The following is a 55,567-nucleotide window of genomic DNA, read 5'->3' as shown; positions in this document are numbered from 1 at the left end:
GTGGCCGCTGATCCGTCAGCGCCGTTCGACGCTGATCGCCGCGCCGACCGGTTCGGGCAAGACCCTGACCGCCTTTCTGGCGGTGCTGGACGACCTGGTCCACCAGGGTCTGGCCAACGGCGGCCAACTGCCCGATGAAACCCTGGTGGTCTACATTTCGCCGCTCAAGGCGCTGTCCAACGATATTCAACTCAACCTGCAAAACCCGCTGGCCGGCATCACCGAGCATCTTGAACAATCGGGCCTGCCGCCGTTGGTGATCCGCACCGCGGTGCGCACCGGCGACACCCCGCAAAAAGACCGTGCACAGATGCGCAAGCGCGCGCCGCATATCCTGGTCACCACCCCGGAATCGCTGTATGTGTTGCTCGGCTCGGACTCGGGCAGGCAGATGCTCGCCAGCACGCGCACGGTGATCGTCGATGAAATCCACGCGATAGCCGCCGGCAAGCGCGGCAGCCACCTGGCGTTAAGCCTGGAGCGCCTGCAAGCCTTGTGCGCCGAGCCGCTGACGCGCATCGGCCTGTCGGCCACGCAAAAGCCCATCGACGCGGTGTCGCGGTTTTTGGTCGGTACCGGCCGCGACTGCGCCATTGTCGACATCGGCCACGCCCGCCCGCGCGACCTGGCTATCGAAGTGCCGCCGGTGCCGCTCTCGGCGGTGATGGCCAATGACGTGTGGGAACTGGTGTACGACCGTCTCGCCGAGTTGGCGCGCGAGCATCGCACCACGCTGATATTCGTGAACACCCGGCGCCTGGCCGAACGCTTGGCGCGCCACCTGAGCGAGCGCCTGGGCAAGACGGCGGTGGCCGCCCACCATGGCAGCCTGGCCAAGGAAATGCGCCTGGACGCCGAGCAACGCCTCAAGGCCGGTGCGCTGCAAGTGCTGATCGCGACCGCGTCACTGGAGCTGGGGATTGATATCGGCGATGTGGACCTGGTCTGCCAGATCGGCTCGCCCGGTTCAATCAACGGGTTTCTGCAACGGGTCGGCCGCTCCGGGCACCAGGTCGGCGGTACGCCCAAGGGCCGCCTGTTTGCCACCACCCGCGACGACTTGATCGAATGCGCAGCCCTCCTCGACTGCGTGCGCCGTGGCGAGCTCGACACCCTGCACATCCCCGTGGCGCCGCTGGACGTGCTGGCCCAGCAGATCATCGCCGAGGTCAGTGCGCGCGAATGGTCGCAAGCGCCCCTGCTGACGCTTATCCGCCGCGCCGCGCCGTATGCCGTGCTGGACGAGCGCCATTACCAGGCGCTGTTGCACATGCTCGCCGACGGCTACAACGGCCGCCAGGGTGTGCGCAGCGCTTACCTGCACCGGGACGCCGTGACGCACACCCTGCGCGGCCGCCGTGGCGCCCGGCTCACGGCCGTGACCAGCGGCGGCACCATCCCCGACAACGCCGACTACGGCGTGCTGCTCGAACCCCAGAGCCTGAACATCGGCAGCGTCAACGAAGACTTCGCGGTGGAGAGCATCGCCGGCGATATTTTCCAGCTCGGCAATACGTCCTACCGCATCCTGCGGGTGGAAGCCGGCAAGGTGCGCGTCGAGGACGCCCACGGTCAGCCGCCGACCATTCCGTTCTGGATGGGCGAAGCGCCGGGGCGCAGCAACGAGTTGTCGGCGGCGGTGGCCCGTTTGCAGGGGCAGTTGGACCACCTGCTCGGCGCCAGCCCGGGTGACCTGCAACCGGCGCAGACGTGGCTCACCGACACCCTCGGCCTGAACCGCGCCAGCGCCGAACAACTGTTGGATTACCTGGCCCGCACGCGCCTGGCCCTCAGTGCCTTGCCGTCGCGGGACACCTTGATCATGGAGCGGTTTTTCGACGCGTCCGGCGGCACCCAGTTGATCATCCACACGCCGTTTGGCAGCCGCATCAACCGCGCCTGGGGCCTGGCCCTGCGCAAGCGCTTTTGCCGCACGTTCAACTTCGAGCTGCAAGCGGCGGCCAGCGAAAATGCGATTGTGCTGTCGCTGTCCACCAGCCACAGCTTCGCGCTGGATGACGTGTGGCGTTACCTCAACAGCAACAGCGCCGAACACCTGCTGATCCAGGCCGTGCTGGATGCGCCGCTGTTCGGCGTGCGCTGGCGCTGGAACGCCGGCGTGGCGCTGGCATTGCCGCGCTACACCGGCGGGCGCAAGGTAGCGCCGCAGATCCAGCGCATGAAAAGCGAAGACCTGATCGCCAGTGTGTTTCCCGACCAGATTGCCTGCCTGGAAAACCTCGCCGGCGAACGCGAAGTGCCCGACCATCCGCTGGTGGAACAAACCCTCGATGACTGCCTGCACGAAGCCATGGACAGCGAGGGCTGGCTGGCCCTGTTGCGGCGCATGGAAGCGGGCGACGTGCGCATGGTCAGCCGTGACCTGCCCGCGCCCTCGCCGATGGCCGCCGAAATTCTCAGCGCGCGCCCCTACACTTTTCTCGATGACGCGCCATTGGAAGAACGCCGCACCCAGGCGGTGCTCAACCGCCGCTGGAGCGACCCGCAGAGTACCGACGACCTCGGCGCACTGGATACCGAAGCGATTGCCGGCGTACGCGAGGAGGCGTGGCCCGCGCCCCAGGGGCCGGATGAAATGCACGAAGCGCTGATGAGCCTGGCTTGTATTGCAGAGCAGGAGGTCACGCCGCAATGGGCCGAATGGTTGCAGACGCTGAACAAGGCCGGACGCGCTTATCCATTGCCCAACGGCCTGTGGGTAGCCGTGGAACGCTTGAGCTGTCTGCAGGCAATCTACCCGCACAACCTGCCGCTGCTGCCAGGTTTCGACGAGCCCTGGACATTCGATGAGGCCTTGGTGGAAGTGCTGCGCGCGCGCCTGGGCGGTTTCGGCCCATTGACGCTGCCCGAGATTGCCGCGCCCCTGGCGTTGCCCCCCGCCACCGTGGCCCAGGGGTTGGCGCGGCTGGAGCAGGAAGGCTACGTGCTGCGCGGGCACTTCAGCCCAGGCTGTAGCGCTGAGCAATGGTGCGAACGGCACCTGCTGGCGCGTATTCATCGCTACACGGTCAAGCGCCTGCGCCGGGAAATCGAACCGGTGGCGCTGCAGGACTTCATGCGTTTTCTGTTCGACTGGCAGCACTTGTCCGACAGCACGCGCGGCCAGGGCAGCGCGGTGTTGCCGCAGATAGTCGCCCAGTTCGAAGGCTACGCCGCCGCCACGTCGGCCTGGGACAGTGACCTGCTCAGTGCGCGTATCAAGGATTACGCCTCGACCTGGCTCGACGACCTGTGCCGCAGCGGCAAGCTGGTGTGGACGCGCCTGAGCCACAAGGCCGGCGCCATTGCCTTGCGCAGCACGCCGATCGTGCTGTTACCGCGCAGCCAGGTGCCGTTGTGGAGCGGGCTGACCGAACAGACCGACAGCACGACGCTGTCGCCCAAGGCGCAGAAAGTCCATTTGGCCCTGCGCGAACAGGGCGCGCTGTTCTTCGATGAACTGGTGCATGAAGCCCATCTGCTGCGCAGCGAGCTGGAAACCGCCTTGCAGGAGTTGGTCGGCGCGGGGTTGGTGAATGCCGACAGCTTCGCCGGGCTGCGCGCCCTGACCACGCCCGCCAGCAAACGCCAGGCGCGCAGCAGCCGGCGTGGACGCGGCGCCTTTATCGGCGGCATGGATGATGCCGGGCGCTGGGCACTGATACGTCGCGCGCCAGGCGAGCCCGGTGCGCATTCGGCCGAGACGCTGGAGCATGTCGCGATGACCCTGCTGCGCCGCTATGGCGTGGTGTTCTGGCGCCTGCTCGAGCGCGAGGCGGACTGGTTGCCGAGCTGGCGGGAATTGCTGCGCACCTACCAGCGCCTGGAAGCGCGGGGCGAGATTCGCGGCGGGCGGTTTGTCAGTGGCTTGGCGGGGGAACAGTTTGCACTGCCGGAGGCGATCCCGTTGCTGCGTGAGGTGCGGCGCCGGCCCCATGACGGCAGCTTGATCGCAGTGTGCGGGGCCGACCCGCTGAACCTTGTCGGCACGCTGCTACCGGGAAGCAAAGTGCCGGCGGTGAGTGGCAATCGGATCGTGTACCGGGATGGCGTGCCGGCGGGGGTGATGGTGGGCGGTAAGCAGCAGGTGTTGCTGGAGGTGGATCAGCAGGCTATTCAGGAGAAATTGCTCAGGCGGTGAGTTTGAGGGCCTCATCGGGGGCAAGCCCCCTCCCACACTGGATGTGTGAACACAGTTCCAATGTGGGAGGGGCTTGCCCCCGATGGCGCCGGTTCAGGCACCACAATCACTCGGCACGCGGCTGCTCGGTCATCTCCACCTCATGCTCCTGCCCCACCCGCTTGGTCAACACAACCTGCTGTGGATAAGTCTGCGCGAAATGCACTTCATCGCAGTTATCCACAAGCTTCTTCAAGCGCTGGTTAAACGCACGACTCACCGCATACTGCCCACCCGACACAGTACGGAACTGCGCTGTCAGCACCACGCCGTTGAGGTCCATCTTGTCGACGCCGAACACCTCCAGCGGCCCTTGCAGGTTGTACTTGAGGAACACGTCGTCGCGAATCGACTGGCCGGCCTCGCGGATCAGTTCCACGGCTTTGTCCACATCGGTGTCGTAGGTGAACTGCACCGAGAAGAACGCGTAAGCGAACTGGCGCGACTGGTTGGTGACCGCCTTGATCTGCCCGAACGGCACCGAATGCACGAAGCCCTTGCCATCGCGCAGGCGCAGGGTGCGGATGGTCAGGCCCTCGACGGTGCCGGCATGGCCGGAGTCGAGCACCACCCAGTCGCCGATCGACAAGGTGTCTTCGATGATGATGAACAGGCCGGTGATCACGTCCTGCACCAGTTGCTGCGAGCCAAAACCGATGGCCAGGCCGACCACACCGGCCCCCGCCAGCAGCGGCGCGACGTTGATGCCCAGGTTGGCCATGGTGGTGATCGCACAGATCACCACGAGGATGATTTTCACCGCGTTGCGCAACAGCGGCAGGATGGTTTTCACACGGGTGCTGGGCTGGCGGCTGGAGCGCTTGTTGACCGGCGGTTTGAGCGCTTCCTGAATCGCTGTATCGAGCACCACCCAGAACAGCCACGTCATCAACAGGATCAGGCCGATGCTGCTGAGGGAATCGCTGATTGCCCGGCCTATTGAGTTGCGCTGGGCAAACTCGAACAACGACACGCCCCAGATACGCCCGAGAATTTCGATAAAGGCGATGGCCATGACGATGCGCAATATCGCGTGCAACAGGCTGAGAAAGCGCTCCTTGTAGGCGCTGCTACGCTGGATCGCCACCTGGCTGCGAGACTTGAACAGGTGTTGCAGCACAGTGCTGAGGAACACCGTGCCGATCAGCAGGATGGTGGTGAACAGGGCACAGCGCAGGGCCTTTTGATTGTCGTCGCCCGCACCGATCAGGTTGATTGCCGATACCAGCACCATCAGCAGAATCGGCCAATACCAGAGCCCGGAAAATACTCGCAATGATTGCTGCAACGCCGGTTGTTTGAGCCGCTGGGCCAGCGGCCGATTGCGGATCAGATGCGCAACCGGACGCCGCAGACGCACTACCAGCACGCCAAAGATCACCGTCGCAAACAGGCCGGTAAACACCGCGATACTGCTGGTGATATTGCCACCGAGCTGACGGGCGATCTGCGGACTGGTCAGCGCATCGCTGAGGGCGGCCAGGAAGCCGATCAGGAACAGCGGCTTGGGACAATAGCCGCAAATTATCCGCACCGCCGGGCGCTTGTGGCCGACGTTGAACATGACGATGACGCACAACAGCATCGAGGTGGAAAAAATGCCGCTACTGGTGGCGTAGGCAAAACACAGCGCCAGCGCCCGGCCCACGGAGGTGGCTAAAAAGTGGCTGACATACAGCGTCAACGGCAGGCAGATAATGGCCGGGAGGGTATAGGGCACCACATACCCGAGCACCGCCAGCAGGCGCGCGCGGCGCTGGAAAAAACCACGCAGGCCCAGGCGCCGCACGATCAGGCGGCCCAACAGCATCAACACGGCAAAGGCACCGATCCACACGGCGGACAGCAACAGGAAATCCCCGGCCACGCTCCATGGCGAGCGCGCCGCCGTCTGGTCGACCAAACGCCCGACTTCATTCGCGGCCCGGTCGGCCCGCAGGCGCCACTCGTCGATGAAATTCTGATTGAGGTCCAGCTTCTGTTGCACATCATCGATGCTGGAACTGATGGCCCCGAGCAGGCCGCCCTCCACCAGCAACTCCGGCTTGGCCGGGGCTTCGGGTTCAGGCGCGGTGGCCGCGGCTTGCAGTGCGCCGTTGCCGCACAACAGCAGCGCGCCGAGCAGTAATGCAGTCTTTAGATTCAGCAAAACACCGGGCTCCTTCAGAGGGTCTGTTAGGAACTGACGGGTTTGAGCCGTGATCGTTCCCCTGATTCGCCCGGCCCCTCTCCCACACCCTGGCTTCTACCGCCCGCTCTACCGCCTGTAGGAATGTGGAAACTTTCGGCCAAAGATCGTAGTCATCCCAAAACGCGGGGCAATCGACCCTGGATCAACGGGAGTAAGCATGGCGGCGATTCACATCGGCATTTCCGGCTGGCGCTATATGCCCTGGCGGGGCGATTTCTACCCCGAAGGCTTGACCCAGAAACGCGAATTGCAGTTTGCGTCACGCGCCGTCAACGCGATCGAAATCAACGGTTCGTTCTACGCGTTGCAAACCCCCAAGCGCTACGCCGAGTGGTATGCCGACACGCCCGAAGGGTTCATGTTCAGCGTCAAGGCCCCGCGCTATATCACCCATATCCTGCGCCTGCGCGATGTGCACAAGCCCATGGCGAACTTCTTCGCGTCCGGGGTGCTGGAGCTCAAAGACAAACTTGGGCCAATCCTCTGGCAGTTCCCGCCCAGCTTCAAGTTCGACCCGCCCCTGTTCGAAGCCTTCCTGGCCGAACTGCCCACCACCACCTTGCAGGCCGCCGCCCTCGCCCATCAGCATGAGCCACGCCTGAACGGCAAAGCGAGCATGAAGGCCTACGGCAAGCAGCCGTTGCGCCATGCGGTGGAAATTCGCCACCAGAGCTTTGCGGTGCCTGAGTTTGTGCAGTTGCTGGACAAGTACGGCGTCGCCCTGGTGGTGGCGGACACTGCTGGCAAGTGGCCGTATGCCGAAGACGTCACCGGCAACTTCCTGTACCTGCGCCTGCATGGCGACAAGCAGTTGTACGCCAGTGGCTATACCGACGAAGCCCTCAAGCGCTGGGGCGACCGCATCGAGCGTTGGCGTCACGGCAAACAGCCTGCGGATGCGCATTTGATCGCCCCGCAGCACAAGCCACGCGCGCGCAAACAGCGCGACGTATTCTGCTTTTTCGATAACGACATCAAGGTGCGTGCGCCTTTCGATGCCCGTCAATTGTTACAGCGTTTCGGTCTGGACAAGCACTTGGCGACAGCGCCGGGGCAATTGCCGGAACCTGGAGTGCTGCCATGACACAGCCGGAGTTGATCCCCATCACACCCACTGCCCCCATTACTCGCTTTACCGTGCTGACGGTGAATATCCACAAGGGTTTCACCGCCTTGAATCGGCGTTTCATCCTGCCCGAGTTGCGTGAAGCGGTGCGCAGCGTTGGCGCCGACATGGTGTTCCTGCAGGAAATCCATGGCACCCACGAACAGCATCCGCAGCGCTACAGCGACTGGCCGAAGATGCCGCAGTACGAGTTTCTCGCCGACAGTATCTGGCCGCAGTTCGCCTACGGGCGCAACGCGGTCTATCCCCATGGCGACCACGGCAATGCGCTGCTGTCGAAATTCCAGATCATCCGTCACGACAACCTCGACATCTCCCAGAGCGGCCATGAGAACCGCGGCCTGCTGCATTGCGTTCTGCGCCTGCCGGGCAGCGGGCAGCAAGTGCATGCGATCTGCATCCACCTGGGCCTGCGTGAAGTGCATCGCCAGCAGCAACTGCGCTTGCTGGAGCAGCGCATCAGCGAGATTCCGGCCGACGCGCCGGTGGTGGTCGCCGGCGATTTCAACGACTGGCGCCAGCGTGCCGACCTGAGCCAAAGCGGCCTTGAGGAAGTCTTCGTGCAGACCCAGGGCAAACCTGCACGCACGTTTCCCGCGCGCCTGCCGTTGTTGGCGCTGGACCGCATCTACGTGCGCAATCTGAAGGTGCATAACCCCCGGGTGCTGACCACACGCCCCTGGTCCCATTTGTCTGACCATGTGCCGCTGTCGGTGGAGATTGAGCTATGAACGTCGCTGTAGAACATATCGCCACCGACCAGCCGCCGGATGATGCCAAGGCGCGTGACCTCGATTACGGCTGGCAGAGCGGCAACCGCATCGAGTTGCTGGAAAATGGCGAGGCCTACTTTCCCAAGGTGTTCGAGGCCATGCGCGCGGCGCAGCGCGAGATTCTGCTGGAGACGTTTATCCTCTTCGAGGACAAGGTCGGCGTTGAGCTCAAAGGCATCCTGATCGAAGCCGCGCAGCGCGGGGTGAAGGTGGTGGCCAGCCTGGATGGCTTTGGTTGCGGCGAACTGAGCCGCGCATTTTTACGCGAGCTGGCCGAGGCCGGGGTGGTGGTGCAGATGTTCGATCCGGCCTCGAAGACGCTGGGTATCCGCACCAACTGGTTCCGTCGCCTGCACCGCAAAATCGTGGTGGTGGATGCCAGCGTGGCGTTCATCGGCGGTATCAACTTTTCCGCCGACCATCTGGGTGACTTCGGCCCTGAAGCCAAGCAGGATTATGCGGTGCAAATCGTTGGCCCGGCGGTGGCCGACCTGCACCACTTCGCCCTGGCGCAAAGTGGTCGCCAGGTGCGCACGCGACGTGGATGGCGGCGGCGCCAGCAACGTCCGACGCCATGGGCAACGTCTGACGAAGACGGCCTGGTACGCCTGATCTATCGCGACAACGTGCAGCATCGCGATGACATCGAAGAAGCCTATATCCACGCGTTGAGCAAAGCCCGTACGCGCGCCGTGATTGCCAACGCGTATTTCTTCCCCGGTTACCGCCTGCTGCGGGAAATCCGCAACGCCGCGCGCCGTGGCGTGCACGTGCAATTGATCATGCAGGGCCAGCCGGATGTGCTGCTCGCCAAGCTGGCGGCGCGCATGCTCTATGACTATCTGCTCAAGGACGGCGTGGTCATTCACGAGTATTGCCAGCGCCCGCTGCACGGCAAGGTGGCCTTGGTGGACGAGGACTGGAGCACTGTCGGTTCAAGCAACCTGGACCCGTTGAGCCTGGCATTGAACCTTGAAGCCAATGTGTTGATCCGCGACCGGGCGTTCAATCAGCAGTTGTACGAAAGCCTGGAAGCGCTCGCCAGGGACCATTGCCAGACCATGCCGGCAAAACGCAAACCGCGCCTGTGGTTGTGGCGCCTGACCGTGGGCTTCCTGGTATTTCATGTGATGCGTCACTTCCCCGCCCTGACCGGCTGGCTGCCGGCACACAAGCCGCGTTTGAAACCTATTGAGAGTCCGGCCCATGACGTCTGAAAAAAGCGGCTCCCGGTTCCAGCGCTGGAAGAAGCCCCTGACCCTTGCGTTCTTCCTGCTGCTGATCGTGCTGTTCACTTTGCTTGCCCGACGCATCGACTGGAGCGAAGTGGTACAGACGTTGAGCGAATTCAAGGTGCGCACCCTGCTGATCGCCGGCGCGCTGACGGTGTGCAGCTTTATTGTGTATGCCTGCTTCGACCTGATCGGCCGCACCTACATTCGCCAGCCTTTGCGCTGGAAGCAAATCTTGCCGGTGGGCATCATCAGCTACGCGTTCAACCTCAACCTGAGCGCGTGGGTGGGCGGCATCGCCATGCGTTATCGGCTGTATTCGCGACTGGGGGTGAGCACCGGCAATATCGCCAAGATCCTGGGGCTGAGCCTGGCAACCAACTGGTTCGGCTATATGGCGTTGGCCGGAGCGGTGTTCAGCAGCGGCCTGGTCACCATGCCGCCGGGCTGGAAAGTCAGCACCACGGCCTTGCAAGGCATCGGTGCGCTGTTGGTGCTGGCGAGCCTGGGCTACCTGGTGGCGTGCCAATTTTCGAAAAAGCGCGCGTGGACGATTCGCGGCATGGAAATCAACCTGCCGTCGCTGCGCATGGCGTGTTTGCAGTTGCTGCTGGGCGCGTTGAACTGGTCGCTGATGGCGGCCGTGATTTTCACGCTGTTGCCGGCGAAACTGGATTATCCGCTGGTGCTGGGGGTGCTGCTGATCAGCGCGATTGCCGGAGTGCTCACGCATATTCCTGCCGGCCTCGGCGTGCTGGAAGCGGTGTTTATCGGGCTGCTGCAGCATGAGGCGTCACGCGGCAGTTTGCTGGCGGGATTGATTGCCTATCGGGCGATCTATTTTATCTGCCCGTTGTTGATCGCGCTGGTGATGTATTTGGGGGTGGAGGCGAAGGCCAAGGCGTTGCGGGTGAAGAAAACACCCGCTTAGCGGGTTAGCGCGATTGAATGATGCTCAGCCGTTCACCCACTACCATCTCAGTGATCCAATCCACCAGGATCGAGGTGTACGCCTGCTGCGACACCGGATCGCTCAATGAGTGGTCGGCGCCGTCGATGATGCGGTGGGTCAGCGAATGGGTCTGCTGGCACGCCGCGCGGTAACTCATGATGGTGGCGTGAGGCACGTGATCGTCGGTTTCCGATTCGACGATCAGTACATCTCCGGTGAATTTCGCGCAGGCATGCAAGGCACGATTGGTTTGAGCATGAACCAGCGTGCTGCGGTAATCCATCAGGTCGGCTTTATCCAGTTCACGCTTGGGCTTGAGCCATTCCTGGTCTCGGTACAGCGCAGGCACCCGCAACGCCAGCCAGCGCACCGGGCGCAATGAGGTGAGGATCGCCGCCAAGTAGCCGCCATAGCTGGTGCCCACCACTGCCACCGCCGAGGTGTCGATCGCCGGGTGGGCCAGCAGCCGGTCGTAGGCAGCCAACAGGTCGCGCAGGTTGTCTTCACGGGTCACGCGGGACAGCGGGATACCGGTGCCGGCATGGCCGCGAAGGTCGAAGGTCAAACACACGCAACCGAGCCCAGCAATGCCCTTGGCCCGTTCCAGGTCGCGTTCCTGGCTACCGCCCCAGCCGTGCACGAACAACACGCCCGGCACTTTGGATTTAGGGCTCAGGAAGGTCCCGCTCATCTGTTCGTCGTCTATATCGATCGCAATGCTCTCGCTTCTAGCCGTCATAAGAATTTACCGTCACATATTTGAGGAGAAAGTCGCTGTTTTCAGCCGGACCTCGGTACACCTCGATGGCACCCGCCGGCAGTGTCTGATCCACGTAGGTTTCCACCGAAGACACCTGAATCGCGCGCAGGCCGGGATGGTTGATGAAACTCTGCAGCGCTGCGACCTCCGCGCTGCTGGCCCCGCCCATGCGCCAGGATTGCTCCAGCACGCCACTACGGCGTTGACCTTCGCTGTCCAGGCCCTGAGCGATGTCGTAGTTGCGCCGCGAGGCGTAAAAGCCGGGGTAGGCTTCATCGGCAGCCCTGTCGAAGACCTGCGCTTGCCTGACGGCTTCACGTACATCGTCAGGCAGATCCAGCCTGAGCAGGTCATCATAGTTGCCGGGCACCGCCAGCAGCTTGGAACCGCCATAGACCTCTTCGCCCAGCCCGTCCCGGGTCAGGTATTGCTCGCCGCAGTAGCTGAACAGGTGATCACCAATAAAGCTCTGGCCCACACTGTGAGTGACTACGTCCTGCAGGTCTTGTTCCAGCACCACCCCATCGTTGAACATTGCGGCGGCTTCGGGACGCGCCAGCAGGGCATCGAATTCGTCGAGGCTGCGGATAACCTGTTGCCCGCGCCCCGCGCAGGCGTGCACGGGCTTCAAGCGAATCGGCCCGCTGTAGAGCAAGCGGGTAGCGGCTGGCCGTGCATCTTCCAGCGCGAAGACGCTCAAGCCATCGAGGACGACATCGCGCACCCGCTCACAAAACAGCGGCGACCAGCCTTGCGGCGCCTTGGCTTGCGGGCTTGACAGGCCATGAGTGATGGCTTTGGTACAAATGAACGCGTGCTCGACATACCCCCCCCACAGGTCTTGCGGGCCTTTGATGTTGAGCGCTTGTGCCTGAGCGGCCCCCACCAGCGTTTGTGTGGGCAGCAGGTACAGATCGCGGCCGGCGTGCTTGAGCGGATCGTAGCTGCCGCCGAATTTGAGCCCCAGTATCTGCGCCAGCCAGCGCGCCAGGGCGCGATTGGTCTGGACTTCATGTTGCGGTGCGCCCTCTCGTGTTGAGTGAGCGACCACCCACTTTTTACGTGAAATCGGGGTCATGCGTCCCCCTGGACATCCGGCCATGTGTGTAGGGCAAGCGTAGCAGGGATAAGGCCAAGGTCGTGTTGAGGAGCAGCGCTTGATATTCAGTCAGTTGCCGCAAACGCGATAGCACTTAGCCTGCGCCATTCTGCACGACGCTGCGCCGGGCACGCGGCGTTCTGCACGATTCACACACCGAAGCGGTTGCGGTAGTCACTGGGGGTCAGGCCGGTGATTTTCTTGAAGGTGGCGCGAAAGGCGCTGGGGTCCTGGTAGCCCACCGTCCAGGCGATGTGGTCGATGGTGCCGTTGGTGAACTCCAGCATTTGTCGCGCCTTGCCCACGCGCAGGTGCTGACAGTACTCGGTAGGTTTCAAACCGGTGGCGCTGCGAAAGCGGCGCAGCAAGGTACGTTCTTCAAGGCCCGCCTCTTGTGCCATGGCCGCGATGGACACCTCCACCGCGCCGCTGGCTTGCAGCCAATGCTGAACCTTGAGAATGGCAGCGTCACCATGCCCGAGGATCGGTGCGAAGTTGCTGCCGCATTGGCTGGCGCTGTCACTGTGTTCAATCACCAGAAAACGCGCGGTATCAGCGGCGATGCTCGGCCCCAGCAAACGCTCGATCAGGCGCAGCCCCAACTCGGACCAGGCCATCAGCCCGGCGGTGGTGATCAGGTCGCCGTCATCGACGATGGGTTTATCCGCTTCCAGGCGCACGGCCGGAAAGCGAATGGCGAAGCTGTCGGCGGACGACCAGTGGGCGGTGGCGCTACGCCCATCCAGCAGGCCGCTGCGCGCGAGCATGATCGACCCGATGCACACGCCCGCGAGCACAGTGCCCGCCGCGTGCTGCTGGCGCAGCCATTCGAGCAACGCCGGGGGCGTGTGTTCTTCGCTGAATTCGCCCACCGAGGGAGGCACTAGCACGGCAGCCAAAGGGTGGTCGGGGCCAGGCTGAGTGTCGAACCCCCGCACAGGCTTGCCCTGGGTATCCACCTGCCAATGGCTGACGCGCAACGTCGGCAACTGCGGCGATTGGTGCTCGGCGGCAATGCGATTGGCGACGCCAAACAAATCGGTCAAGCCATGCACGGCGGCCAACTGCGCGCCCTGGTAGATCACTATGCCCAGTTCAACCACGGCCATTGTCAGTTTTCCCCCCGTTATTGTCGGTGCAGCCAATGTCCGGCGTCGGCGCCAGCTAAGATACTGGGCCCATCTACCCATCAGGAGGCAACCCACATGGCCAAGCAAGCACTCATCCTAATCGATATCCAGAACGACTACTTCCCCCAGGGCAAGTGGCCGCTTGACGGTGTTGAAGCCGCCGCGGATAAAGCTGCGCAGGTGCTGCAGGCCTTTCGTCAGGCCGGGGATGCCGTGATTCATGTGCGTCATGAGTTCGCAGGCGATGACGCGCCGTTCTTCACAACGGGATCCGAAGGTGCGCGTTTGCATGCCAAGGTGCTGAACCAGGGCAATGAGCCGGTGGTGCTCAAGCACTTTGTGAATGCATTTCGCCAGACCAACCTGCGCGAATTGCTTGAACAGCGCAGCATTACCGACGTGGTCGTGGTCGGCAGCATGAGCCATATGTGCATCGACGCCGTGGTGCGGGCGGCGGCAGACCTGGGCTACAAGGTCACGGTGATTCATGACGCATGCGCTACCCGCGACCAGGAGTTCAATGGGCAGGTGATTCCCGCCGCGCAGGTGCATGGCGCGTACATGGCTTCGCTGGCCTTCGGGTATGCGGGGGTGGTGTCGACAGAAGAATATTTGCAGGCCCAAGCGGCGGCTTGACCGCCGCTCGGCGCGGTCAGCGAGTGGCTATGATGAACAGACGCGGGAATGGCAGCAGCACCGTGCCATCGACCAGGGCTGGATAGGCCTGGGCAATCCGTGCCTGGTACTCCTGCAGAAAAGCGGCTTTTTCGTCATCGTTCAGGGGTGCCAGGAAGGGCCGCAGCGCTGAAGCCTTGAACCACTCCACCACTGCCGCGTGGTCCGCCAACGGATGGTGGTAGGTGGTACGCCAGACATCAACGGTGCTGCAATGCCGGTTCAGCAGTTCGAAGTAATAGCTCGCCGAATGCCGCTCGTTATGCCTGACCGCGCCGATCTTCGCGGCCCATGGGCCCTCGGCCGCAACTTCACGGGCGAGCCGGTGGGCAGGCTCGTCGAGGTTGTCCGGCGTCTGTACCGCCAGCGTGCCACTGGGTGTCAGTTGGTTGACCAAGTGCGGATAGAGCGTGGCGTGGTCAGGCAACCATTGCAGGGAAGCATTGGCGAGAATCACGTCAAACCGCTGCGCCGGACGCCAGGCGCCTATATCCGCCAGTTCGAAGCTCAAGGCCGGCAGGCGCTTGCGGGCGTCACGCAGCATGTCATCGGAGCTGTCCATGCCGGTAATGTGGGCGTGTGGAAAGCGTTCGGCCAACACTTGGGTGGAATTGCCGGGGCCACACCCTAAATCGACGGCCGTGCCCACATCGGTATTGGGAATCGCGGCCACCAGATCGCGGACGGGGCGGGTGCGCTGCTGCTCGAACATCGTGTACTGCTTGGCGGACCAGGTCATCGGGGTTTCTCCTTCTCTTGGTGGTTAAGCATCGCCCATAAAAAAACCCCGAAGCCAGGGCTATCGGGGTTTTTTTAGGTTCTGGGGTTTTAAACCCTAGAACGGAATATCGTCATCAAAGCTGTCGAAATCCGGAGCCGGCTGCGGGGCGGCCTGTTGTGGCGCGGGACGCGACTCACGCTGAGGCTGCTGGCTTGGCTGCGGACGCGACTGCTGTGGACGTGGTGCCGAGTTGGACATGCCGCCCTGGCCCTGTTGGTCGCCCTGTGGACGGCCGCCCAGCAATTGCATGGTGCCTTGCATGTCGACCACGATTTCAGTGGTGTAACGCTTGATGCCGTCTTTTTCCCACTCGCGGGTTTGCAGTTTGCCTTCGATGTAGACCTGCGAACCTTTGCGCAGGTACTCACCGGCGATCTCGGCCACTTTGCCGAACATCGACACGCGGTGCCATTCGGTTTTCTCGACCTTCTGGCCAGTCTGCTTGTCGGTCCACTGTTCGCTGGTCGCCAGACTCAGGTTGGTCACGGCGTTACCGTTAGGCAGGTAGCGAACTTCGGGATCCTGGCCGCATGTACCGACCAATATGACTTTGTTAACCCCACGGGCCATAACGTTCTCCTAGGCTGGGCGCGCTGTCGGCACTGGGTTGACCAGGTGCTCGAGCGTCGCGCGATCCAATAATTCGGTGTCCAATTTGATGTAAATCGCAGCTTCTTCTGCGACCACTACTGCGTCCGTTACTCCAACGACGGCCTTCAGGCGCTCGGCCAAGCCAGCTTCGCGCATCGCTTCAGGCGATAACGGCAGGCGTAGGCTCGTCACATACGGAGGTTCGCGCATGGTAACAGCAAAGACCAGCCAAAGTGCAGCCAGCCCGGCGCATCCGAGGAACACAACCGACAAACCGCCATGCTGGAACATCCAGCCGCCCATGATTCCGCCCAGCGCCGAACCGAGGAACTGGCTGGTGGAATAAACGCCCATTGCCGTGCCCTTGCCGCCAGCCGGTGAAACTTTGCTGATCAGCGACGGCAATGACGCCTCCAGCAGGTTGAACGCGGTGAAGAACACCACCGTGCCGACCACCAGCGCCCGCAAGCTGTCGCCGAACTGCCAGAAGAATAGTTCAGTGAGCATCAATGTCGCGACGGCGCCGAGCAGAACTCGTTTCATTTTGCGTTTCTTCTCGCCGTAGATGATGAACGGAATCATGGCGAAGAACGAAATCAACAGTGCGGTAAGGTAGACCCACCAGTGCTGCTCCTTGGGCAACCCGGCTTTCTGCACCAGCGCCAGGGGCAAGGCGACGAAGCTGCACATCAGCATTGCGTGCAACACGAAGATACCTAAATCCAGGCGCAGCAGGTCCGGATGCTTGAGCGTCGGCAACAGCGCCTTGCGCGCGACGCCGGACTCACGGTGCTGCAGCGTGCCGGTCGAGCGCGGCACCATGAAGGCCACGATCACGATCCCGAACAACGCCATGCCGCCGGTGGCCAGGAACAACCCGTGCAGGCCGAAGGCGCGAGTCAGCAGCGGGCCGACCACCATCGCCACGGCAAACGACAAACCAATGGTCATGCCGATCATGGCCATGGCCTTGGTGCGATGTTGTTCGCGGGTAAGGTCCGACAGCAAGGCCATCACCGCAGCGGAAATCGCCCCGGCGCCTTGCAGGATCCGTCCGGCGATCACGCCCCAGATCGAATCGGACTGCGCCGCGAGCACACTGCCGAGGGCGAACACGATCAACCCCAGGTAAATCACCGGGCGACGGCCAATACGGTCGGAAATGATGCCGAAGGGTATCTGGAAGATCGCCTGGGTCAGGCCATAGGCGCCAATCGCCAGGCCGATCAATGCGGGGGTCGCGCCTGCGAGATCCATTCCATAGGTCGCCAGCACCGGCAACACCATAAACATGCCCAGCATACGGAAGGCGAACACCAGGGCCAGACCGCTTGCCGCTCGGGTCTCGCCGCTACTCATGCGTTCGCTGTGGGGATCGTGCATGGAAAAACCTCGTGTGAACCGGCGGCGATTCTACCAGTCCCATCGATTGAGAGGGTATATGCGGCGCTTTGCCGCGCAGCTTTCATGTAAGGCTGCAAGCGGCCTTTTGACAGTGTATATTCATCCAGTCTTTAGCCGTATACTCCGGCATTATTTACGCCCGCCGTGCGAGGCCATCTTGGACAAGATCCTGATTCGTGGGGCTAGAACCCACAACCTGAAGAACATCGACCTGACCCTGCCCCGGGACAAACTGATCGTCATCACCGGCCTGTCCGGTTCGGGCAAATCGTCCCTGGCGTTCGACACGCTGTATGCCGAAGGCCAGCGGCGCTATGTGGAATCGCTGTCGGCCTATGCCCGGCAGTTCCTGTCCATGATGGAAAAGCCCGACGTCGACACCATCGAAGGTTTGTCGCCGGCCATTTCCATCGAGCAGAAATCGACGTCCCATAACCCGCGCTCCACCGTGGGCACCATTACCGAAATCTACGATTACCTGCGTCTGCTGTATGCACGCGTGGGTATTCCGCGCTGCCCGGACCACGATATTCCGTTGGAAGCCCAGACCGTCAGCCAGATGGTTGACCTGGTGCTGGCCCAGCCGGAAGGCGCCAAGCTGATGCTGCTGGCGCCCGTCATCCGCGAGCGCAAGGGTGAACATCTGTCGGTCTTTGAAGAGTTGCGGGCGCAAGGTTTCGTGCGTGCTCGCATCAACGGCAAGCTTTATGAGCTGGATGAAGCGCCGAAGCTCGACAAGCAGAAGAAGCATTCCATCGACGTGGTGGTTGACCGTTTCAAGGTGCGTGCCGATCTGCAGCAACGCCTGGCGGAATCCTTCGAGACCGCGTTGAAGCTGGCCGACGGTATTGCCCTGGTCGCGCCGATGGACGATGAGCCGGGCGAAGAGATCATCTTCTCCGCACGTTTTGCCTGCCCGATCTGCGGCCATGCCATCAGCGAGCTGGAACCCAAGCTGTTTTCCTTCAACAACCCGGCCGGCGCCTGCCCGACCTGTGACGGCCTGGGCGTCAAGCAGTTCTTCGACATCAAGCGCCTGGTCAATGGCGACCTGACGCTGGCGGAGGGGGCGATTCGTGGCTGGGACAGGCGCAACGTCTACTACTTCCAGATGCTGGGGTCGTTGGCGTCGCACTACAAGTTCAGCCTCGAAGTGCCCTTCAACCAACTGCCGGCGGACCAGCAGAAGGTCATCCTCAACGGCAGCGGCTCGCAGAACGTCGACTTCAAGTATCTGAACGACCGTGGTGACATCGTCAAGCGTTCCCACCCGTTCGAAGGCATCGTGCCGAACCTTGAGCGCCGTTACCGCGAGACGGAATCGGCCAGCGTGCGTGAAGAACTGGCGAAATTCCTCAGCACCCAACCTTGCCCTGATTGCCGTGGCACTCGCCTGCGCCGTGAAGCGCGGCATGTGTGGGTTGGCGAGAAGACACTGCCGGCGGTGACCAACCTGCCAATCGGCGATGCCTGTGAGTACTTTGGTGTGCTCAAGCTGACCGGCCGTCGTGGGGAGATTGCCGACAAGATCCTCAAGGAAATCCGCGAGCGTTTGCAGTTCCTGGTCAACGTTGGCCTGGACTATCTGTCCCTGGACCGCAGCGCCGATACCCTGTCGGGCGGCGAGGCCCAGCGGATTCGCCTGGCCAGCCAGATCGGCGCGGGACTGGTGGGCGTGTTGTACATCCTCGATGAGCCATCGATCGGCTTGCATCAACGCGACAACGATCGCCTGCTGGGTACGCTGAAACACCTGCGGGATATCGGCAACACGGTGATTGTGGTCGAGCACGACGAGGACGCCATTCGCCTCGCGGATTACGTCGTCGATATCGGCCCGGGAGCTGGCGTACATGGCGGGCATATTGTTGCCGAAGGCACGCCTGCCGAGGTGATGGCTCACCCGGACTCCCTGACCGGTAAATACCTGTCTGGCCGGGTAAAAATCCAGGTGCCGGCCAAGCGCACGCCGCGCAACAAGAAGATGGCGTTGCACCTCAAGGGCGCTCGTGGCAACAACTTGCGCAATGTGGATCTGGAAATACCCCTGGGCCTGCTGACCTGTGTGACCGGGGTGTCCGGCTCGGGCAAGTCGACGCTGATCAACAACACGTTGTTCCCCCTCAGTGCTACCGCCCTGAACGGCGCCACCACCCTGGAAGCAGCGGGCCACGACAGCATCAAGGGCCTGGAGCATCTGGACAAGGTGGTCGACATCGACCAGAGCCCGATTGGCCGTACGCCGCGGTCCAACCCTGCGACTTACACCGGGCTGTTCACGCCGATTCGCGAGTTGTTCGCCGGTGTTCCGGAGTCCCGCTCACGCGGTTACGGGCCGGGCCGGTTCTCGTTCAACGTCAAGGGCGGCCGCTGTGAAGCCTGCCAGGGCGACGGCTTGATCAAGGTCGAGATGCACTTCCTGCCGGATATCTATGTGCCGTGCGACGTGTGCAAGAGCAAGCGCTATAACCGCGAAACCCTGGAAATCAAATACAAGGGCAAGAACATCCACGAAACCCTGGAGATGACCATCGAGGAAGCTCGGGTGTTCTTCGATGCGGTTCCGGCGTTGGCGCGCAAGCTGCAGACGTTGATGGATGTAGGCTTGTCTTATATCAAGCTGGGGCAGTCGGCGACCACGCTGTCGGGTGGTGAAGCGCAGCGGGTTAAACTGTCGCGTGAGTTGTCCAAACGGGATACGGGCAAAACCCTGTATATCCTTGATGAGCCAACCACTGGCCTGCACTTTGCCGATATTCAGCAACTGCTGGACGTACTGCATCGCTTGCGCGACCACGGTAATACAGTGGTGGTGATTGAACACAACCTGGATGTGATCAAGACCGCCGACTGGTTGGTCGACCTGGGACCGGAAGGCGGCTCCAAGGGCGGGCAGATCATTGCGGTCGGTACGCCGGAGCAAGTCGCCGAGATGTCGCAATCCCATACTGGCTACTACCTGAAGCCGCTGCTGGAGCGCGACCGGGCCTGATTTATCGGGCCCGATAAAAAGCCCCTGTCACCTCATCGGCGGCAGGGGCTTTTTCGTAGCCGGAATCAGAACTGCGATTGCAGGTAGTTTTCCAGGCCAATCAGCTTGATCAGACCCAACTGCTTTTCCAGCCAGTAGGTGTGATCTTCTTCGGTGTCATTCAATTGCACCCGCAGGATCTCGCGAGTGACATAGTCGTTGTGCTGCTCGCACAGCTCAATGCCCTTGCAGAGAGCGGCACGGACCTTGTATTCGAGACGAAGGTCGGCAGCGAGCATTTCCGGCACTGTGGTGCCCACATCCAAGTCGTCGGGACGCATGCGCGGCGTGCCTTCGAGCATGAGGATACGACGCATCAGTGCGTCAGCGTGCTGCGCCTCTTCTTCCATCTCATGGTTAATACGTTCATAGAGCTCGGTAAAGCCCCAGTCTTCGTACATACGCGAATGGATGAAATATTGGTCACGAGCTGCCAGTTCGCCCGTCAGCAACGTGTTGAGGTAATCGATTACGTCGGGGTGACCTTGCATCGCCCTACATCTCCCTGCTTGAAAGTCTGTAGTTTGAACCATGCTGACCTGAAGGTCACGGGATCAACGGCAGAAAAGCGAAGATTTCCGGAGAAAAGTAGCTGAAATAACGCAAAAACCGCCCAAATGAGGGCGGTTCTGCTTATCGTTTAGAGTCAGTTAAGCGATACACCCAGTGCATTTGCGATTGCTTCTCCATAAGCGGGATCCGCTTTATAGAAATGCTGCAACTGACGCTGGACCACATCACTGGAAACACCGCCCATCGCGCCGGCAATGTTGCTGGTCAGCAGCGCTTTTTGCTCGTCATTCATCAAGCGGAACAGTGCACCGGCGTGGCTGTAGTAATCCGTGTCTTCGCGATGATCATAACGATCAGCTGCGCCGCTCAAGGCCAGTGCAGGCTCAGCGTACTGTGGCGCCTGCTTTGGCGCATCCGCGTAGCTGTTTGGCTCATAGTTCGGCGCAGCGCCACCATTACTGCCAAAGGCCATCGAACCGTCACGCTGGTAGCTGTTGACCGGGTTCCGTGGAGCATTCACCGGCAGTTGCTGATGATTGGTGCCAACACGGTACCGGTGAGCATCTGCGTAGGCAAAGACTCGACCTTGCAGCATGCGGTCCGGCGACAGGCCAACGCCTGGAACCATGTTGCTTGGGCCGAAAGCGGCCTGCTCCACTTCGGCGAAATAGTTCTGCGGGTTGCGGTTGAGTTCCAGCTCGCCCACCTCGATCAGTGGGAATTCTTTTTGCGACCAGGTCTTGGTTACGTCAAACGGGTTTTCGTAGTGAGCGTTCGCTTGAGCCTCGGTCATGATCTGGATGCAAACGCGCCATTTCGGGAAATCACCACGCTCGATGGCGCCGAACAGATCGCGCTGGGCATAGTCTGGATCGGTACCCGCCAGGCGCGCGGCCTCAGCCGGTGCCAGGTTCTTGATGCCTTGCTGGGTCTTGTAGTGCCATTTCACCCAGTGACGCTCGCCTCTGGCATTGATCAGGCTGTAGGTGTGACTGCCGAAGCCGTGCATGTGGCGATAGCCATCGGGGATGCCACGGTCCGAGAACAGGATGGTGACCTGGTGCAGCGCCTCTGGGGAATGCGACCAGAAGTCCCACATCATCTGTGCGCTTTTCAGGTTGCTTTGCGGCAAGCGCTTTTGGGTGTGGATGAAATCCGGAAACTTCAGCGGATCACGGATGAAGAACACAGGCGTATTGTTTCCAACGATGTCCCAGTTGCCTTCCTCGGTGTAGAACTTCAAGGCGAAGCCGCGTGGGTCGCGCTCAGTGTCAGCGGAACCACGCTCACCTCCTACAGTGGAGAACCGCAGGAAGGTCGGGGTTTGCTTACCCACTGACTCGAACAGCTTGGCGCTGGTGTAGTGAGTAATGTCCTGGGTGACTGTGAACGTACCGTAGGCGCCCGAACCTTTGGCGTGTACACGGCGCTCTGGAATATTCTCACGATTGAAGTGAGCGAGCTTCTCGATAAGGTGAAAGTCGTCGAGCAGCAGCGGGCCACGAGGACCGGCGGAACGGGAATTCTGATTATCCGCAACGGGAGCGCCGCTGGCGGTGGTAAGGATTTTATTCTGGCTCATGCGCAATCTTCCTCAGGTGAGACTTGAAACTGCCGGCTAATCGGCTTGGTGGAAGTATTAATCAACAGCATGACACCCACAAATTTATTAAATTGCAGGCTTCAATAGAAAATTACTACCAAACAAACCGGCGTCCATCATGCCCACCGTCGCCTCGGGAAACTTGTACCTATCGCGCTTTTATGACGCGCACAAAAAACCGGGCACTAGGCCCGGTTCTTCGTTGCAGACTGTCGTCTTACTCGGCGCTTACAGCTTCGCCGGCAGTAGCACGATCAACCAACTCGACGTACGCCATAGGCGCGTTGTCGCCAGTGCGGAAGCCGCACTTGAGGATGCGCAGGTAGCCACCCTCACGGGTAGCGTAACGCTTGCCCAGGTCGTTGAAGAGCTTACCAACGATAGCTTTCGAACGAGTACGGTCGAAAGCCAGACGGCGGTTAGCCAGGCTGTCTGTCTTGGCCAAAGTGATCAGCGGCTCAGCAACGCGACGCAGTTCTTTAGCTTTCGGCAGTGTAGTTTTGATCAGCTCGTGCTCGAACAGCGACACCGCCATGTTTTGGAACATGGCCTTGCGGTGCGAGCTGGTACGGCTCAGGTGACGACCACTTTTACGATGACGCATGGTTCATTCCTTACCAAACTCACGTTCGGTGATTACGACGATCAGGCAGTCGCCTTGTCGTCCTTCTTAAGACTTGCAGGCGGCCAGTTGTCGAGGCGCATGCCGAGGGACAGACCGCGGGAGGCCAGAACGTCCTTGATTTCAGTCAAGGATTTCTTGCCCAGGTTCGGAGTCTTCAACAGTTCTACTTCGGTACGCTGAATCAGGTCACCGATGTAGTAAATGTTTTCCGCCTTAAGGCAGTTAGCCGAACGTACAGTCAGTTCCAGATCGTCAACCGGGCGAAGCAGGATCGGATCGATCTCGTCTTCCTGCTCGATTACCACTGGTTCGCTGTCACCTTTGAGGTCGACGAACGCAGCCAACTGCTGTTGCAGAATGGTTGCAGCGCGGCGGATAGCCTCTTCAGGATCCAGAGTACCGTTGGTTTCCAGATCAATAACCAGCTTGTCCAGGTTAGTACGCTGCTCGACACGGGCGTTTTCCACCACGTATGCGATACGGCGAACCGGGCTGAACGAAGAGTCAAGCTGCAAGCGACCAATGCTGCGGCTTTCGTCTTCATCGCTCTGACGCGAGTCGGCCGGTTCATAACCACGACCACGAGCTACAGTGAGCTTCATGTTCAGGGCGCCGTTAGACGCCAGGTTAGCGATTACGTGATCGGGATTAACGATCTCGACATCATGATCCAGCTGAATATCGGCAGCGGTAACCACCCCCGAACCCTTCTTCGACAAGGTCAGCGTAACTTCGTCACGGCCGTGCAGCTTGATAGCCAGACCTTTAAGGTTCAACAGGATTTCAATTACGTCTTCCTGTACACCTTCGATGGCGCTGTACTCGTGGAGCACACCGTCAATCTCGGCCTCGACTACTGCACAGCCGGGCATTGAGGACAACAGGATGCGGCGCAGCGCGTTGCCCAGGGTGTGGCCAAAACCACGCTCGAGAGGCTCGAGAGTAATTTTAGCGCGGGTTGGACTGACAACCTGCACATCAATGTGGCGGGGTGTCAGGAACTCATTTACCGAAATCTGCATGGATGCACCTATTTTCTAGCCCTTACTTGGAGTAGAGCTCGACAATCAGGCTTTCGTTGATGTCGGCGGACAGATCACTGCGAGCAGGAACGTTCTTGAAAACGCCCGACTTCTTCTCAGTGTCTACTTCTACCCATTCTACGCGGCCACGTTGGGCACACAGATCGAGAGCTTGGACAATGCGAAGTTGGTTTTTTGCTTTCTCGCGAATCGCGACCACGTCACCAGCACGAACCTGGTAAGACGGTACGTTAACGGTTTGGCCGTTTACGCTGACGGATTTGTGCGATACCAGCTGACGGGATTCGGCGCGAGTCGAACCAAAGCCCATACGGTATACAACGTTGTCCAGACGGCATTCGAGCAGTTGCAGCAGGTTTTCACCGGTTGCACCTTTCTTGCCAGCAGCTTCTTTGTAGTAGCCGCTGAACTGACGCTCGAGAACGCCGTAGATACGACGGACCTTCTGCTTTTCACGCAGTTGGGTGCCGTAATCGGACTGGCGACCGCGGCGTTGGCCGTGGATACCAGGTGCTGCTTCAATGTTGCACTTCGATTCGATCGCGCGCACGCCGCTCTTCAAGAAGAGATCGGTGCCTTCACGACGAGCGAGTTTGCATTTTGGACCAATGTAACGAGCCATTCTTTACAATCTCCTGGATTACACGCGGCGCTTCTTCGGCGGACGGCACCCGTTGTGCGGGATTGGCGTCACGTCGGTGATGCTGGCGATCTTATAGCCACAGCCGTTCAAAGCACGGACAGCAGACTCACGACCTGGACCTGGACCTTTGACGTTAACGTCGAGGTTTTTCAGGCCGTATTCCAGCGCAGCTTGACCAGCACGTTCAGCAGCTACTTGAGCAGCAAACGGGGTGGACTTGCGGGAACCGCGGAAACCCGAACCACCGGAGGTAGCCCAAGAAAGCGCGTTACCTTGACGGTCGGTGATGGTCACGATTGTGTTGTTAAAAGAAGCATGGATGTGGGCGATGCCATCAACCACTGTCTTTTTAACTTTTTTACGAGGACGAGCAGCAGGTTTTGCCATGATAATTTTCCTGTCGATTCGCGTGGGCGATTACTTGCGGATCGGCTTACGCGGACCTTTACGGGTACGCGCGTTAGTCTTGGTACGCTGACCGCGCACTGGAAGACCACGACGATGACGCAGACCACGGTAGCAACCGAGGTCCATCAAACGCTTGATTTTCATGTTGATTTCGCGACGCAGGTCACCTTCAGTGGTGAACTTCGCCACTTCGCCACGCAACAGCTCAATCTGCTCGTCGCTCAGATCCTTGATCTTTGCGGCTGGGTTTACCCCAGTGTCTGCGCAAATTTTCTGCGCAGTAGTGCGACCAACACCATAGATGTAGGTCAGCGAGATAACAGTGTGCTTGTTATCTGGAATGTTAACGCCTGCAATACGGGCCATTCAGTGGGACTCCAATTGACAGCTACCTACGCCCCGGAAGCCAAGAAATAGGGCGCGAGATAATATCGCTGTAATAACAAATAATCAACCCGGCAGCGCACTAGCTGCCGGGCTTCAAGCGGATCACACTCAGCCTTGGCGCTGTTTGTGACGCGGTTCCGCGCTGCAAATTACTCGAACAACACCTTCGCGGCGAATAATCTTGCAGTTGCGGCACAGCTTTTTCACCGATGCACGAACTTTCATCACCAACTCCTCGAACCTTATGGGGTACTCAGCGCAACATGCCGCTGCCGTAGCCCTTCAGGTTGGCTTTCTTCATCAGGGATTCGTACTGGTGCGAAACGAGGTGCGATTGTACTTGGGACATGAAGTCCATCACAACCACGACCACGATCAGCAACGAGGTCCCGCCAAGGTAGAACGGAACGTTTGCCGCAACCACCAGGAACTGGGGAAGCAAACACACGGCCGTCATATATAGAGCACCGAACAGGGTCAAACGAGTAAGAACGCCATCAATGTAGCGTGCAGACTGCTCACCCGGACGAATACCCGGAATAAAGGCACCGGACTTCTTCAGGTTTTCCGCTACGTCTTTCGGATTGAACATCAACGCCGTATAGAAGAAGCAGAAGAAAATAATCCCTGCACTAAACAGCAGAATATTCAACGGCTGACCAGGAGCGATCGACTGAGAGAGGTCCTGCAGCCAGCCCATATTTTCAGACTGACCAAACCAGGTACCCAACGAAGCCGGAAACAGCAAGATGCTGCTCGCGAAAATTGCCGGAATAACGCCGGCCATATTCACCTTCAGCGGCAAGTGGCTGGTCTGCGCAGCAAAGACCTTACGGCCCTGCTGACGCTTGGCGTAGTGAACAGCAATACGACGCTGACCACGCTCAATGAACACCACGAAACCGATAATCGCTACTGCCAGCAAACCGATGGCAACCAGGGCGAAGATATTGATATCACCCTGACGCGCAGACTCGAAAGACTGCCCAATTGCTCTCGGAAGACCGGCGACGATACCTGCGAAAATCAACATCGAGATACCGTTACCAACACCACGCTCAGTAATCTGCTCACCCAGCCACATCATGAACATCGCACCAGCCACAAACGTGGATACCGCGACGAAATGGAAGCCAAAGTCACCAGTGAACGCAACGCCCTGCCCTGCCAGGCCAACGGACATGCCGATAGCTTGAACCAGAGCGAGGACGACAGTGCCGTAGCGGGTGTACTGGCTAATCTTGCGACGGCCAGCTTCACCTTCCTTCTTCAACTGCTCCAGCTGCGGGCTGACGGCGGTCATCAGTTGCATGATGATCGATGCCGAAATGTACGGCATGATCCCCAGTGCAAAGATGCTCATCCGCTCCAGCGCGCCGCCGGAAAACATGTTGAACAAGCTAAGAATGGTCCCCTCATTCTGTCGAAACAGGTCTGCGAGTCGGTCCGGGTTGATACCTGGAACCGGGATGTGTGCGCCTATTCGGTAGACGATAATCGCCAGGAACAGAAAACGCAGACGAGCCCAAAGTTCAGACATACCGCCTTTGCCGAGCGCTGAGAGAGCACCTTGCTTAGCCATTTATTCCTCGAACTTGCCGCCAGCTGCTTCGATAGCCGAACGCGCACCTTTGGTGGCGCCGATTCCCTTGCCGATAGTGACAGCGCGAGTCACTTCACCGGACAGCATGATTTTCACACGCTGTACGTTGACGTTGATCACGTTGGCATCTTTCAGGGTCTGCACAGTAACGATGTCGCCTTCCACTTTAGCCAGCTCGGACAGACGCACTTCTGCGCGGTCCATGGCTTTCAGGGATACGAAACCGAACTTAGGCAGGCGACGATGCAGCGGCTGTTGACCGCCTTCAAAGCCTGGAGCAATGGTGCCACCGGAGCGGGAGGTCTGACCTTTGTGGCCACGGCCACCGGTCTTACCCAAACCACTACCGATACCACGGCCCGGACGATGCTTTTCGCGACGGGAACCCGGCGCTGGACTCAGATCATTGAGTTTCATCGATTAACCCTCTACACGCAGCATGTAGTAAGCCTTGTTGATCATCCCGCGATTCTCGGGAGTATCCTGGACTTCTACAGTGTGACCGATGCGACGCAGACCCAGACCTTTAACACACAGCTTGTGGTTAGGAATGCGGCCGGTCATGCTTTTGATCAGCGTTACTTTAACGGTAGCCATGATCAGAAGATCTCCTTCACAGTCAGGCCACGCTTGGCAGCGATGGACTCAGGAGATTGCATAGCTTTCAAACCTTTGAAAGTGGCGTGAACCACGTTTACCGGGTTAGTCGAGCCGTAGCACTTGGCCAGAACGTTCTGAACGCCAGCAACTTCGAGGACAGCACGCATAGCGCCGCCAGCGATGATACCGGTACCTTCAGAAGCAGGCTGCATGTACACCTTCGAAGCGCCATGGGCGGACTTCATTGCGTACTGCAGGGTAGTGCCGTTCAGATCAACCTGGATCATGTTGCGACGAGCAGCTTCCATTGCCTTCTGGATCGCGGCAGGCACTTCACGTGACTTGCCACGGCCGAAGCCAACACGCCCTTTACCATCACCCACCACGGTCAACGCGGTGAAAGTGAAGATACGGCCGCCTTTAACGGTTTTGGCTACGCGGTTAACTTGAACCAGCTTCTCAATGTAGCCTTCGTCGCGCTTTTGGTCGTTATTTGACATAACTTAGAACTCCAGCCCAGCTTCACGAGCAGCATCAGCCAGCGCTTTAACGCGGCCGTGGTACTTGAAGCCAGAGCGGTCGAAAGCCACTTGCGAGACGCCCACGGCCTTAGCACGTGTAGCGACCAGCTGGCCAACCTTAGTGGCCGCGTCGATGTTGCCGGTGGCACCATCACGCAGTTCTTTATCCAAAGTCGAGGCGCTTGCCAGGACTTTGTTGCCGTCGGCCGAGATGACCTGGGCGTAGATGTGCTGCGACGAGCGATACACGCAGAGACGCACGACTTCGAGTTCGTGCATTTTCAGGCGTGCTTTGCGAGCGCGACGCAGTCGAGTAACTTTTTTGTCGGTCATTTGCTATGCCCTACTTCTTCTTGGCTTCTTTACGACGGACGACTTCGTCCGCGTAGCGCACACCTTTGCCTTTGTACGGCTCTGGTGGACGGAAGTCGCGGATCTCAGCGGCCACCTGACCTACCAGCTGCTTATCGATGCCCTTGATCAGGATATCGGTTTGGCTAGGGGTCTCAGCGGTGATGCCTTCCGGCAGTTCGTAATCCACTGGGTGCGAGAAGCCAAGGGCCAGGTTCAGAACCGTGCCTTTTGCTTGCGCTTTGTAACCAACACCGACCAGCTGGAGCTTACGCTCGAAGCCTTGGCTTACGCCTTGGACCATGTTGTTTACCAACGCACGCGTGGTACCGGCCATTGCGCGAGTTTGTTGATCGCCATTGCGAGCAGCGAAACGCAGCTCACCAGCTTCTTCAACGATCTCAACGGACGAATGGATATTCAGTTCAAGAGTGCCCTTGGCACCCTTCACCGAAAGCTGTTGGCCTGCGAATTTGACTTCGACACCGGCTGGCAGCTTAACGGGGTTCTTAGCGACGCGAGACATGCTTATCCCCCCTTAGAACACAGTGCAAAGAACTTCGCCGCCGACACCGGCAGCGCGCGCAGCACGATCCGTCATCACACCTTTGTTGGTGGAGACGATAGACACGCCCAGACCGCCACGAACTTTCGGCAGATCTTCAGCGGACTTGTACTGACGCAGGCCTGGACGGCTAACGCGCTTCACTTCCTCGATGACCGAACGGCCTTCGAAGTATTTCAGCTCGATGGACAGCAGTGGCTTGATTTCGCTGCTGATCTGATAACCCGCAATGTAGCCTTCGTCTTTCAGGACTTTGGCAACAGCTACCTTCAACTTGGAAGATGGCATGCTTACGACGGACTTTTCAGCCATCTGGGCATTACGGATACGAGTTAGCATGTCCGCTAACGGGTCCTGCATACTCATGGGCTAGACGCTCCTAATACAAAAAAATTAGCCTTGCGGCTACATATGTCGCCGAGAATCTTCCGAGCGTAAAAAACACGGGCTCAGGCGAGCCGCGTATTTTAGACACAGTCCGGAAATGAAACAAGCCCCAAAAGGGGCTTGTTCCAGATTCAAGGCCACCGGCGGTCAGTATCTTGCGAACCCGACCACCCTGGCGTTGAAAGTACTTACCAGCTGGCTTTAACCAGACCTGGTACGTCACCACGCATTGCCGCTTCACGCAGTTTGTTACGGCCGAGGCCGAACTTGCGGTAAACGCCGTGTGGACGACCGGTCAGGCGGCAGCGGTTACGCATGCGCGAGGCGCTTGCGTCACGTGGCTGCTTCTGCAGAGCAACTGTAGCTTCCCAACGCGCTTCTGGACTTGCGTTCAGATCAACGATGATTGCTTTCAGTGCTGCACGCTTCTTGGCGTACTTGGCAACCGTGAGCTGACGTTTCAGCTCGCGGTTTTTCATGCTCATCTTGGCCATGGTCCTACTCCAATCAGTTGCGGAACGGGAATTTGAAAGCACGCAACAGGGCGCGACCTTCATCATCGTTCTTGGCAGTGGTGGTCAGGGTGATGTCCAGACCGCGGAGAGCATCGATCTTGTCGTAGTCGATTTCCGGGAAGATGATCTGCTCTTTCACGCCCATGCTGTAGTTACCACGACCATCGAAGGACTTGGCATTCAGGCCGCGGAAGTCGCGAACCCGAGGCAGGGAGATCGACAGCAGACGATCCAGGAATTCATACATACGCTCACGGCGCAGAGTCACTTTGACGCCGATCGGCCAGCCTTCGCGGACTTTAAAGCCAGCGATGGATTTCCGAGCGTAAGTCACAACGACTTTTTGACCGGTGATCTTTTCCAGGTCAGCAACAGCGTGCTCGATGACTTTTTTGTCACCGACCGCTTCGCCCAAACCCATGTTCAGGGTGATTTTGGTAACGCGTGGAACTTCCATCACGTTCGAAAGCTTAAGTTCTTCCTTAAGTTTCGGTGCGATTTCTTTCCAGTAAATCTCTTTTAGTCGTGCCATGGTCTTCTACCTAGCAGTGTTCAAGCATCAACCGCTTTTTGGGTCGACTTGAAGACACGAATTTTCTTGCCATCTTCTACTTTGAAACCAACGCGGTCAGCCTTGTTGGTTTCGCCGTTGAAAATGGCGACGTTAGAAGCGTCCAGTGGAGCTTCTTTTTCGACGATACCGCCTTGCACGCCCGACATCGGGTTAGGCTTGGTATGACGCTTGACCAGGTTCAGACCACCGATAACCAGACGGTTATTAGCGAGAACCTTAAGCACCTTACCGCGCTTACCTTTGTCTTTGCCGGCGATCACGATGATCTCGTCGTCACGACGAATCTTTTGCATGTCGGATCTCCTTACAGCACTTCTGGGGCGAGCGAGACGATCTTCATGAACTTCTCAGTACGAAGTTCACGGGTCACTGGCCCAAAGATACGGGTGCCGATAGGCTCTTGCTTGTTGTTCAGAAGAACAGCAGCGTTGCCATCAAAGCGGATAATGGAGCCATCAGCACGACGTACGCCGTGACGAGTGCGGACTACAACAGCAGTCATCACTTGGCCTTTTTTCACTTTACCGCGAGGAATTGCTTCCTTGACGGTCACTTTGATGATGTCACCGATACCAGCGTAACGACGATGGGAGCCACCCAGCACCTTGATGCACATAACGCGGCGAGCGCCGCTGTTATCGGCCACATCGAGCATGGATTGAGTCTGAATCATATAATTTCTCCGACCCCTAGTCCTTAGACTTCCACAGCGCGTTCGAGAACATCAACCAGCGCCCAAGACTTGGTCTTGGCCAGCGGACGAGTTTCACGAATAGTGACCTTGTCGCCGATGTGGCACTGATTGGTTTCGTCGTGCGCGTGCAGCTTAGTCGAACGCTTAACATATTTACCGTAGATCGGGTGCTTAACGCGACGCTCGATCAAAACGGTGATGGTTTTGTCCATCTTGTCGCTGACAACACGGCCAGTCAGCGTACGGACAGTCTTTTCGGCTTCAGCCATGATCACTTACCTGCCTGCTGGTTGAGCACAGTCTTCACGCGAGCAATGTCACGCTTAACTTGCGAGAGCAGATGAGACTGCCCCAACTGGCCAGTTGCTTTCTGCATACGCAGATTGAACTGGTCGCGCAGCAGGCCGAGCAGTTGCTCGTTCAGCTGCTGTGCGGATTTTTCACGAAGTTCATTCGCTTTCATCACATCACCGTCCGTTTAACAAAGGAGGTGGCGAGCGGCAGCTTTGCAGCAGCCAGGGCGAAAGCCTCACGCGCCAGCTCTTCAGAAACGCCCTCGATTTCATACAGGACTTTGCCTGGCTGAATCTGGGCTACCCAGTATTCCACGTTACCCTTACCTTTACCCATCCGAACCTCGAGAGGTTTTTTGGAGATCGGCTTGTCCGGGAATACACGGATCCAGATCTTGCCGCCACGTTTTACGTGACGGGTCAGAGCACGACGCGCTGACTCGATCTGACGAGCGGTGAGACGACCACGAGCTACAGACTTCAGCGCGAACTCGCCGAAGCTGACTTTGCTACCGCGCTGAGCCAGACCACGGTTGTGGCCTGTCATCTGCTTGCGGAACTTCGTACGCTTAGGTTGCAACATTTGGCGTACCCCTTACTTAGCAGCTTTTTTACGAGGCGCTGGTGCTTGTGGTTTCAGTTCTTCTTGGCGACCACCAATTACTTCGCCTTTGAAGATCCAAACCTTTACACCGATCACACCGTAGGTGGTGTGAGCTTCGTAGTTGGCATAGTCGATGTCGGCACGCAGGGTGTGCAGTGGCACACGACCTTCGCGATACCATTCAGTACGTGCGATTTCAGCACCGCCGAGACGACCGCTCACTTGGATTTTGATGCCTTTGGCACCAATGCGCATGGCGTTCTGTACAGCGCGCTTCATAGCGCGACGGAACATTACGCGACGCTCCAGCTGCTGAGCTACGCTCTGCGCAACCAGCATACCGTCGAGCTCCGGCTTGCGGATCTCTTCGATATTGATGTGCACAGGCACACCCATTTGCTTGGTCAGGTCCTGACGCAGTTTCTCAACATCTTCACCTTTCTTCCCGATAACGATACCTGGACGAGCAGTGTGGATGGTGATACGTGCGGTTTGCGCCGGGCGATGGATATCGATACGGCTTACGGACGCGCTTTTTAGTTTGTCTTGGAGATACTCACGCACCTTCAGATCAGCGAACAAATAGTCCGCATAAGTCCGGCCGTCTGCATACCAGACGGAGGTGTGTTCCTTGACGATTCCCAGGCGAATGCCAATGGGATGTACTTTCTGACCCATCTCTTCGACTCCGTTACTTGTCAGCAACCTTGACAGTGATATGGCAAGACCGCTTGACGATGCGATCAGCACGGCCTTTGGCACGTGGCATGATGCGCTTCAGCGAACGCCCTTCGTTGACGAAAACGGTGCTGACCTTCAGGTCATCAACGTCTGCGCCTTCGTTGTGCTCGGCGTTGGCTACGGCCGACTCCAGCACTTTCTTCATGATCTCGGCGGCTTTCTTACTGCTGAAAGCCAACAGGTTGAGCGCTTCGCCCACCTTCTTCCCGCGGATCTGGTCGGCGACCAAGCGGGCTTTCTGGGCGGAGATTCGAGCGCCCGACAACTTAGCGGCTACTTCCATTTCCTAACCCCTTAACGCTTGGCTTTCTTGTCTGCCACGTGCCCACGATAAGTGCGGGTACCGGCAAACTCGCCCAGTTTGTGGCCGACCATGTCTTCGTTAACGAGAACTGGGACGTGTTGACGACCGTTGTGTACTGCGATGGTCAGACCGACCATTTGTGGCAGGATCATCGAACGACGCGACCAGGTCTTAACTGGTTTGCGATCGTTCTTTTCCGCCGCCACTTCGATCTTCTTCAGTAGGTGAAGATCAATAAAAGGACCTTTTTTCAGAGAACGTGGCACTGTCGTATCCCTCTATTTACTTGCGACGACGGACGATCATTTTGTCGGTACGCTTATTACCACGAGTCTTCGCGCCCTTAGTCGGGAAGCCCCATGGCGATACCGGATGACGACCACCAGAGGTACGACCTTCACCACCACCGTGTGGGTGGTCAACCGGGTTCATGGCAACACCACGAACGGTTGGGCGAACGCCACGCCAGCGTTTGGCACCAGCTTTACCCAGCGAACGCAGGCTGTGCTCGGAGTTCGAGACTTCGCCCAGGGTCGCACGGCATTCAGCCAGCACTTTACGCATCTCACCAGAACGCAGACGCAGGGTCACGTAGACACCTTCACGAGCGATCAGCTGAGCCGAAGCACCAGCGGAACGAGCGATTTGCGCGCCTTTACCTGGCTTCAATTCGATGCCGTGTACGGTGCTACCAACTGGAATGTTGCGCAGTTGCAGAGCGTTGCCCGGCTTGATCGGTGCCAGGGCACCTGCGATCAGCTGGTCGCCAGCGCTCACGCCTTTAGGGGCGATGATGTAGCGACGCTCGCCATCTGCGTACAGCAGCAGAGCGATGTGAGCAGTACGGTTTGGATCGTATTCAATACGCTCGACAGTGGCGGAGATGCCATCTTTGTCGTTGCGACGGAAATCGACCAAACGATAATGCTGCTTATGGCCACCACCGATGTGACGAGTGGTAATGCGACCATTGTTGTTACGACCACCAGTCTTCGATTTTTTCTCGAGCAGCGGTGCGTGAGGAGCGCCTTTATGCAGCTCCTGGTTGACCACCTTGACCACAAAACGGCGGCCAGGGGAAGTCGGTTTGCATTTAACGATTGCCATGATGCACCCCTTCCTTACTCAGCACTGCTGCTGAAATCGAGATCTTGGCCTGGCTGAAGGGAGATAACTGCCTTCTTCCAGTCATTACGCTTGCCCAGACCGCGAGCAGTGCGCTTGCTCTTACCCAGAACATTCAGGGTAGTAACACGCTCTACTTTCACGCTGAACAGGCTTTCGACGGCCTTCTTGATTTCCAGCTTGGTTGCGTCAGTTGCAACCTTGAAAACGAACTGGCCTTTCTTGTCAGCCAGAACCGTAGCCTTTTCGGAAACGTGCGGGCCAAGCAGAACTTTAAATACGCGTTCCTGGTTCATCCCAGCAGCTCCTCGAATTTCTTCACGGCCGACACGGTGATCAACACCTTGTCGTATGCGATCAGACTAACTGGATCGGAACCTTGCACGTCACGTACATCAACGTGTGGCAGGTTGCGAGCAGCCAGGTACAGGTTCTGATCAACAGCTTCAGACACGATCAAAACATCGGTCAGGCTCATGTTGTTCAGTTTGCCCAGCAGATCTTTGGTTTTTGGACTTTCAACAGCGAAGTCCTGAACCACGACCAGACGATCGGTACGCACGAGTTCAGCAAGGATGGAGCGCAGTGCTGCGCGGTACATCTTCTTGTTGAGCTTCTGCGAGTGATCCTGTGGACGAGCTGCGAAAGTGGTACCGCCGCCACGCCAGATTGGGCTACGGATAGTACCGGCACGAGCACGGCCAGTGCCTTTCTGACGCCAAGGGCGCTTACCGCCACCACGTACGTCGGAACGGGTCTTTTGCTGCTTGCTACCTTGACGGCCGCCGGCCATGTAGGCCACGACTGCTTGGTGAACGAGCGTCTCGTTGAATTCGCCGCCAAATGTCAGTTCGGAAACTTCGATCGCTTGAGCGTCATTTACATTTAATTGCATGTCAGCTTCCCCTTAACCGCGAGCCTTGGCCGCTGGACGTACAACCAGGTTGCCGCCAGTAGCGCCAGGAACAGCACCCTTGACCAACAACAGATTGCGTTCAGCGTCGACGCGCACTACTTCGAGGGACTGCACGGTCACGCGCTCAGCGCCCATATGACCGGACATTTTTTTGCCCTTGAATACACGACCAGGAGTCTGGCACTGGCCAATAGAGCCCGGGACGCGGTGGGAAACGGAGTTACCGTGAGTGTTGTCTTGACCACGGAAATTCCAACGCTTGATCGTACCCTGGAAGCCTTTACCCTTGGACTGACCGGTTACATCAACCAGTTGACCAGCGGCGAAGATTTCAGCGTTGATCAGATCGCCAGCCTGGTAGTCGCCGTCTTCAAGACGGAACTCCATGACGGTGCGACCAGCTGCAACGTTTGCTTTAGCGAAGTGACCTGCTTGAGCAGCAGTCACGCGCGAAGCACGACGCTCGCCGACAGTGACTTGCACTGCACGATAGCCATCGGTCTCTTCAGTTTTGAACTGGGTGACGCGATTCGGCTCGATCTCAATGACCGTGACCGGAATGGAGACACCTTCTTCGGTGAAAATACGGGTCATACCGCATTTACGACCGACTACACCAATAGTCATGTTGTAAACCTCATGAGTGTACGGGGCTTTCACCCGCTATGGCCGCCCATTTCAGAGCGTTACACGACTAAGACCCAAGTCTTAGCCGAGGCTGATCTGTACTTCCACACCGGCCGCCAGATCAAGCTTCATAAGTGCATCAACGGTTTTATCCGTTGGCTGGACGATGTCCAGTACGCGCTTATGAGTGCGGATCTCGTACTGGTCACGCGCGTCTTTGTTGACGTGCGGGGAGACCAGAACGGTGAACCGCTCTTTACGGGTAGGCAGTGGAATTGGACCACGCACTTGAGCACCAGTACGTTTCGCGGTTTCCACGATTTCCTGGGTGGATTGGTCGATCAGGCGATGGTCAAAAGCCTTCAACCTGATACGGATTTGCTGATTTTGCATTGGATTTCAGACTCCGGCTGCTATTCCCAGCGAGCGCAATACGCCCGTTAAAAGGAGGCGCAATTCTATAGACGGCCCTGATAGGTGTCAACCCAATAAAAAAGGCCCCCGCTGAGCGGGGGCCTTTTCAAAACATCAGAGCTATCTCAGAAGAGATAATTACTCGATGATTTTAGCTACAACACCAGCACCAACGGTACGGCCGCCTTCACGGATTGCGAAACGCAGACCGTCTTCCATAGCGATGGTTTTGATCAGGGTGACAACCATTTTGATGTTGTCGCCTGGCATTACCATTTCTACGCCTTCCGGCAGTTCGCAGTTACCAGTTACGTCGGTAGTACGGAAGTAGAACTGTGGACGGTAGCCTTTGAAGAACGGAGTGTGACGGCCGCCTTCTTCTTTGCTCAGCACGTACACTTCAGCTTCGAACTTGGTGTGCGGCTTAACCGAACCTGGCTTGACCAGAACCTGGCCACGCTCAACGTCGTCACGCTTGGTACCACGCAGCAGAACGCCGCAGTTCTCGCCAGCACGACCTTCGTCGAGCAGCTTACGGAACATTTCAACACCGGTGCAGGTGGTGACGGTAGTGTCACGCAGACCAACGATTTCCAGTGGATCCTGAACCTTGACGATACCGCGCTCGATACGACCAGTTACAACAGTACCGCGACCGGAGATCGAGAATACGTCTTCGATTGGCATCAGGAACGGCTTGTCGATAACACGGACTGGATCTGGGATGTAGCTGTCCAGAGTCTCAACCAGTTTACGAACGGACGTGGTGCCCATTTCGTTATCGTCTTTGCCTTCCAGAGCCATACGAGCAGAACCGATGATGATCGGAGTGTCGTCACCTGGGAAGTCGTAAGTGCTCAGCAGGTCGCGCACTTCCATCTCAACCAGTTCCAGCAGCTCAGCGTCGTCTACCAGGTCAGCCTTGTTCAGGTAAACCACGATGTACGGAACGCCAACCTGACGGGACAGCAGGATGTGCTCACGGGTTTGTGGCATCGGACCATCAGCGGCCGAGCAAACCAGGATTGCGCCGTCCATCTGGGCAGCACCGGTGATCATGTTCTTCACATAGTCAGCGTGACCTGGGCAGTCAACGTGAGCGTAGTGACGGATCAGCGAGTTGTATTCAACGTGCGCGGTGTTGATGGTGATACCACGAGCTTTCTCTTCTGGTGCGCTGTCGATTTTATCGAAATCAACGATTGCGGAACCGAATACTTCGGAGCAAACGCGAGTCAGAGCAGCAGTCAGAGTGGTTTTACCGTGGTCAACGTGACCGATGGTGCCAACGTTGACGTGCGGTAGGGAACGATCAAATTTTTCTTTAGCCACGACAATTAACTCCTTGCCTAAAGGACTGAATCAGCCTTGTTTTTTGGATACAGTTTCAGCGATGTGCGCCGGAGCTGTGTTGTATTTTTTGAATTCCATAGAGTAGCTTGCGCGACCCTGGGACATGGAGCGAACGTCGGTCGCATAACCGAACATCTCACCCAACGGAACCTCGGCGCGAATCACTTTGCCGGAAACCGTGTCTTCCATACCCAAGATCATGCCGCGACGACGGTTAAGGTCGCCCATGACATCACCCATATAGTCTTCAGGTGTAACAACTTCTACCGCCATGATTGGCTCAAGCAACTCACCACCGCCCTTCTGGGCCAGTTGCTTGGTTGCCATGGAGGCAGCCACCTTAAACGCCATCTCGTTGGAGTCGACGTCGTGGTAAGAACCGTCAAAAACGGTTGCTTTCAGGCCGATCAGCGGATAGCCGGCAACAACACCGTTCTTCATCTGCTCTTCGATACCCTTCTGGATAGCAGGGATGTATTCCTTAGGAACAACACCACCTACTACTTCGTTCACGAATTGCAGACCTTCCTGACCTTCGTCAGCAGGAGCAAAACGGATCCAGCAGTGACCGAACTGACCACGACCGCCGGACTGACGAACGAACTTGCCTTCGATTTCACAGTTCTTCGTGATGCGCTCACGATAGGAAACCTGAGGCTTACCGATGTTGGCTTCGACGTTGAACTCACGGCGCATCCGGTCAACCAGGATGTCCAGGTGCAGCTCGCCCATGCCGGAGATGATCGTTTGACCAGTCTCTTCATCAGTCTTGACGCGGAAAGATGGATCTTCCTGAGCAAGCTTGCCCAGAGCGATACCCATTTTTTCCTGGTCATCCTTGGTCTTTGGCTCTACGGCAACCGAAATAACCGGCTCCGGGAAGTCCATGCGAACCAGGATGATTGGCTTGTCAGCGTTGCACAAGGTTTCACCGGTGGTGACGTCCTTCATGCCGATCAAGGCCGCGATGTCACCAGCGCGTACTTCCTTGATTTCTTCACGGGCGTTTGCGTGCATTTGCACCATACGACCCACGCGCTCTTTCTTGCCTTTAACCGAGTTGATCACGCCGTCGCCGGAGTTCAACACGCCCGAGTAAACGCGGACGAAGGTCAAGGTACCCACGAATGGGTCAGTGGCAATTTTAAATGCCAAAGCGGAGAACGGTTCTGCGTCGTCTGCGTGACGCTCCAGCTCGATAGTCTCGTCATCCGGGTCAGTACCCTTGATGGAAGGAATATCAACCGGTGCCGGCAGGTAGTCGATCACAGCATCGAGAACCAGGGGAACGCCCTTGTTCTTGAACGAGGAACCGCAAACAGCCAGGACGATTTCGCCAGCGATAGTACGCTGACGCAGAGCGGCCTTGATTTCCGCGTTGGTGAGTTCTTCACCTTCGAGGTACTTGTTCATCAGCTCTTCGTTGGCTTCAGCCGCAGCTTCAACCATGTTGTTGCGCCATTCGTCAGCCAGTTCCTGCAGTTCAGCAGGGATAGGCTTGCGAACAGGAACCATACCTTTGTCAGCGTCGTTCCAGTAAACAGCTTCCATGGTCAGCAGATCGATCTGGCCTTGGAAATTGTCTTCGGAACCGATAGCCAACTGGATTGGCACCGGGGTGTGACCCAGACGCTGCTTGATCTGACCGATCACGCGCAGGAAGTTCGCACCGGCACGGTCCATCTTGTTTACGTAAACAAGACGTGGAACGCCGTATTTGTTGGCTTGACGCCATACGGTTTCCGACTGCGGCTCAACGCCCGAGGTACCGCAGAACACAACGACAGCGCCGTCGAGTACCCGCAGGGAACGCTCAACTTCAATGGTGAAGTCTACGTGGCCAGGGGTATCGATTACGTTGAAGCGGTGCTCATCCTTGTACTGCTTCTCGGAACCTTTCCAGAAGGCGGTAATGGCAGCAGAAGTAATGGTAATACCACGCTCCTGCTCCTGAACCATCCAGTCTGTGGTCGCGGCGCCATCATGCACCTCGCCCATCTTGTGACTTTTGCCGGTGTAAAACAGTACGCGCTCAGTAGTGGTGGTTTTACCAGCATCCACGTGAGCGACGATACCGATGTTACGGTAGCGGCTAATCGGAGTAGTACGAGCCATAAAGCCCTCGCAAAATTAGTGAAGCTAAAATTAGAAGCGGTAGTGCGAGAAAGCTTTGTTGGCTTCAGCCATACGGTGCACGTCTTCACGCTTCTTAACAGCAGCACCTTTACCTTCAGCAGCGTCCAACAGTTCGCCGGCCAAACGCAGAGCCATAGACTTCTCGCCGCGCTTACGGGCGAAGTCTACCAACCAGCGCATTGCCAGAGCGTTACGACGGGACGGACGAACTTCAACCGGAACCTGGTAAGTAGCACCGCCTACACGGCGCGACTTCACTTCGACCAGCGGAGCGATGGCGTCGAGAGCTTTCTCGAAGATTTCCAGGGGGTCGCTGTTCTTGCGTTCTTTAACCTTTTCCAGCGCGCCATAAACGATACGCTCGGCAACGGCTTTCTTGCCGCTTTCCATCACGTGGTTCATGAACTTGGCCAGAATTTGGCTTCCGTATTTTGGATCGTCAAGCACTTCGCGCTTGGCTGCTACACGTCTTCTTGGCATGGATAAGCCCTCAAACGGTCTTCAGGTTCGCTCGGAATCGGTGCCCTTTCGGGACGCCTCCGACCTTACTCTTATCGACTCAGAAAATAAGATGATTCAGTTTTACAAAAAGCCGCTACTACTTAGGCTTCTTGGTACCGTACTTCGAACGACCCTGGTTACGACCTTTAACGCCGGAAGTATCCAAGGAGCCGCGTACGGTGTGATAACGAACACCTGGCAAGTCTTTTACACGACCGCCGCGGATCAGTACCACGCTGTGCTCTTGCAGGTTGTGGCCTTCACCGCCGATGTACGAGGAAACCTCGAAACCGTTGGTCAGGCGCACACGGCATACTTTACGCAGTGCCGAGTTAGGTTTTTTCGGCGTGGTGGTATACACACGGGTGCATACGCCACGACGTTGCGGGCAGTTCTGCAGCGCAGGCACGTCGGATTTCTCGACGATACGCTTACGCGGCTGACGTACCAGCTGGTTGATAGTTGCCATCTACTAGCTCCACTGTTGTCTTGCGACGCTATTGTCTTGCAAGAAAAGCAAAATGGCAGGAACGAATTCCCGCCAAATTTAGGGGTACAAGAGTCTAAAGAGGATCTTGTCCCCAGTCAAGGCAAGGCCCCGACCTCCCCACTCGTCGAACCGGTGCATATATGCCTCGATCCGACGAATGGGGGTGTCAGGGCCCAGTCTCATCTATCGCAGAACTCAGTTACCGCTTGAGTTCAGCGCTTCGGTCAGTGCAGCTTCCACTTCACTGGCGCTTACGCGCAACGGCTTGTCAGCATCACGGCGGCGCTTGCGCTCGCTGTGGTAAGCCAAACCGGTACCAGCCGGGATCAAACGACCCACGACTACGTTTTCTTTCAGGCCGCGCAGGTAATCGCGCTTGCCGGTTACCGCTGCTTCGGTCAGTACACGAGTGGTCTCCTGGAAGGAGGCCGCCGAGATGAACGACTCAGTGGACAACGACGCCTTGGTGATACCCAGCAGCACGCGAGTGAACTTGGAAACGAATTTCTCGTCGTTCGCCAGGCGCTCGTTTTCTACCAGTACGTGAGTCAGCTCCATCTGGTCGCCCTTGATGAAACTGGAATCGCCGGATTCAGCGATTTCAACTTTACGCAACATCTGACGCAGGATGGTCTCGATGTGCTTATCGTTGATCTTCACGCCTTGCAGACGGTAAACGTCCTGGATCTCGTTAACGATGTACTTGGCCAGCGCGCTCACACCCAGCAGACGCAGGATATCGTGCGGATCGCTCGGGCCGTCGGAGATAACTTCGCCGCGGTTTACCTGTTCGCCTTCGAAGACGTTCAGGTGACGCCACTTCGGAATCAGCTCTTCGTACGGATCGCTACCGTCGTTCGGGGTAATGACCAGACGGCGCTTGCCCTTGGTCTCTTTACCGAAGGCGATGGTGCCGCTGACTTCAGCCAGAATCGACGCTTCTTTCGGACGACGCGCTTCGAACAAGTCGGCAACACGCGGCAGACCACCGGTGATGTCGCGAGTTTTCGAAGTTTCTTGCGGGATACGCGCGATAACATCACCGATCGCGATCTTCGCACCATCCGCTACACCGACCAGGGCGTTGGCTGGCAGGAAGTACTGAGCGATTACGTCAGTGCCTGGCAGCAACAGATCCTTGCCGTTGTCGTCGACCATCTTCACGGCAGGACGGATGTCTTTACCGGCAGCTGGACGATCTTTGGCGTCGAGTACTTCAATGTTGGTCATACCGGTCAATTCGTCAGTCTGACGCTTGATCGTGATGCCTTCTTCCATGCCCACGTAGGTCACGGTACCTTTCATTTCGGTAACGATTGGGTGGGTGTGCGGATCCCACTTGGCAACGATTGCGCCAGCGTCGACCTTGTCACCTTCCTTCACCGAAATCACAGCACCGTACGGCAGCTTGTAACGCTCGCGCTCACGACCGTAGTCATCAGCGATTGCCAGCTCACCGGAACGGGACACAGCAACCAGGTGGCCATCCACTCGCTCAACGTGCTTGAGGTTATGCAGGCGGACGGTACCGCCATTCTTCACCTGAACACTGTCAGCTGCGGAGGTCCGGCTTGCCGCACCACCGATGTGGAACGTACGCATGGTCAGCTGGGTACCCGGCTCACCGATGGACTGGGCAGCGATAACGCCGACCGCTTCACCGATGTTCACCTGGTGGCCACGAGCCAAATCACGGCCGTAGCACTTGGCGCAGATGCCGTAGCGGGTTTCGCAGCTGATCGGCGAGCGAACGATCACTTCGTCGATGCTGTTGAGTTCGATGAACTCGACCCACTTCTCGTCTACCAGGGTGCCGGCAGGAACGATAACTTCCTCGGTACCTGGCTTGAACACGTCACGGGCAATCACACGACCCAATACGCGCTCACCCAGTGGCTCTACAACGTCACCGCCTTCAATGTGCGGTGTCATCAGCAGGCCGTGCTCGGTGCCGCAATCGATCTCGGTGACAACCAGATCTTGTGCAACGTCTACCAGACGACGCGTCAGGTAACCGGAGTTAGCGGTTTTCAACGCGGTATCCGCCAGACCCTTACGAGCACCGTGAGTGGAGATGAAGTACTGAAGTACGCTCAAACCTTCACGGAAGTTCGCAGTAATCGGCGTTTCGATGATGGAGCCATCCGGCTTGGCCATCAGGCCACGCATACCGGCGAGCTGACGGATCTGCGCAGCAGAACCCCGTGCGCCCGAGTCGGCCATCATGTACATCGAGTTGAAGGATTCCTGATCAACTTCGTCGCCATGACGGTCGATGACTTTCTCTTTCGAGAGGTTGGCCATCATCGCCTTGGACACTTCGTCGTTCGCCTTGGACCAAAGGTCGATCACTTTGTTGTACTTCTCGCCCTGGGTTACCAGGCCGGAGGCGTACTGGCTCTCGATCTCTTTCACTTCGTCAGTGGCAGCACTGATGATGCGAGCTTTTTCATCCGGGATAACGAAGTCGTTAACGCCGATGGAAACGCCAGAGATAGTCGAGTAAGCGAAACCTGTGTACATCAACTGGTCAGCGAAGATCACGGTCTCTTTCAAACCAACCACGCGGTAGCACTGGTTGATCAGCTTGGAGATCGCCTTTTTCTTCATCGGCAGGTTGACGACGTCGTACGACAGACCTTTTGGCACAACCTGGTACAACAGCGCACGGCCGACGGTGGTGTCGACGATACGAGTGTTGCTCACACTGCCGCCGTCACGGTCGTTGACGGTTTCGTGGATCCGCACTTTGACCTTGGCGTGCAGTGCGGCTTCGCCGGCACGGAACACACGGTCAACTTCCTGCAGGTCAGCGAATACACGGCCTTCGCCCTTGGCGTTGATCGCTTCACGGGTCATGTAGTACAGACCCAATACAACGTCCTGCGACGGAACGATGATTGGCTCACCGTTGGCTGGCGACAGAATGTTGTTGGTCGACATCATCAACGCGCGCGCTTCCAACTGAGCTTCCAGTGTCAGCGGTACGTGCACGGCCATTTGGTCGCCGTCGAAGTCGGCGTTGTACGCAGCACAGACCAGAGGGTGCAGCTGGATAGCCTTACCTTCGATCAGTACCGGTTCAAACGCCTGGATACCCAGACGGTGAAGGGTCGGTGCACGGTTGAGGAGAACCGGGTGTTCGCGAATCACTTCAGCGAGAACGTCCCAAACTTCTGGCAGTTCGCGCTCGACCATTTTCTTGGCCGCTTTGATGGTGGTCGCGAGACCGCGCATTTCCAGCTTGCCGAAGATGAACGGCTTGAACAGCTCGAGTGCCATCTTCTTGGGCAGACCGCACTGATGCAGACGCAGGGTCGGGCCTACGGTAATTACCGAACGACCGGAGTAGTCAACACGCTTACCGAGCAAGTTCTGACGGAAACGACCCTGCTTACCCTTGATCATGTCAGCCAGGGATTTCAGAGGACGCTTGTTGGAACCGGTGATCGCACGGCCACGACGACCGTTGTCGAGCAAGGCGTCGACGGCTTCTTGCAACATACGCTTTTCGTTGCGCACGATGATGTCCGGAGCGGACAGATCAAGCAGGCGCTTCAAGCGGTTGTTACGGTTGATCACGCGGCGGTACAGGTCGTTGAGGTCGGACGTCGCGAAACGACCACCGTCCAACGGTACCAGCGGACGCAGGTCTGGCGGCAGAACCGGCAGAACGGTCAGCACCATCCACTCTGGCAGGTTGCCGGAACCCTGGAAGGCTTCCATCAACTTCAGACGCTTGGACAGCTTCTTGATCTTGGTTTCGGAGTTGGTTTGCGGAATTTCTTCGCGCAGACGGCCAATCTCGTGTTCCAGGTCGATAGCGTGCAGCAGTTCACGGACAGCTTCGGCACCCATGCGGGCATCGAAATCATCACCGAACTCTTCCAGCGCTTCGAAGTACTGCTCATCGTTCAGCAACTGACCTTTTTCAAGGGTGGTCATGCCTGGATCGATAACGACGTAGCTCTCGAAGTAGAGAACGCGTTCGATATCACGCAGGGTCATGTCCATCAGCAAGCCGATACGGGACGGCAGCGATTTCAGGAACCAGATGTGGGCAACCGGCGAAGCCAGTTCGATGTGCGCCATGCGCTCACGACGAACCTTGGCCAGCGCAACTTCAACGCCGCACTTCTCGCAGATCACACCACGGTGCTTCAAGCGCTTGTACTTACCGCACAGGCACTCGTAATCCTTTACCGGGCCAAAGATCTTGGCGCAGAACAGGCCGTCACGCTCAGGTTTGAACGTACGGTAGTTGATGGTTTCCGGCTTTTTAACTTCACCGAACGACCACGAACGGATCATCTCAGGCGATGCCAGTCCAATACGGATGGCGTCGAACTCTTCGACTTGACCCTGGTTTTTCAGCAAATTCAGTAGGTCTTTCAAGGCCTTTCCTCCTGGCGGAGCAGAGAGCGGGCCAAACGGCCTCGCTCTCGATTCGCGTCACGTGTTATTCGGTTTCCAGATCGATATCGATGCCGAGGGAACGAATTTCTTTGATCAACACGTTGAAAGACTCGGGCATGCCCGGCTCCATACGGTGATCGCCGTCCACGATGTTTTTGTACATCTTGGTACGACCGTTCACATCGTCCGACTTCACTGTGAGCATTTCTTGCAGAGTGTATGCAGCACCGTATGCTTCCAGTGCCCAGACCTCCATCTCCCCGAAACGCTGACCACCGAACTGAGCCTTACCACCCAGCGGCTGCTGGGTAACCAGGCTGTACGAACCGGTAGAACGAGCGTGCATCTTGTCGTCTACCAAGTGGTTCAGCTTCAGCATGTACATGTAGCCAACAGTAACCGGGCGCTCGAACTTGTTGCCGGTACGGCCGTCGAACAGCTGCATCTGGCCGCTTTCCGGCAGGTCTGCCAGTTTCAGCATGGCCTTGATTTCGCTTTCCTTGGCACCGTCGAACACCGGGGTAGCCATTGGAACGCCGCCGCGCAGGTTCTTCGCCAGATCCAGGATTTCCTGGTCGGTGAAGGTGTCCAGCTCTTCGTTGCGACCGCCGATCTCGTTGTAGATCTCGTGCAGGAACTTACGCAGGTCAGCGACCTTGCGTTGCTCTTCGATCATACGGTTGATCTTCTCACCCAGACCCTTGGCCGCGAGGCCCAGGTGGGTTTCGAGGATCTGACCAACGTTCATACGCGAAGGTACGCCCAACGGGTTGAGGACGACGTCGACCGGGGTGCCATTGGCATCGTGCGGCATGTCTTCAACCGGCATGATCACGGAGACCACACCTTTGTTACCGTGACGACCGGCCATCTTGTCGCCCGGCTGGATGCGGCGACGGATTGCCAGGTAAACCTTGACGATTTTCAGCACGCCTGGAGCCAGGTCATCGCCCTGCTGCAGTTTGCGCTTCTTGTCTTCGAACTTGTCGTCCAGCAGACGGCGGCGATCAACGATGTAGGCCTGGGCCTTCTCGAGTTGCTCGTTCAGAGCATCTTCAGCCATGCGCAGTTTGAACCACTGGCCATGCTCGAGACCGTCGAGGATTTCGTCGGTGATGTCCTGACCTTTCTTCAGACCTGCGCCGCCTTCAGCCTTGTGGCCTACCAGAGCGGAACGCAGACGTTCGAAGGTCGCGCCTTCAACGATACGGAACTCTTCGTTCAGATCCTTGCGGATCTCGTCGAGTTGGGTCTTCTCGATGGACAGCGCACGAGCATCACGCTCAACGCCGTCGCGGGTGAAGACCTGTACGTCGATGACAGTACCCTTGGTACCGGTAGGTACGCGCAGGGAGGTGTCTTTAACGTCGCTGGCTTTTTCACCGAAGATGGCACGCAGCAGCTTCTCTTCCGGAGTCAGTTGGGTCTCGCCTTTCGGAGTGACCTTACCGACCAGAATGTCGCCTGCGCCAACTTCAGCACCTACGTAAACGATACCGGCTTCGTCCAGCTTGTTCAGTGCAGCTTCACCCACGTTAGGGATGTCTGCAGTGATTTCCTCTGGCCCAAGCTTGGTGTCACGTGCCACACAGGTCAGTTCCTGGATGTGGATCGTGGTAAAGCGATCTTCTTGAACAACTCGTTCCGACAGGCAGATGGAGTCTTCGAAGTTGTAACCGTTCCAGGCCATGAACGCGATGCGCATGTTCTGACCCAGTGCCAGCTCACCCATATCGGTGGACGGGCCGTCGGCCATGATATCGCTACGCTGAACGCGGTCACCCTTACGCACTAGCGGACGCTGGTTGATGCAGGTGTTCTGGTTCGAACGGGTGTATTTGGTCAGGTTGTAGATGTCGACACCAGCTTCACCGGTTTCAACTTCGTCATCGGCAACACGAACCACGATACGGCTGGCATCAACGGAATCGATCACGCCACCACGACGAGCCACGACGCAAACGCCGGAGTCACGGGCTACGTTACGCTCCATGCCGGTACCTACCAGCGGCTTGTCGGCGCGCAGGGTCGGTACAGCTTGACGCTGCATGTTGGAACCCATCAACGCACGGTTGGCGTCATCGTGCTCCAGGAACGGGATCAGCGACGCTGCAACCGACACGACCTGCTTGGGCGATACGTCCATCAGGGTGACGTCTTCCGGCGCCTTGACGGTGAACTCGTTCAAGTGACGAACAGCTACCAGCTCGTCGATCAGGACTTTCTTGTCGTTCATCGTGGCCGAAGCCTGAGCGATCACGTGATCAGCTTCTTCGATGGCGGACAGGAAGACGATTTCGTCGGTGACCAGACCCTCTTTCACAACACGGTACGGGCTCTCGAGGAAACCGTACTGGTTGGTGCGCGCATAAGCGGCCAGGGAGTTGATCAGACCGATGTTCGGACCTTCCGGCGTTTCGATCGGGCATACACGACCGTAGTGCGTCGGGTGTACGTCACGGACTTCGAAGCCTGCGCGCTCACGGGTCAGACCGCCCGGGCCCAGTGCGGAAACACGGCGCTTGTGGGTGATCTCGGAGAGCGGGTTGTTCTGGTCCATGAACTGCGAGAGCTGGCTGGAACCAAAGAACTCTTTCACCGCCGCAGCCACTGGCTTGGCGTTGATCAGGTCTTGCGGCATCAGGCCTTCGCTTTCAGCCATCGACAGGCGCTCTTTGACCGCACGCTCAACACGTACCAGGCCAACGCGGAACTGGTTCTCTGCCATTTCGCCTACGCAGCGAACACGACGGTTACCCAGGTGGTCGATGTCATCGACGATGCCTTTACCGTTACGGATGTCGACCAGGGTCTTCAGTACCGCGACGATGTCTTCCTTGCACAGCACGCCCGAACCTTCGATCTCGGTACGACCGATACGACGGTTGAACTTCATCCGGCCGACCGCAGACAGGTCATAGCGCTCAGGGCTGAAGAACAGGTTGTTGAACAGGGTTTCGGCAGCATCTTTGGTTGGTGGCTCACCAGGACGCATCATGCGATAGATCTCGACCAGCGCTTCCAATTGGTTGCTGGTGGAGTCGATCTTCAGGGTGTCGGAGATGAACGGACCGCAGTCGATGTCGTTGGTGTACAGGGTCTCGATGCGAACGACTTGAGCCTTGGCGATTTTGGCCAGGATCTCGGTGTTCAGCTCGGTGTTGCACTCAGCCAGGATTTCGCCTGTCGCCGGGTGAACGATGACCTTGGCAGTAGTGCGGCCCAGGACGTAGTCCAGCGGCACTTCCAACTCTTTGAGACCGGCTTTTTCGATCTGGTTGATGTGGCGCGCGGTGATACGGCGGCCGGCTTCAACAATGACCTTGCCCTTTTCATCCTGGATGTCCAGGACGGCAATTTCACCACGCAGACGCGATGCGATCAGCTCCAGCTTGAGGGTTTCATCCTTCAGGCTGAATACGTTGGTGGTGTAGAAGGCATCCAGCACCTGCTCAGTGGTATAGCCGAGCGCGCGCAGCAGTACCGAGGCCGGCAGCTTGCGACGACGGTCGATACGCACGAACACGCAGTCTTTAGGGTCGAACTCGAAGTCCAACCACGAACCACGGTACGGAATGATCCGCGCGGAGTACAGGAGCTTGCCGGAGCTGTGCGTCTTGCCGCGGTCGTGGTCGAAGAACACGCCCGGGGAACGGTGCAGCTGGGAAACGATTACGCGTTCGGTACCATTGATAACGAAGGTACCGTTTTCAGTCATCAGTGGGATTTCGCCCATGTAGACTTCTTGCTCTTTGATGTCCTTGATCGCTTTGTTCGACGATTCTTTGTCGAAAATGATCAGACGGACTTTTACCCGCAAAGGTACGGCGTACGTAACACCGCGCAACACGCATTCTTTGACATCAAATGCCGGTTCGCCCAGGCGATAACCGACGTACTCCAGCGCAGCATTGCCGGAGTAGCTGATGATCGGGAAAACGGATTTGAAGGCCGCATGCAGGCCCACGTCGCGGAACTGATCTTTGGTCGCTCCCGCCTGCAAGAATTCACGATACGAATCCAGCTGGATAGCCAGAAGGTACGGGACATCCATGACGTCCGGCAACTTGCTAAAGTCCTTGCGGATACGTTTTTTCTCAGTATATGAGTAAGCCATCAGCGTTCCCCAGCTTGGTCACCTGCTTGTTTGGCCCTCCCGACGGGAGCAGCCAGAAAATCTTGCAAACCCCATGGTTTGCACCACCGCATCGGGTGGCTACAGCGCGTTAATGGCGGCGACCGAGTCGACAGCCAAGAACGGAAAAAGGCCGGTGGCAAGAGCCACCAGCCATCAGCCTTCAGCTTAAAGCTTGGGCTGGAGACGCAAGGTCGATGCTTACTTCAGCTCGACTTTAGCGCCTGCTTCTTCCAGAGTAGCTTTGGCTTTGTCAGCAGCGTCTTTCGACACAGCTTCCAGAACCTGGGCAGGAGCGCCGTCAACTACTGCCTTGGCTTCTTTCAGGCCCAGACCGGTCAGTTCACGTACTGCCTTGATCACGTTTACTTTCTTCTCGCCAGCTTCCAGCAGCATGACGTTGAATTCGGTTTGCTCTTCAGCAGCGACAGCAGCAACAGCTGGGCCAGCGGAAGCAGCGGCAGCGGAAACGCCGAATTTTTCTTCGAAAGCTTTGATCAGCTCAACAACCTGCAGAACCGACATTTCAGCTACGGCGTTGAGGATATCGTCTTGGGAGATAGACATTGCTGTATTTCCTGAATTGGGGGACGGCCTACGCGGCCATCGAAATAAACAAAAATACGCGAGAGAATTTGCTCAGCCTTAGGCTGCGGCAGCTTCTTTTTGCTCGCGAACTGCAGCCAGAGTACGAGCCAGCTTGCTGGTAGCGCCTTGAATCACGCTCATCAGCTGCGAAATAGCTTCGTTACGGGTCGGCAGTGTTGCCAGTACGTCGATTTGGTTAGCTGCGAGGAACTTGCCCTCGAACGCAGCTGCCTTGATCTCGAACTTATCCTGACTCTTGGCGAATTCCTTGAACAAACGGGCAGCAGCGCCTGGATGATCCTTGGAGAACGCGATCAGAGTCGGGCCAGTGAACACGTCGTTGAGAACACTGTATTCAGTGTCAGCAACAGCGCGCTTGAGCAGGGTGTTACGTACAACACGTACGTATACGCCAGCTTCACGAGCCTCTTTACGGAGTCCGGTCATAGCGCTTACTGTCACACCACGGGCATCAGCCACGACAGCGGACAGAGCAGCTTTGGCAGCCTCGTTGACTTCAGCGACGATGGCCTTCTTGTCTTCGAGATTAATTGCCACGGGTTTAACTCCTGCTTGTTACCGTTTCATCCGGCCTAGGCCTGATGTCGTTTTGGTGTCTGATTCGGTAAGGAACCGGGAGCACCATCTGCGTAGGCTTGTTGGTTTAAGACTTGCGTCGCCTACGGTCTTGGATAGCCCCCGCCAGGCAGGGACCCCAATCTTTCAATTGACGCAATCGCTCGCGCCAACCTGTGTCTTATACGTCCAGCGAGCCTTGGTCGATGACCAGACCTGGGCCCATAGTGGTGCTCAGGGTAACGCGCTTGACGTAGATACCTTTCGAGGAAGCAGGTTTGATACGCTTCAGATCAGCGATCAGGGCTTCAACGTTTTCCTTCAGCTTGACGGCATCAAAGCCGACTTTGCCAACGGAGGTGTGAATGATGCCGTTTTTGTCGGTGCGATAACGAACCTGACCAGCCTTGGCGTTTTTAACCGCGGTAGCTACGTCTGGCGTTACGGTGCCGACTTTAGGGTTAGGCATCAGGCCGCGTGGACCCAGGATCTGACCCAACTGACCTACAACGCGCATTGCATCCGGGGAGGCAATAACAACGTCATAGTTCAGGTCGCCGCCTTTCATTTCGGCAGCCAGGTCGTCCATACCAACGCGATCGGCGCCAGCGGCCAGAGCAGCTTCGGCGGCCGGGCCTTGGGTGAAGACAGCAACACGTACAGTCTTGCCAGTACCGTGTGGCAGCACAGTAGCGCTACGAACGACCTGGTCGGATTTACGTGGGTCAACACCCAGGTTCACAGCAACGTCAACGGACTCGCTGAACTTGACAGTCGACAGCTCGGTCAGCAGGGCAGCAGCGTCTACAAAATTGTAGGACTTGCCCGCTTCGATTTTGCCGGCGATAGCCTTTTGGCGCTTGGTCAGCTTAGCCATTACACACCCTCCACGTTAAGGCCCATGCTACGAGCAGAACCGGCGATGGTACGCACGGCTGCATCCATATCAGCTGCAGTCAGATCCGCGTTTTTGGTTTTCGCGATTTCTTCCAGCTGAGCACGAGTCACGGTGCCAACCTTAACGGTGTTCGGACGAGCGGAACCGCTAGTCAGACCAGCAGCTTTCTTCAGAAGAACCGAAGCCGGAGTCGACTTGGTTTCGAAAGTGAAGCTACGGTCGCTGTATACAGTGATGATCACTGGAGTCGGCAGACCTGGCTCAAGACCCTGAGTACGGGCGTTGAAGGCCTTGCAGAATTCCATGATGTTCACGCCGTGCTGACCCAGAGCTGGGCCGACGGGTGGGCTAGGGTTGGCCTGAGCGGCCTTCACTTGCAGCTTGATGTAAGCGGTAATCTTCTTGGCCATGAGGCACTCCAATTACGGGTTCAAGCGCCTCGAAAGGCTCCCCGGTTACTTGCGCGTTTATCCCAGTGACGACAAAACCCCACAGCCTAGGCTGCGGGGTTGGGATGCTTGCTCAGCTAGACCTTCTCGACCTGGCTGAACTCCAACTCTACCGGAGTAGAGCGACCGAAAATGAGCACTGCCACTTGGATCCGGCTCTTTTCGTAGTTAACTTCTTCGACAGTGCCGTTGAAATCAGCAAACGGACCATCTGTGACACGAACAACCTCACCCGGCTCGAACAACGTCTTCGGCTTAGGCTTGTCGCTACCGTCAGCAACACGACGCAGAATTGCTTCCGCCTCTTTATCGGTGATCGGCGCAGGCTTATCAGCAGTACCGCCAATGAAGCCCATGACGCGAGGAGTGTCCTTGACCAAGTGCCAAGTACCTTCGTTCATGTCCATCTGCACCAGCACGTAGCCAGGAAAGAACTTGCGTTCACTCTTGCGCTTCTGGCCATTCCGCATTTCAACCACTTCTTCAGTGGGAACCAGAATTTCGCCGAAGCCATCTTCCATGCCTGCCAGCTTTACGCGCTCCAGCAAAGAGCGCATAACATGCTTCTCGTAACCCGAGTAAGCATGCACAACGTACCAACGCTTAGCCACGGGACACCCTTAGCCAACAATCAAGGAAACAAGCCAGCCGAGCAGGGAATCGAGCCCCCACAACAGCAACGCCATAACCAGAACGACAGCCACGACAATCAATGTGGTCTGCGTGGTTTCTTGGCGAGTCGGCCAAACGACTTTACGAATTTCAGTGCGAGCTTCCTTTACCAGGACCGCGAAAGACTTGCCTTTGGTAGTCTGCAGGCCTACAAAGGCAGCTACAGCAGCAAGGGCCAGCAAAGCGAGAACGCGGTACAGGATCGGCGAAGCAGAATAGTACTGATTGCCGACAACGCCTACGACCACCAAGGCGACTACGGCGAGCCACTTGACCAGATCGAAACGAGAGCTTTGAGCTTCAGCCTTAGGAGTCATCTATGAAGATCCTGTGAAAAGAAAGCCAGACACACCACGTGAATCTGGCAGGTCAGGAGGGAATCGAACCCCCAACCTACGGTTTTGGAGACCGTCGCTCTGCCAATTGAGCTACTGACCTAAAACAAAATCAGGCCGACCATTATGCAGGCCTGAAAAAGACTTTACAACAACCAACCCCAACAGACTTGAAATCACTGACATCCAACGCCAGAAACAGCACGATACAAGCCGAGGCAGCTGTTAAAACAAAGGCAGATATTTTCATATCTGCCTTGTTATATGGAGCTCTTGAGCGGATTTGAACCGCTGACCTCACCCTTACCAAGGGTGTGCTCTACCAACTGAGCTACAAGAGCGAAACACCGTGCACAACCTGCAAACTTGGAGCGGGTAGCGGGAATCGAACCCGCATCATCAGCTTGGAAGGCTGAGGTTCTACCACTAAACTATACCCGCGGAGCTTGCAGCTCACGCTAAAATGGTGGAGGGGGAAGGATTCGAACCTTCGAAGTCGTAGACGTCAGATTTACAGTCTGATCCCTTTGGCCGCTCGGGAACCCCTCCTAAGCGAGCCGGCATTTTACATCACGCCGACCTTCTGTCAAGCATTTTCTCATTTAAATTATGAGGTTAGCTGCGTTGACTTCGCTTCGCATCAAAGGCCTTAAAGGTCTTCACTGCGAAGCGGGCGCCATTCTATGCAAACTATTCGAGAGTTGCAATGCCTTCGCACAGCATTATTTTATGTTTTAACTCATTGAATTCCTTAGCAAGGTTTTCAAAGGGCAGATCATCCGCCAGGCGCCTGCTTTCAGGGGCCACTCGAAGCCAATAACCGGTAGCTTCAGGCATGTTCAGCAATTGGACCTTAACCTTTATATCCAGGCTGGTGAGGCGCTGTTCGACAGATTGCGCCTGACGCTGATCGGCAAACCCACCAATGTACAAGCAGGTATTTTGCGTGTCGGGCGATTTCGCACGATCCCTTCGGGCCACCGCCTCGGAAGACTCGCTCAGCAGTCGTATATCCTGCTGGGAGCCACGATAAAGACTCAGAGGAGTGACATCCTTGGCGCGCAACGGCGCCTCTTGCTGATGCCATATGTAATAGAAGACATTGAGGATCAGTAGAAGCAGAAACAACCAACGCATAAGCACCTCAGGGCAAAGGGCACGCCATTGCCAGGCCAATAAATACCAGATCCGGCACAAGCCGTGCCTGCGGCACAGTGTCAAAGACCAGATCAGCATCTCCGCCAGTCAGGAACACCGTGAAGTCATCCCCCCAATAACGCCTGGCAAGCTCGATCTGGGTAAGCACAAACCCCCTTAGCATCAGCGCACAGCCGCGCTCGACCGCCTCGGCCGTTGTACGCCCAGGCGACAGACGCTCCAGAGCGCGCTCAGCGGACGCATCGTCGTAGCGTATCTTGCGCGTATGGGTGCGCAGCTGGTTGCGCATAAGCGGCAGGCCAGGACAAATGAAGCCCCCCAAATGCTCGCCATCGACATCAATGAAATCTGCAGTCGCCGCCGTGCCAAAATCCAACACCAGGCAAGGGCCGGAGGCTAACTTATACCCGCCGAGGATCGCCAGCCAACGGTCCAGACCCAGCCGCTCGAAGTCGTCATAGCCATTTCGAACGCCCGCCATTTCCACCGCTGACGTTGCACACGAGACAGTAATGCCAAAAGCTTCGATCAATGTCTCGACCAGCTTGTCTGTTTCCTCCAGGGCGCGAACACTCACCAGCCGGCAACGCGTCAGCGACATGTCCGGCACCGCATTCAAACTCTCAATCAATGCGACATTCGAACCGACCACGCCCTCGGCGAAGGCGCCCACCCTGTCGACATTCAGCACTCGCCATTTGATAAAGCTATTCCCACAGTCGAGCTCAAGAATCATCACGCAACCTCAGGCTTAACTCACCACCGCTGTATGTTTTTTCGACACCATCAACGTCCAAGCGCAACGCACCTTGACGATCAACACCGAGCACCACTCCATCAACGCGATTCACACCCGCGATAAGTGATACCGCCCGCCCTTGCCACGCATGATTTCGCTCCCACTCCTCCTGGAGGGCCGCAAAGCCAGACGCCCTATGCCGATCGAGATAGTGCTGGAGCTGCAAGCTGACCCGGGCCACCAGAGCGTTACGGTCAGCAGCAGATCCCGCCTCAAGCTGCACCGACGTCCATTGCTGGTCAACCTCGGCGGCCCTCTGCATATTCACGTTGATCCCGATGCCGAGAACCACGTGACAGATATCTGCCGGGTCCCCAACCAACTCCAGCAATATCCCCGCGATTTTCTTGCGCCCGACCAATACGTCGTTGGGCCATTTCAAGACGACATCCTGAACACCCGACTCTCGCAGAGCCTGAATGACCGCCAGGCCAACAACAAGACTCAGCCCTTCCAGTTGCCGGAGGCCATCCTCAATACGCAGTACCAGGCTGTAATAGATGTTTTGAGCGTATGGACTGACCCACTTTCGACCGCGCCTGCCCCGCCCGGCCATTTGCTGCTCAGCTAATACCAGGAAAGGGACAGCCCGCGCGACATCAACCATGCGCAACGCCTCTGCGTTGGTGGAATCAATCGAATCGTAGATATGGACAGGCCACGACAACGACGGCGCACTTCGCAAAATCTCTTCAGCATTTAGAAACACCAGTGGCGATGCCAACTGGTACCCCTTACCACGCACCTTATGAATAGGTAGATTCAATTCGGCCTCAAGAAGCTGAAGCTGCTTCCACACGGCACTGCGACTAACGCCCAGAGCGGCACCCAGCGCCTCTCCGGAATGGAATCGGCCATCTTTCAGAAGTTCTAACAGCGTTAGCATGCAGGTATCGCCTCACAATGAGGCACGCATGATAGCCATGCGAAGAGGCATTGCATAGAAAGGCCGCACACCCTCAGGCCGCGATGAACGCCCTTTATGCTTTTCGAGCGCCCAAAACAAAACCCCAACTGCTTTCGCAATTGGGGTTCTGGAATTTAATCTTGACGATGACCTACTCTCACATGGGGAAACCC

59 protein-coding genes and 4 tRNA genes (1 of these 63 cut by a window edge) are annotated in these 55,567 nt (G+C 57.7%); 7 read left to right on the top strand and 56 right to left on the bottom strand.

Going from position 1 to position 55,567, the window contains the following annotated elements:
• On the top strand, positions 1-4,141 hold the 3' portion of the coding sequence (locus PspCFBP13528_RS24560; protein WP_137201718.1) for a DEAD/DEAH box helicase. It extends 107 nt beyond the left edge of the window; only the last 4,141 of its 4,248 coding nucleotides appear in the window; its start codon lies beyond the left edge, outside the window; the stop codon is at positions 4,139-4,141.
• Positions 4,142-4,247: 106 nt separating this feature from the next.
• On the opposite strand, the gene PspCFBP13528_RS24555 is transcribed toward PspCFBP13528_RS24560, so the two are convergent.
• Entirely contained in the window at positions 4,248-6,329 is a 2,082-nt protein-coding gene (locus tag PspCFBP13528_RS24555) for a mechanosensitive ion channel domain-containing protein (protein ID WP_137201702.1), read from the bottom strand.
• 199 nt (positions 6,330-6,528) lie between these two features.
• Here PspCFBP13528_RS24555 and PspCFBP13528_RS24550 point away from each other — a divergent pair, with 199 nt between their 5' ends.
• Genes PspCFBP13528_RS24550 through PspCFBP13528_RS24535 form a run of 4 tightly spaced genes read left to right on the top strand, consistent with a single transcriptional unit; the run spans position 6,529 to position 10,433 of the window.
• Positions 6,529-7,455, top strand: coding sequence for a DUF72 domain-containing protein (locus PspCFBP13528_RS24550; RefSeq protein WP_137201701.1), 927 nt, complete (start codon positions 6,529-6,531; stop codon positions 7,453-7,455).
• Positions 7,452-8,228, top strand: coding sequence for an endonuclease/exonuclease/phosphatase family protein (locus tag PspCFBP13528_RS24545; RefSeq protein ID WP_065949082.1), 777 nt, complete (start codon positions 7,452-7,454; stop codon positions 8,226-8,228). Before PspCFBP13528_RS24550 ends, PspCFBP13528_RS24545 begins: the two co-directional genes overlap by 4 nt.
• Entirely contained in the window at positions 8,225-9,487 is a 1,263-nt protein-coding gene (gene clsB / locus PspCFBP13528_RS24540; RefSeq protein ID WP_065949083.1) for a cardiolipin synthase ClsB, read from the top strand. The genes PspCFBP13528_RS24545 and clsB overlap by 4 nt, the downstream gene beginning before the upstream one ends.
• Positions 9,477-10,433, top strand: coding sequence for a lysylphosphatidylglycerol synthase domain-containing protein (locus tag PspCFBP13528_RS24535; protein ID WP_101220767.1), 957 nt, complete (start codon positions 9,477-9,479; stop codon positions 10,431-10,433). Before clsB ends, PspCFBP13528_RS24535 begins: the two co-directional genes overlap by 11 nt.
• 4 nt (positions 10,434-10,437) lie before the next feature.
• Here the strand turns inward: PspCFBP13528_RS24535 and PspCFBP13528_RS24530 are convergent, their stop codons facing one another.
• The 3 genes from PspCFBP13528_RS24530 to PspCFBP13528_RS24520 form a co-directional block, all read right to left on the bottom strand.
• Positions 10,438-11,193 carry an alpha/beta fold hydrolase gene (locus PspCFBP13528_RS24530; protein ID WP_101220768.1) on the bottom strand — a complete coding sequence of 252 codons (756 nt, stop codon included), beginning with the start codon at positions 11,191-11,193 and terminating at the stop codon, positions 10,438-10,440.
• Positions 11,183-12,292 carry a DUF3182 family protein gene (locus tag PspCFBP13528_RS24525; RefSeq protein ID WP_137201700.1) on the bottom strand — a complete coding sequence of 370 codons (1,110 nt, stop codon included), beginning with the start codon at positions 12,290-12,292 and terminating at the stop codon, positions 11,183-11,185. Before PspCFBP13528_RS24525 ends, PspCFBP13528_RS24530 begins: the two co-directional genes overlap by 11 nt.
• A gap of 170 nt (positions 12,293-12,462) precedes the next feature.
• Positions 12,463-13,422, bottom strand: coding sequence for a GlxA family transcriptional regulator (locus tag PspCFBP13528_RS24520; protein WP_137201699.1), 960 nt, complete (start codon positions 13,420-13,422; stop codon positions 12,463-12,465).
• A 96-nt stretch (positions 13,423-13,518) separates the two neighbouring features.
• On the opposite strand from PspCFBP13528_RS24520, the gene PspCFBP13528_RS24515 reads away from it, so the two are divergent.
• Positions 13,519-14,079 carry a cysteine hydrolase family protein gene (locus tag PspCFBP13528_RS24515; RefSeq protein ID WP_137201698.1) on the top strand — a complete coding sequence of 187 codons (561 nt, stop codon included), beginning with the start codon at positions 13,519-13,521 and terminating at the stop codon, positions 14,077-14,079.
• A gap of 16 nt (positions 14,080-14,095) precedes the next feature.
• Here PspCFBP13528_RS24515 and tam read toward each other — a convergent pair whose 3' ends face one another.
• From tam to PspCFBP13528_RS24500, 3 genes are all read right to left on the bottom strand, one after another.
• A complete protein-coding gene (tam, locus tag PspCFBP13528_RS24510) occupies positions 14,096-14,857 on the bottom strand; it encodes a trans-aconitate 2-methyltransferase (protein ID WP_101220772.1) in 762 nt (253 codons plus the stop codon).
• Positions 14,858-14,953: 96 nt separating this feature from the next.
• Positions 14,954-15,469 (bottom strand): single-stranded DNA-binding protein, encoded by a 516-nt coding sequence (locus PspCFBP13528_RS24505; RefSeq protein ID WP_003232445.1) that lies wholly within the window; start codon positions 15,467-15,469, stop codon positions 14,954-14,956.
• 9 nt (positions 15,470-15,478) lie between these two features.
• Complete coding sequence (locus PspCFBP13528_RS24500) at positions 15,479-16,873, bottom strand: MFS transporter (protein WP_101220773.1); 1,395 nt, start codon at positions 16,871-16,873, stop codon at positions 15,479-15,481.
• A gap of 178 nt (positions 16,874-17,051) precedes the next feature.
• On the opposite strand from PspCFBP13528_RS24500, the gene uvrA reads away from it, so the two are divergent.
• A complete protein-coding gene (gene uvrA, locus PspCFBP13528_RS24495; protein ID WP_065949090.1) occupies positions 17,052-19,886 on the top strand; it encodes an excinuclease ABC subunit UvrA in 2,835 nt (944 codons plus the stop codon).
• Positions 19,887-19,951: 65 nt separating this feature from the next.
• Here the strand turns inward: uvrA and bfr are convergent, their stop codons facing one another.
• From bfr to birA, 49 genes are all read right to left on the bottom strand, one after another.
• Complete coding sequence (gene bfr, locus PspCFBP13528_RS24490; RefSeq protein WP_065930320.1) at positions 19,952-20,416, bottom strand: bacterioferritin; 465 nt, start codon at positions 20,414-20,416, stop codon at positions 19,952-19,954.
• A 155-nt stretch (positions 20,417-20,571) separates the two neighbouring features.
• Positions 20,572-22,020, bottom strand: a complete 1,449-nt coding sequence (locus tag PspCFBP13528_RS24485) for a catalase (RefSeq protein ID WP_137201697.1) — start codon at positions 22,018-22,020, stop codon at positions 20,572-20,574.
• Between the two features lie 238 nt (positions 22,021-22,258).
• Complete coding sequence (gene rplQ / locus PspCFBP13528_RS24480) at positions 22,259-22,645, bottom strand: 50S ribosomal protein L17 (protein ID WP_007918448.1); 387 nt, start codon at positions 22,643-22,645, stop codon at positions 22,259-22,261.
• Positions 22,646-22,686: 41 nt separating this feature from the next.
• Positions 22,687-23,688: a DNA-directed RNA polymerase subunit alpha gene (rpoA, locus tag PspCFBP13528_RS24475; RefSeq protein ID WP_003176403.1), complete on the bottom strand. Its 1,002-nt coding sequence runs from the start codon at positions 23,686-23,688 to the stop codon at positions 22,687-22,689.
• 22 nt (positions 23,689-23,710) lie between these two features.
• On the bottom strand, positions 23,711-24,331 hold the full coding sequence (rpsD, locus tag PspCFBP13528_RS24470) for a 30S ribosomal protein S4 (RefSeq protein WP_003210056.1): 621 nt from the start codon (positions 24,329-24,331) through the stop codon (positions 23,711-23,713).
• A gap of 18 nt (positions 24,332-24,349) precedes the next feature.
• Positions 24,350-24,739 carry a 30S ribosomal protein S11 gene (gene rpsK, locus PspCFBP13528_RS24465; protein ID WP_002555466.1) on the bottom strand — a complete coding sequence of 130 codons (390 nt, stop codon included), beginning with the start codon at positions 24,737-24,739 and terminating at the stop codon, positions 24,350-24,352.
• Between the two features lie 30 nt (positions 24,740-24,769).
• Positions 24,770-25,126, bottom strand: a complete 357-nt coding sequence (gene rpsM / locus PspCFBP13528_RS24460; RefSeq protein WP_003210063.1) for a 30S ribosomal protein S13 — start codon at positions 25,124-25,126, stop codon at positions 24,770-24,772.
• Between the two features lie 129 nt (positions 25,127-25,255).
• Positions 25,256-25,372, bottom strand: coding sequence for a 50S ribosomal protein L36 (gene rpmJ, locus PspCFBP13528_RS24455; RefSeq protein ID WP_002555468.1), 117 nt, complete (start codon positions 25,370-25,372; stop codon positions 25,256-25,258).
• A 28-nt stretch (positions 25,373-25,400) separates the two neighbouring features.
• Positions 25,401-26,729: a preprotein translocase subunit SecY gene (gene secY / locus PspCFBP13528_RS24450; protein WP_003194637.1), complete on the bottom strand. Its 1,329-nt coding sequence runs from the start codon at positions 26,727-26,729 to the stop codon at positions 25,401-25,403.
• Positions 26,730-27,167 carry a 50S ribosomal protein L15 gene (gene rplO / locus PspCFBP13528_RS24445; RefSeq protein WP_003176407.1) on the bottom strand — a complete coding sequence of 146 codons (438 nt, stop codon included), beginning with the start codon at positions 27,165-27,167 and terminating at the stop codon, positions 26,730-26,732.
• A gap of 3 nt (positions 27,168-27,170) precedes the next feature.
• On the bottom strand, positions 27,171-27,347 hold the full coding sequence (gene rpmD, locus PspCFBP13528_RS24440; RefSeq protein ID WP_003176408.1) for a 50S ribosomal protein L30: 177 nt from the start codon (positions 27,345-27,347) through the stop codon (positions 27,171-27,173).
• Positions 27,348-27,349: 2 nt separating this feature from the next.
• On the bottom strand, positions 27,350-27,850 hold the full coding sequence (gene rpsE / locus PspCFBP13528_RS24435) for a 30S ribosomal protein S5 (RefSeq protein WP_003176409.1): 501 nt from the start codon (positions 27,848-27,850) through the stop codon (positions 27,350-27,352).
• Between the two features lie 3 nt (positions 27,851-27,853).
• The gene (gene rplR / locus PspCFBP13528_RS24430) at positions 27,854-28,204 is read right to left on the bottom strand and encodes a 50S ribosomal protein L18 (protein ID WP_017135964.1); all 351 of its coding nucleotides are present in this window, start codon (positions 28,202-28,204) and stop codon (positions 27,854-27,856) included.
• Positions 28,205-28,214: 10 nt separating this feature from the next.
• Complete coding sequence (gene rplF / locus PspCFBP13528_RS24425) at positions 28,215-28,748, bottom strand: 50S ribosomal protein L6 (RefSeq protein ID WP_003176412.1); 534 nt, start codon at positions 28,746-28,748, stop codon at positions 28,215-28,217.
• Positions 28,749-28,760: 12 nt separating this feature from the next.
• On the bottom strand, positions 28,761-29,153 hold the full coding sequence (rpsH, locus tag PspCFBP13528_RS24420) for a 30S ribosomal protein S8 (RefSeq protein ID WP_003176413.1): 393 nt from the start codon (positions 29,151-29,153) through the stop codon (positions 28,761-28,763).
• Positions 29,154-29,362: 209 nt separating this feature from the next.
• Positions 29,363-29,668 carry a 30S ribosomal protein S14 gene (gene rpsN, locus PspCFBP13528_RS24415; RefSeq protein ID WP_003176414.1) on the bottom strand — a complete coding sequence of 102 codons (306 nt, stop codon included), beginning with the start codon at positions 29,666-29,668 and terminating at the stop codon, positions 29,363-29,365.
• Positions 29,669-29,681: 13 nt separating this feature from the next.
• The gene (rplE, locus tag PspCFBP13528_RS24410) at positions 29,682-30,221 is read right to left on the bottom strand and encodes a 50S ribosomal protein L5 (RefSeq protein WP_003176415.1); all 540 of its coding nucleotides are present in this window, start codon (positions 30,219-30,221) and stop codon (positions 29,682-29,684) included.
• A 20-nt stretch (positions 30,222-30,241) separates the two neighbouring features.
• Positions 30,242-30,556 (bottom strand): 50S ribosomal protein L24, encoded by a 315-nt coding sequence (gene rplX, locus PspCFBP13528_RS24405; RefSeq protein WP_003176416.1) that lies wholly within the window; start codon positions 30,554-30,556, stop codon positions 30,242-30,244.
• An 11-nt stretch (positions 30,557-30,567) separates the two neighbouring features.
• A complete protein-coding gene (gene rplN / locus PspCFBP13528_RS24400) occupies positions 30,568-30,936 on the bottom strand; it encodes a 50S ribosomal protein L14 (protein WP_002555479.1) in 369 nt (122 codons plus the stop codon).
• Positions 30,937-30,959: 23 nt separating this feature from the next.
• The gene (gene rpsQ, locus PspCFBP13528_RS24395) at positions 30,960-31,226 is read right to left on the bottom strand and encodes a 30S ribosomal protein S17 (protein ID WP_003176419.1); all 267 of its coding nucleotides are present in this window, start codon (positions 31,224-31,226) and stop codon (positions 30,960-30,962) included.
• Positions 31,227-31,228: 2 nt separating this feature from the next.
• Positions 31,229-31,420: a 50S ribosomal protein L29 gene (gene rpmC, locus PspCFBP13528_RS24390; RefSeq protein WP_002555481.1), complete on the bottom strand. Its 192-nt coding sequence runs from the start codon at positions 31,418-31,420 to the stop codon at positions 31,229-31,231.
• Positions 31,420-31,833, bottom strand: a complete 414-nt coding sequence (gene rplP / locus PspCFBP13528_RS24385) for a 50S ribosomal protein L16 (RefSeq protein ID WP_003176421.1) — start codon at positions 31,831-31,833, stop codon at positions 31,420-31,422. Before rplP ends, rpmC begins: the two co-directional genes overlap by 1 nt.
• A gap of 12 nt (positions 31,834-31,845) precedes the next feature.
• Positions 31,846-32,532, bottom strand: a complete 687-nt coding sequence (gene rpsC, locus PspCFBP13528_RS24380; protein ID WP_003176422.1) for a 30S ribosomal protein S3 — start codon at positions 32,530-32,532, stop codon at positions 31,846-31,848.
• Between the two features lie 13 nt (positions 32,533-32,545).
• Positions 32,546-32,878, bottom strand: coding sequence for a 50S ribosomal protein L22 (rplV, locus tag PspCFBP13528_RS24375; RefSeq protein ID WP_003103908.1), 333 nt, complete (start codon positions 32,876-32,878; stop codon positions 32,546-32,548).
• A gap of 11 nt (positions 32,879-32,889) precedes the next feature.
• Positions 32,890-33,165, bottom strand: a complete 276-nt coding sequence (gene rpsS / locus PspCFBP13528_RS24370; RefSeq protein WP_002555486.1) for a 30S ribosomal protein S19 — start codon at positions 33,163-33,165, stop codon at positions 32,890-32,892.
• Positions 33,166-33,181: 16 nt separating this feature from the next.
• Entirely contained in the window at positions 33,182-34,006 is an 825-nt protein-coding gene (gene rplB, locus PspCFBP13528_RS24365; RefSeq protein WP_003176423.1) for a 50S ribosomal protein L2, read from the bottom strand.
• Positions 34,007-34,020: 14 nt separating this feature from the next.
• On the bottom strand, positions 34,021-34,320 hold the full coding sequence (gene rplW / locus PspCFBP13528_RS24360) for a 50S ribosomal protein L23 (protein ID WP_002555488.1): 300 nt from the start codon (positions 34,318-34,320) through the stop codon (positions 34,021-34,023).
• Entirely contained in the window at positions 34,317-34,919 is a 603-nt protein-coding gene (rplD, locus tag PspCFBP13528_RS24355) for a 50S ribosomal protein L4 (RefSeq protein WP_003176424.1), read from the bottom strand. Before rplD ends, rplW begins: the two co-directional genes overlap by 4 nt.
• 12 nt (positions 34,920-34,931) lie before the next feature.
• Positions 34,932-35,567: a 50S ribosomal protein L3 gene (rplC, locus tag PspCFBP13528_RS24350; RefSeq protein WP_003194649.1), complete on the bottom strand. Its 636-nt coding sequence runs from the start codon at positions 35,565-35,567 to the stop codon at positions 34,932-34,934.
• A gap of 81 nt (positions 35,568-35,648) precedes the next feature.
• On the bottom strand, positions 35,649-35,960 hold the full coding sequence (gene rpsJ / locus PspCFBP13528_RS24345; protein WP_003186070.1) for a 30S ribosomal protein S10: 312 nt from the start codon (positions 35,958-35,960) through the stop codon (positions 35,649-35,651).
• Between the two features lie 159 nt (positions 35,961-36,119).
• Positions 36,120-37,313, bottom strand: coding sequence for an elongation factor Tu (gene tuf, locus PspCFBP13528_RS24340; protein ID WP_003176426.1), 1,194 nt, complete (start codon positions 37,311-37,313; stop codon positions 36,120-36,122).
• 30 nt (positions 37,314-37,343) lie between these two features.
• Complete coding sequence (gene fusA, locus PspCFBP13528_RS24335) at positions 37,344-39,449, bottom strand: elongation factor G (protein WP_065949092.1); 2,106 nt, start codon at positions 39,447-39,449, stop codon at positions 37,344-37,346.
• 30 nt (positions 39,450-39,479) lie between these two features.
• A complete protein-coding gene (rpsG, locus tag PspCFBP13528_RS24330) occupies positions 39,480-39,950 on the bottom strand; it encodes a 30S ribosomal protein S7 (protein WP_002555493.1) in 471 nt (156 codons plus the stop codon).
• Positions 39,951-40,068: 118 nt separating this feature from the next.
• Positions 40,069-40,440, bottom strand: a complete 372-nt coding sequence (rpsL, locus tag PspCFBP13528_RS24325) for a 30S ribosomal protein S12 (RefSeq protein WP_002555494.1) — start codon at positions 40,438-40,440, stop codon at positions 40,069-40,071.
• A 216-nt stretch (positions 40,441-40,656) separates the two neighbouring features.
• Positions 40,657-44,856 carry a DNA-directed RNA polymerase subunit beta' gene (gene rpoC, locus PspCFBP13528_RS24320; protein ID WP_065949093.1) on the bottom strand — a complete coding sequence of 1,400 codons (4,200 nt, stop codon included), beginning with the start codon at positions 44,854-44,856 and terminating at the stop codon, positions 40,657-40,659.
• A gap of 64 nt (positions 44,857-44,920) precedes the next feature.
• The gene (rpoB, locus tag PspCFBP13528_RS24315) at positions 44,921-48,994 is read right to left on the bottom strand and encodes a DNA-directed RNA polymerase subunit beta (RefSeq protein ID WP_057724824.1); all 4,074 of its coding nucleotides are present in this window, start codon (positions 48,992-48,994) and stop codon (positions 44,921-44,923) included.
• A 219-nt stretch (positions 48,995-49,213) separates the two neighbouring features.
• The gene (rplL, locus tag PspCFBP13528_RS24310; protein WP_003176432.1) at positions 49,214-49,579 is read right to left on the bottom strand and encodes a 50S ribosomal protein L7/L12; all 366 of its coding nucleotides are present in this window, start codon (positions 49,577-49,579) and stop codon (positions 49,214-49,216) included.
• Positions 49,580-49,657: 78 nt separating this feature from the next.
• Positions 49,658-50,158, bottom strand: a complete 501-nt coding sequence (rplJ, locus tag PspCFBP13528_RS24305) for a 50S ribosomal protein L10 (protein WP_056861893.1) — start codon at positions 50,156-50,158, stop codon at positions 49,658-49,660.
• A 199-nt stretch (positions 50,159-50,357) separates the two neighbouring features.
• Complete coding sequence (gene rplA, locus PspCFBP13528_RS24300) at positions 50,358-51,053, bottom strand: 50S ribosomal protein L1 (RefSeq protein ID WP_003176434.1); 696 nt, start codon at positions 51,051-51,053, stop codon at positions 50,358-50,360.
• Positions 51,053-51,484, bottom strand: coding sequence for a 50S ribosomal protein L11 (rplK, locus tag PspCFBP13528_RS24295; RefSeq protein ID WP_003176435.1), 432 nt, complete (start codon positions 51,482-51,484; stop codon positions 51,053-51,055). The genes rplA and rplK overlap by 1 nt, the downstream gene beginning before the upstream one ends.
• Before the next feature lie 116 nt (positions 51,485-51,600).
• Entirely contained in the window at positions 51,601-52,134 is a 534-nt protein-coding gene (nusG, locus tag PspCFBP13528_RS24290) for a transcription termination/antitermination protein NusG (protein WP_003176436.1), read from the bottom strand.
• 9 nt (positions 52,135-52,143) lie between these two features.
• The gene (gene secE / locus PspCFBP13528_RS24285) at positions 52,144-52,512 is read right to left on the bottom strand and encodes a preprotein translocase subunit SecE (RefSeq protein ID WP_053138319.1); all 369 of its coding nucleotides are present in this window, start codon (positions 52,510-52,512) and stop codon (positions 52,144-52,146) included.
• A gap of 45 nt (positions 52,513-52,557) precedes the next feature.
• A tRNA-Trp gene (locus PspCFBP13528_RS24280) sits at positions 52,558-52,633 on the bottom strand.
• 162 nt (positions 52,634-52,795) lie between these two features.
• Positions 52,796-52,871, bottom strand: a tRNA-Thr gene (locus tag PspCFBP13528_RS24275).
• A 26-nt stretch (positions 52,872-52,897) separates the two neighbouring features.
• Positions 52,898-52,971, bottom strand: a tRNA-Gly gene (locus PspCFBP13528_RS24270).
• Between the two features lie 23 nt (positions 52,972-52,994).
• Positions 52,995-53,079, bottom strand: a tRNA-Tyr gene (locus PspCFBP13528_RS24265).
• A gap of 141 nt (positions 53,080-53,220) precedes the next feature.
• Positions 53,221-53,667 carry a hypothetical protein gene (locus PspCFBP13528_RS24260; protein WP_137201696.1) on the bottom strand — a complete coding sequence of 149 codons (447 nt, stop codon included), beginning with the start codon at positions 53,665-53,667 and terminating at the stop codon, positions 53,221-53,223.
• Positions 53,668-53,674: 7 nt separating this feature from the next.
• On the bottom strand, positions 53,675-54,424 hold the full coding sequence (locus tag PspCFBP13528_RS24255; protein ID WP_137201695.1) for a pantothenate kinase: 750 nt from the start codon (positions 54,422-54,424) through the stop codon (positions 53,675-53,677).
• Positions 54,414-55,373 (bottom strand): bifunctional biotin--[acetyl-CoA-carboxylase] ligase/biotin operon repressor BirA, encoded by a 960-nt coding sequence (birA, locus tag PspCFBP13528_RS24250; protein WP_101220777.1) that lies wholly within the window; start codon positions 55,371-55,373, stop codon positions 54,414-54,416. Before birA ends, PspCFBP13528_RS24255 begins: the two co-directional genes overlap by 11 nt.
• Positions 55,374-55,567: the final 194 nt, after the last annotated feature.

The organism is Pseudomonas sp. CFBP13528 (genome assembly GCF_005233615.1).
Classification (GTDB): Bacteria; Pseudomonadota; Gammaproteobacteria; order Pseudomonadales; family Pseudomonadaceae; genus Aquipseudomonas; species Aquipseudomonas fluorescens_AM.
This window is presented reverse-complemented; position numbering and strand designations above follow the sequence as displayed.

What these genes read in the sequence shown, in the direction of transcription:
- PspCFBP13528_RS24550 (WP_137201701.1), top strand. Translation starts at nt 6,529, where the DNA reads ATGGCGGCGATTCACATCGGCATTTCCGGCTGGCGCTATATGCCCTGG.
- PspCFBP13528_RS24545 (WP_065949082.1), top strand. Translation starts at nt 7,452, where the DNA reads ATGACACAGCCGGAGTTGATCCCCATCACACCCACTGCCCCCATTACT.
- clsB (WP_065949083.1), top strand. Translation starts at nt 8,225, where the DNA reads ATGAACGTCGCTGTAGAACATATCGCCACCGACCAGCCGCCGGATGAT.
- PspCFBP13528_RS24535 (WP_101220767.1), top strand. Translation starts at nt 9,477, where the DNA reads ATGACGTCTGAAAAAAGCGGCTCCCGGTTCCAGCGCTGGAAGAAGCCC.
- PspCFBP13528_RS24530 (WP_101220768.1), bottom strand. Translation starts at nt 11,193, where the DNA reads ATGACGGCTAGAAGCGAGAGCATTGCGATCGATATAGACGACGAACAG.
- PspCFBP13528_RS24525 (WP_137201700.1), bottom strand. Translation starts at nt 12,292, where the DNA reads ATGACCCCGATTTCACGTAAAAAGTGGGTGGTCGCTCACTCAACACGA.
- PspCFBP13528_RS24520 (WP_137201699.1), bottom strand. Translation starts at nt 13,422, where the DNA reads ATGGCCGTGGTTGAACTGGGCATAGTGATCTACCAGGGCGCGCAGTTG.
- PspCFBP13528_RS24515 (WP_137201698.1), top strand. Translation starts at nt 13,519, where the DNA reads ATGGCCAAGCAAGCACTCATCCTAATCGATATCCAGAACGACTACTTC.
- tam (WP_101220772.1), bottom strand. Translation starts at nt 14,857, where the DNA reads ATGACCTGGTCCGCCAAGCAGTACACGATGTTCGAGCAGCAGCGCACC.
- PspCFBP13528_RS24505 (WP_003232445.1), bottom strand. Translation starts at nt 15,469, where the DNA reads ATGGCCCGTGGGGTTAACAAAGTCATATTGGTCGGTACATGCGGCCAG.
- PspCFBP13528_RS24500 (WP_101220773.1), bottom strand. Translation starts at nt 16,873, where the DNA reads ATGCACGATCCCCACAGCGAACGCATGAGTAGCGGCGAGACCCGAGCG.
- bfr (WP_065930320.1), bottom strand. Translation starts at nt 20,416, where the DNA reads ATGCAAGGTCACCCCGACGTAATCGATTACCTCAACACGTTGCTGACG.
- PspCFBP13528_RS24485 (WP_137201697.1), bottom strand. Translation starts at nt 22,020, where the DNA reads ATGAGCCAGAATAAAATCCTTACCACCGCCAGCGGCGCTCCCGTTGCG.
- rplQ (WP_007918448.1), bottom strand. Translation starts at nt 22,645, where the DNA reads ATGCGTCATCGTAAAAGTGGTCGTCACCTGAGCCGTACCAGCTCGCAC.
- rpoA (WP_003176403.1), bottom strand. Translation starts at nt 23,688, where the DNA reads ATGCAGATTTCGGTAAATGAGTTCCTGACACCCCGCCACATTGATGTG.
- rpsD (WP_003210056.1), bottom strand. Translation starts at nt 24,331, where the DNA reads ATGGCTCGTTACATTGGTCCAAAATGCAAACTCGCTCGTCGTGAAGGC.
- rpsK (WP_002555466.1), bottom strand. Translation starts at nt 24,739, where the DNA reads ATGGCAAAACCTGCTGCTCGTCCTCGTAAAAAAGTTAAAAAGACAGTG.
- rpsM (WP_003210063.1), bottom strand. Translation starts at nt 25,126, where the DNA reads ATGGCCCGTATTGCAGGCGTTAACATTCCAGATAACAAGCACACTGTT.
- rpmJ (WP_002555468.1), bottom strand. Translation starts at nt 25,372, where the DNA reads ATGAAAGTTCGTGCATCGGTGAAAAAGCTGTGCCGCAACTGCAAGATT.
- secY (WP_003194637.1), bottom strand. Translation starts at nt 26,729, where the DNA reads ATGGCTAAGCAAGGTGCTCTCTCAGCGCTCGGCAAAGGCGGTATGTCT.
- rplO (WP_003176407.1), bottom strand. Translation starts at nt 27,167, where the DNA reads ATGAAACTCAATGATCTGAGTCCAGCGCCGGGTTCCCGTCGCGAAAAG.
- rpmD (WP_003176408.1), bottom strand. Translation starts at nt 27,347, where the DNA reads ATGGCTACCGTTAAAGTAACGCTGATCAAAAGCATGACCGGCCGCATT.
- rpsE (WP_003176409.1), bottom strand. Translation starts at nt 27,850, where the DNA reads ATGTCAAATAACGACCAAAAGCGCGACGAAGGCTACATTGAGAAGCTG.
- rplR (WP_017135964.1), bottom strand. Translation starts at nt 28,204, where the DNA reads ATGACCGACAAAAAAGTTACTCGACTGCGTCGCGCTCGCAAAGCACGC.
- rplF (WP_003176412.1), bottom strand. Translation starts at nt 28,748, where the DNA reads ATGTCTCGCGTCGCTAAGAACCCCGTTAAGCTGCCAGCCGGTGTCGAA.
- rpsH (WP_003176413.1), bottom strand. Translation starts at nt 29,153, where the DNA reads ATGAGTATGCAGGACCCGTTAGCGGACATGCTAACTCGTATCCGTAAT.
- rpsN (WP_003176414.1), bottom strand. Translation starts at nt 29,668, where the DNA reads ATGGCCAAGATGAGCATGAAAAACCGCGAGCTGAAACGTCAGCTCACG.
- rplE (WP_003176415.1), bottom strand. Translation starts at nt 30,221, where the DNA reads ATGGCACGACTAAAAGAGATTTACTGGAAAGAAATCGCACCGAAACTT.
- rplX (WP_003176416.1), bottom strand. Translation starts at nt 30,556, where the DNA reads ATGCAAAAGATTCGTCGTGACGACGAGATCATCGTGATCGCCGGCAAA.
- rplN (WP_002555479.1), bottom strand. Translation starts at nt 30,936, where the DNA reads ATGATTCAGACTCAATCCATGCTCGATGTGGCCGATAACAGCGGCGCT.
- rpsQ (WP_003176419.1), bottom strand. Translation starts at nt 31,226, where the DNA reads ATGGCTGAAGCCGAAAAGACTGTCCGTACGCTGACTGGCCGTGTTGTC.
- rpmC (WP_002555481.1), bottom strand. Translation starts at nt 31,420, where the DNA reads ATGAAAGCGAATGAACTTCGTGAAAAATCCGCACAGCAGCTGAACGAG.
- rplP (WP_003176421.1), bottom strand. Translation starts at nt 31,833, where the DNA reads ATGTTGCAACCTAAGCGTACGAAGTTCCGCAAGCAGATGACAGGCCAC.
- rpsC (WP_003176422.1), bottom strand. Translation starts at nt 32,532, where the DNA reads ATGGGTCAGAAAGTACATCCCATTGGCATTCGCCTGGGAATCGTCAAG.
- rplV (WP_003103908.1), bottom strand. Translation starts at nt 32,878, where the DNA reads ATGGAAGTAGCCGCTAAGTTGTCGGGCGCTCGAATCTCCGCCCAGAAA.
- rplB (WP_003176423.1), bottom strand. Translation starts at nt 34,006, where the DNA reads ATGGCAATCGTTAAATGCAAACCGACTTCCCCTGGCCGCCGTTTTGTG.
- rplW (WP_002555488.1), bottom strand. Translation starts at nt 34,320, where the DNA reads ATGAACCAGGAACGCGTATTTAAAGTTCTGCTTGGCCCGCACGTTTCC.
- rplD (WP_003176424.1), bottom strand. Translation starts at nt 34,919, where the DNA reads ATGCAATTAAATGTAAATGACGCTCAAGCGATCGAAGTTTCCGAACTG.
- rplC (WP_003194649.1), bottom strand. Translation starts at nt 35,567, where the DNA reads ATGACTATTGGTGTAGTCGGTCGTAAATGCGGTATGACCCGTATTTTC.
- rpsJ (WP_003186070.1), bottom strand. Translation starts at nt 35,960, where the DNA reads ATGCAAAATCAGCAAATCCGTATCAGGTTGAAGGCTTTTGACCATCGC.
- fusA (WP_065949092.1), bottom strand. Translation starts at nt 39,449, where the DNA reads ATGGCTCGTACTACTCCGATTAGCCGCTACCGTAACATCGGTATCGTC.
- rpsG (WP_002555493.1), bottom strand. Translation starts at nt 39,950, where the DNA reads ATGCCAAGAAGACGTGTAGCAGCCAAGCGCGAAGTGCTTGACGATCCA.
- rpsL (WP_002555494.1), bottom strand. Translation starts at nt 40,440, where the DNA reads ATGGCAACTATCAACCAGCTGGTACGTCAGCCGCGTAAGCGTATCGTC.
- rpoB (WP_057724824.1), bottom strand. Translation starts at nt 48,994, where the DNA reads ATGGCTTACTCATATACTGAGAAAAAACGTATCCGCAAGGACTTTAGC.
- rplL (WP_003176432.1), bottom strand. Translation starts at nt 49,579, where the DNA reads ATGTCTATCTCCCAAGACGATATCCTCAACGCCGTAGCTGAAATGTCG.
- rplA (WP_003176434.1), bottom strand. Translation starts at nt 51,053, where the DNA reads ATGGCTAAGCTGACCAAGCGCCAAAAGGCTATCGCCGGCAAAATCGAA.
- rplK (WP_003176435.1), bottom strand. Translation starts at nt 51,484, where the DNA reads ATGGCCAAGAAGATTACCGCTTACATCAAGCTGCAAGTGAAGGCCGCT.
- secE (WP_053138319.1), bottom strand. Translation starts at nt 52,512, where the DNA reads ATGACTCCTAAGGCTGAAGCTCAAAGCTCTCGTTTCGATCTGGTCAAG.
- PspCFBP13528_RS24260 (WP_137201696.1), bottom strand. Translation starts at nt 53,667, where the DNA reads ATGCGTTGGTTGTTTCTGCTTCTACTGATCCTCAATGTCTTCTATTAC.
- PspCFBP13528_RS24255 (WP_137201695.1), bottom strand. Translation starts at nt 54,424, where the DNA reads ATGATTCTTGAGCTCGACTGTGGGAATAGCTTTATCAAATGGCGAGTG.
- birA (WP_101220777.1), bottom strand. Translation starts at nt 55,373, where the DNA reads ATGCTAACGCTGTTAGAACTTCTGAAAGATGGCCGATTCCATTCCGGA.